Origin of the sequence: Streptomyces sp. NBC_00988, assembly GCF_045162645.1 — a bacterium.
GTDB lineage: Bacteria > Actinomycetota > Actinomycetes > Streptomycetales > Streptomycetaceae > Streptomyces.
On the sequence record NZ_CP108730.1, the window covers coordinates 2,809,714 to 2,866,362 of the forward strand.

The 56,649-nt window shown below is 71.1% G+C and carries 49 protein-coding genes and 1 pseudogene (2 of these 50 cut by a window edge); 21 read left to right on the plus strand and 29 right to left on the minus strand.

What is annotated here, in order from left to right; all coding sequences use genetic code 11:
- A protein-coding gene (locus OG496_RS12750) for a non-ribosomal peptide synthase/polyketide synthase (RefSeq protein WP_405970946.1) crosses the window boundary here: on the minus strand, window positions 1-8,331 show its 5' end (the start). Its footprint begins 13,641 nt before the window's first position; 8,331 of the gene's 21,972 nt are visible here — the first part of the coding sequence; it begins with the start codon at window positions 8,329-8,331; its stop codon lies off the left edge, out of view.
- Between the two features lie 235 nt (window positions 8,332-8,566).
- Here OG496_RS12750 and OG496_RS12755 point away from each other — a divergent pair, with 235 nt between their 5' ends.
- From OG496_RS12755 to OG496_RS12765, 3 genes are read left to right on the plus strand one after another with little or no spacing between them, the layout of a single operon-like run.
- On the plus strand, window positions 8,567-9,607 hold the full coding sequence (locus OG496_RS12755; protein WP_366497273.1) for an iron ABC transporter permease: 1,041 nt from the start codon (window positions 8,567-8,569) through the stop codon (window positions 9,605-9,607).
- Window positions 9,604-10,686, plus strand: a complete 1,083-nt coding sequence (locus tag OG496_RS12760) for a FecCD family ABC transporter permease (protein ID WP_405970947.1) — start codon at window positions 9,604-9,606, stop codon at window positions 10,684-10,686. The genes OG496_RS12755 and OG496_RS12760 overlap by 4 nt, the downstream gene beginning before the upstream one ends.
- Window positions 10,687-10,690: 4 nt before the next feature.
- On the plus strand, window positions 10,691-11,593 hold the full coding sequence (locus OG496_RS12765) for an ABC transporter ATP-binding protein (RefSeq protein ID WP_405970948.1): 903 nt from the start codon (window positions 10,691-10,693) through the stop codon (window positions 11,591-11,593).
- 47 nt (window positions 11,594-11,640) lie between these two features.
- Here the strand turns inward: OG496_RS12765 and OG496_RS12770 are convergent, their stop codons facing one another.
- Window positions 11,641-12,594: a methionyl-tRNA formyltransferase gene (locus tag OG496_RS12770; protein ID WP_405970949.1), complete on the minus strand. Its 954-nt coding sequence runs from the start codon at window positions 12,592-12,594 to the stop codon at window positions 11,641-11,643.
- Between the two features lie 83 nt (window positions 12,595-12,677).
- On the opposite strand from OG496_RS12770, the gene OG496_RS12775 reads away from it, so the two are divergent.
- A complete protein-coding gene (locus tag OG496_RS12775; protein ID WP_366497277.1) occupies window positions 12,678-14,000 on the plus strand; it encodes a lysine N(6)-hydroxylase/L-ornithine N(5)-oxygenase family protein in 1,323 nt (440 codons plus the stop codon).
- Window positions 14,001-14,138: 138 nt separating this feature from the next.
- On the opposite strand, the gene OG496_RS12780 is transcribed toward OG496_RS12775, so the two are convergent.
- The 5 genes from OG496_RS12780 to OG496_RS12800 all read right to left on the minus strand — a co-directional run bounded on the left by OG496_RS12780 (window position 14,139) and on the right by OG496_RS12800 (window position 21,363).
- Window positions 14,139-14,393, minus strand: a complete 255-nt coding sequence (locus tag OG496_RS12780; protein ID WP_405970950.1) for a hypothetical protein — start codon at window positions 14,391-14,393, stop codon at window positions 14,139-14,141.
- A gap of 12 nt (window positions 14,394-14,405) precedes the next feature.
- Window positions 14,406-15,080: an isochorismatase family protein gene (locus OG496_RS12785; RefSeq protein ID WP_405970951.1), complete on the minus strand. Its 675-nt coding sequence runs from the start codon at window positions 15,078-15,080 to the stop codon at window positions 14,406-14,408.
- A 136-nt stretch (window positions 15,081-15,216) separates the two neighbouring features.
- Entirely contained in the window at window positions 15,217-16,710 is a 1,494-nt protein-coding gene (locus OG496_RS12790; protein ID WP_405970952.1) for an amidohydrolase, read from the minus strand.
- Between the two features lie 93 nt (window positions 16,711-16,803).
- The gene (locus OG496_RS12795; RefSeq protein WP_405970953.1) at window positions 16,804-19,281 is read right to left on the minus strand and encodes a beta-glucosidase; all 2,478 of its coding nucleotides are present in this window, start codon (window positions 19,279-19,281) and stop codon (window positions 16,804-16,806) included.
- Window positions 19,282-19,521: 240 nt separating this feature from the next.
- A complete protein-coding gene (locus tag OG496_RS12800) occupies window positions 19,522-21,363 on the minus strand; it encodes a ricin-type beta-trefoil lectin domain protein (protein ID WP_405970954.1) in 1,842 nt (613 codons plus the stop codon).
- A 341-nt stretch (window positions 21,364-21,704) separates the two neighbouring features.
- Here OG496_RS12800 and galU point away from each other — a divergent pair, with 341 nt between their 5' ends.
- Complete coding sequence (gene galU / locus OG496_RS12805) at window positions 21,705-22,694, plus strand: UTP--glucose-1-phosphate uridylyltransferase GalU (RefSeq protein ID WP_405970955.1); 990 nt, start codon at window positions 21,705-21,707, stop codon at window positions 22,692-22,694.
- A 107-nt stretch (window positions 22,695-22,801) separates the two neighbouring features.
- On the opposite strand, the gene OG496_RS12810 is transcribed toward galU, so the two are convergent.
- The gene (locus OG496_RS12810) at window positions 22,802-23,239 is read right to left on the minus strand and encodes a DUF4442 domain-containing protein (protein ID WP_366497359.1); all 438 of its coding nucleotides are present in this window, start codon (window positions 23,237-23,239) and stop codon (window positions 22,802-22,804) included.
- A 175-nt stretch (window positions 23,240-23,414) separates the two neighbouring features.
- Between OG496_RS12810 and OG496_RS12815 the strand changes: the two genes are divergently transcribed.
- Together OG496_RS12815 and OG496_RS12820 are read left to right on the plus strand one after the other, a co-directional pair.
- Window positions 23,415-24,431 (plus strand): hypothetical protein, encoded by a 1,017-nt coding sequence (locus OG496_RS12815; RefSeq protein WP_405970956.1) that lies wholly within the window; start codon window positions 23,415-23,417, stop codon window positions 24,429-24,431.
- 100 nt (window positions 24,432-24,531) lie between these two features.
- Entirely contained in the window at window positions 24,532-25,845 is a 1,314-nt protein-coding gene (locus OG496_RS12820) for an MFS transporter (RefSeq protein ID WP_405970957.1), read from the plus strand.
- A gap of 434 nt (window positions 25,846-26,279) precedes the next feature.
- On the opposite strand, the gene OG496_RS12825 is transcribed toward OG496_RS12820, so the two are convergent.
- The 4 genes from OG496_RS12825 to OG496_RS12840 all read right to left on the minus strand — a co-directional run bounded on the left by OG496_RS12825 (window position 26,280) and on the right by OG496_RS12840 (window position 30,730).
- Entirely contained in the window at window positions 26,280-27,125 is an 846-nt protein-coding gene (locus OG496_RS12825; RefSeq protein ID WP_405970958.1) for a spermidine synthase, read from the minus strand.
- A 399-nt stretch (window positions 27,126-27,524) separates the two neighbouring features.
- Window positions 27,525-28,376 (minus strand): patatin-like phospholipase family protein, encoded by an 852-nt coding sequence (locus OG496_RS12830; protein WP_405970959.1) that lies wholly within the window; start codon window positions 28,374-28,376, stop codon window positions 27,525-27,527.
- Window positions 28,377-28,555: 179 nt separating this feature from the next.
- A complete protein-coding gene (gene tuf, locus OG496_RS12835) occupies window positions 28,556-29,725 on the minus strand; it encodes an elongation factor Tu (RefSeq protein ID WP_405970960.1) in 1,170 nt (389 codons plus the stop codon).
- Between the two features lie 282 nt (window positions 29,726-30,007).
- The gene (locus OG496_RS12840; protein ID WP_405970961.1) at window positions 30,008-30,730 is read right to left on the minus strand and encodes a DNA alkylation repair protein; all 723 of its coding nucleotides are present in this window, start codon (window positions 30,728-30,730) and stop codon (window positions 30,008-30,010) included.
- A gap of 50 nt (window positions 30,731-30,780) precedes the next feature.
- Between OG496_RS12840 and OG496_RS12845 the strand changes: the two genes are divergently transcribed.
- Window positions 30,781-31,626 (plus strand): TVP38/TMEM64 family protein, encoded by an 846-nt coding sequence (locus OG496_RS12845; protein WP_405970962.1) that lies wholly within the window; start codon window positions 30,781-30,783, stop codon window positions 31,624-31,626.
- A gap of 4 nt (window positions 31,627-31,630) precedes the next feature.
- Here the strand turns inward: OG496_RS12845 and OG496_RS12850 are convergent, their stop codons facing one another.
- Window positions 31,631-32,800 (minus strand): thiolase family protein, encoded by a 1,170-nt coding sequence (locus OG496_RS12850; protein WP_405970963.1) that lies wholly within the window; start codon window positions 32,798-32,800, stop codon window positions 31,631-31,633.
- A 127-nt stretch (window positions 32,801-32,927) separates the two neighbouring features.
- Between OG496_RS12850 and OG496_RS12855 the strand changes: the two genes are divergently transcribed.
- On the plus strand, window positions 32,928-33,413 hold the full coding sequence (locus OG496_RS12855; RefSeq protein WP_405970964.1) for a winged helix-turn-helix transcriptional regulator: 486 nt from the start codon (window positions 32,928-32,930) through the stop codon (window positions 33,411-33,413).
- A gap of 9 nt (window positions 33,414-33,422) precedes the next feature.
- Here the strand turns inward: OG496_RS12855 and OG496_RS12860 are convergent, their stop codons facing one another.
- The 3 genes from OG496_RS12860 to OG496_RS12870 form a co-directional block, all read right to left on the minus strand.
- A complete protein-coding gene (locus OG496_RS12860; protein WP_405976620.1) occupies window positions 33,423-34,034 on the minus strand; it encodes a cupin domain-containing protein in 612 nt (203 codons plus the stop codon).
- Window positions 34,035-34,165: 131 nt separating this feature from the next.
- Window positions 34,166-35,104: a PmoA family protein gene (locus tag OG496_RS12865; protein ID WP_405970965.1), complete on the minus strand. Its 939-nt coding sequence runs from the start codon at window positions 35,102-35,104 to the stop codon at window positions 34,166-34,168.
- Window positions 35,101-36,297: a Gfo/Idh/MocA family protein gene (locus tag OG496_RS12870; RefSeq protein ID WP_405970966.1), complete on the minus strand. Its 1,197-nt coding sequence runs from the start codon at window positions 36,295-36,297 to the stop codon at window positions 35,101-35,103. The genes OG496_RS12865 and OG496_RS12870 overlap by 4 nt, the downstream gene beginning before the upstream one ends.
- Window positions 36,298-36,617: 320 nt before the next feature.
- Here OG496_RS12870 and OG496_RS12875 point away from each other — a divergent pair, with 320 nt between their 5' ends.
- Together OG496_RS12875 and OG496_RS12880 are read left to right on the plus strand one after the other, a co-directional pair.
- Entirely contained in the window at window positions 36,618-37,493 is an 876-nt protein-coding gene (locus OG496_RS12875) for an undecaprenyl-diphosphate phosphatase (RefSeq protein WP_405970967.1), read from the plus strand.
- A gap of 115 nt (window positions 37,494-37,608) precedes the next feature.
- Window positions 37,609-37,788 (plus strand): hypothetical protein, encoded by a 180-nt coding sequence (locus OG496_RS12880; protein WP_318015009.1) that lies wholly within the window; start codon window positions 37,609-37,611, stop codon window positions 37,786-37,788.
- Window positions 37,789-37,844: 56 nt separating this feature from the next.
- Here OG496_RS12880 and OG496_RS12885 read toward each other — a convergent pair whose 3' ends face one another.
- Entirely contained in the window at window positions 37,845-38,585 is a 741-nt protein-coding gene (locus OG496_RS12885; protein ID WP_405970968.1) for an SDR family NAD(P)-dependent oxidoreductase, read from the minus strand.
- A gap of 181 nt (window positions 38,586-38,766) precedes the next feature.
- Here OG496_RS12885 and OG496_RS12890 point away from each other — a divergent pair, with 181 nt between their 5' ends.
- A complete protein-coding gene (locus tag OG496_RS12890) occupies window positions 38,767-39,282 on the plus strand; it encodes a nuclear transport factor 2 family protein (protein WP_405970969.1) in 516 nt (171 codons plus the stop codon).
- Window positions 39,283-39,359: 77 nt separating this feature from the next.
- A complete protein-coding gene (lnt, locus tag OG496_RS12895; protein WP_405970970.1) occupies window positions 39,360-40,934 on the plus strand; it encodes an apolipoprotein N-acyltransferase in 1,575 nt (524 codons plus the stop codon).
- On the opposite strand, the gene OG496_RS12900 is transcribed toward lnt, so the two are convergent.
- Complete coding sequence (locus OG496_RS12900) at window positions 40,852-41,763, minus strand: Gfo/Idh/MocA family protein (RefSeq protein WP_405970971.1); 912 nt, start codon at window positions 41,761-41,763, stop codon at window positions 40,852-40,854. The two genes, lnt and OG496_RS12900, sit on opposite strands and share 83 nt — an antisense overlap.
- Before the next feature lie 106 nt (window positions 41,764-41,869).
- Between OG496_RS12900 and OG496_RS12905 the strand changes: the two genes are divergently transcribed.
- Window positions 41,870-42,382 carry a DinB family protein gene (locus OG496_RS12905; protein ID WP_366497298.1) on the plus strand — a complete coding sequence of 171 codons (513 nt, stop codon included), beginning with the start codon at window positions 41,870-41,872 and terminating at the stop codon, window positions 42,380-42,382.
- A 143-nt stretch (window positions 42,383-42,525) separates the two neighbouring features.
- A complete protein-coding gene (locus tag OG496_RS12910) occupies window positions 42,526-43,008 on the plus strand; it encodes a hypothetical protein (protein ID WP_405970972.1) in 483 nt (160 codons plus the stop codon).
- A gap of 64 nt (window positions 43,009-43,072) precedes the next feature.
- Here the strand turns inward: OG496_RS12910 and OG496_RS12915 are convergent, their stop codons facing one another.
- From OG496_RS12915 to OG496_RS12945, 7 genes are all read right to left on the minus strand, one after another.
- On the minus strand, window positions 43,073-43,639 hold the full coding sequence (locus tag OG496_RS12915) for a hypothetical protein (protein ID WP_405970973.1): 567 nt from the start codon (window positions 43,637-43,639) through the stop codon (window positions 43,073-43,075).
- Window positions 43,640-43,740: 101 nt separating this feature from the next.
- Window positions 43,741-44,424 carry a uracil-DNA glycosylase gene (gene ung, locus OG496_RS12920; RefSeq protein WP_405970974.1) on the minus strand — a complete coding sequence of 228 codons (684 nt, stop codon included), beginning with the start codon at window positions 44,422-44,424 and terminating at the stop codon, window positions 43,741-43,743.
- Between the two features lie 112 nt (window positions 44,425-44,536).
- Complete coding sequence (locus tag OG496_RS12925) at window positions 44,537-46,114, minus strand: ABC transporter substrate-binding protein (RefSeq protein WP_405970975.1); 1,578 nt, start codon at window positions 46,112-46,114, stop codon at window positions 44,537-44,539.
- Between the two features lie 199 nt (window positions 46,115-46,313).
- Window positions 46,314-47,075: an SDR family oxidoreductase gene (locus OG496_RS12930; RefSeq protein WP_019059412.1), complete on the minus strand. Its 762-nt coding sequence runs from the start codon at window positions 47,073-47,075 to the stop codon at window positions 46,314-46,316.
- A gap of 12 nt (window positions 47,076-47,087) precedes the next feature.
- On the minus strand, window positions 47,088-47,849 hold the full coding sequence (gene fabG / locus OG496_RS12935; RefSeq protein ID WP_019059411.1) for a 3-oxoacyl-ACP reductase FabG: 762 nt from the start codon (window positions 47,847-47,849) through the stop codon (window positions 47,088-47,090).
- A 136-nt stretch (window positions 47,850-47,985) separates the two neighbouring features.
- Window positions 47,986-48,402 (minus strand): DUF3037 domain-containing protein, encoded by a 417-nt coding sequence (locus OG496_RS12940; protein WP_405970976.1) that lies wholly within the window; start codon window positions 48,400-48,402, stop codon window positions 47,986-47,988.
- Window positions 48,399-49,154: a HipA family kinase gene (locus OG496_RS12945; RefSeq protein ID WP_405970977.1), complete on the minus strand. Its 756-nt coding sequence runs from the start codon at window positions 49,152-49,154 to the stop codon at window positions 48,399-48,401. The genes OG496_RS12940 and OG496_RS12945 overlap by 4 nt, the downstream gene beginning before the upstream one ends.
- Before the next feature lie 193 nt (window positions 49,155-49,347).
- Here OG496_RS12945 and OG496_RS12950 point away from each other — a divergent pair, with 193 nt between their 5' ends.
- Window positions 49,348-49,833: a Rieske (2Fe-2S) protein gene (locus OG496_RS12950; RefSeq protein ID WP_366497305.1), complete on the plus strand. Its 486-nt coding sequence runs from the start codon at window positions 49,348-49,350 to the stop codon at window positions 49,831-49,833.
- Window positions 49,834-49,836: 3 nt separating this feature from the next.
- Here the strand turns inward: OG496_RS12950 and OG496_RS12955 are convergent, their stop codons facing one another.
- Window positions 49,837-50,487, minus strand: a complete 651-nt coding sequence (locus OG496_RS12955; RefSeq protein WP_366497306.1) for a cysteine hydrolase — start codon at window positions 50,485-50,487, stop codon at window positions 49,837-49,839.
- 148 nt (window positions 50,488-50,635) lie between these two features.
- Here OG496_RS12955 and OG496_RS12960 point away from each other — a divergent pair, with 148 nt between their 5' ends.
- Complete coding sequence (locus tag OG496_RS12960) at window positions 50,636-51,103, plus strand: pyridoxamine 5'-phosphate oxidase family protein (RefSeq protein WP_405970978.1); 468 nt, start codon at window positions 50,636-50,638, stop codon at window positions 51,101-51,103.
- A gap of 37 nt (window positions 51,104-51,140) precedes the next feature.
- Here OG496_RS12960 and OG496_RS12965 read toward each other — a convergent pair whose 3' ends face one another.
- Window positions 51,141-52,043: a LysR family transcriptional regulator gene (locus tag OG496_RS12965; protein ID WP_405970979.1), complete on the minus strand. Its 903-nt coding sequence runs from the start codon at window positions 52,041-52,043 to the stop codon at window positions 51,141-51,143.
- A gap of 74 nt (window positions 52,044-52,117) precedes the next feature.
- Here OG496_RS12965 and OG496_RS12970 point away from each other — a divergent pair, with 74 nt between their 5' ends.
- On the plus strand, window positions 52,118-53,080 hold the full coding sequence (locus OG496_RS12970) for a DMT family transporter (RefSeq protein ID WP_405970980.1): 963 nt from the start codon (window positions 52,118-52,120) through the stop codon (window positions 53,078-53,080).
- A gap of 42 nt (window positions 53,081-53,122) precedes the next feature.
- On the opposite strand, the gene OG496_RS12975 is transcribed toward OG496_RS12970, so the two are convergent.
- Complete coding sequence (locus tag OG496_RS12975; RefSeq protein ID WP_405970981.1) at window positions 53,123-54,454, minus strand: aminotransferase class I/II-fold pyridoxal phosphate-dependent enzyme; 1,332 nt, start codon at window positions 54,452-54,454, stop codon at window positions 53,123-53,125.
- Window positions 54,455-54,556: 102 nt separating this feature from the next.
- Between OG496_RS12975 and OG496_RS12980 the strand changes: the two genes are divergently transcribed.
- Window positions 54,557-55,243 (plus strand): pyridoxamine 5'-phosphate oxidase family protein, encoded by a 687-nt coding sequence (locus OG496_RS12980; RefSeq protein ID WP_399396479.1) that lies wholly within the window; start codon window positions 54,557-54,559, stop codon window positions 55,241-55,243.
- Window positions 55,243-55,878: an FMN-binding negative transcriptional regulator gene (locus OG496_RS12985; RefSeq protein ID WP_405970982.1), complete on the plus strand. Its 636-nt coding sequence runs from the start codon at window positions 55,243-55,245 to the stop codon at window positions 55,876-55,878. Before OG496_RS12980 ends, OG496_RS12985 begins: the two co-directional genes overlap by 1 nt.
- Before the next feature lie 15 nt (window positions 55,879-55,893).
- On the opposite strand, the pseudogene OG496_RS12990 reads toward OG496_RS12985, so the two are convergent.
- Window positions 55,894-56,133 (minus strand): annotated as a pseudogene (locus tag OG496_RS12990) (EamA family transporter); the annotation flags it as partial.
- Window positions 56,134-56,220: 87 nt separating this feature from the next.
- Between OG496_RS12990 and OG496_RS12995 the strand changes: the two are divergent.
- On the plus strand, window positions 56,221-56,649 hold the 5' portion of the coding sequence (locus OG496_RS12995; RefSeq protein ID WP_405970983.1) for a carboxymuconolactone decarboxylase family protein. The gene runs 48 nt beyond the window's last position; only the first 429 of its 477 coding nucleotides appear in the window; it begins with the start codon at window positions 56,221-56,223; its stop codon lies off the right edge, out of view.

Consider the following 56,649-nt stretch of genomic DNA (forward strand, 5'->3'; position numbering starts at 1 on the left):
GTAGGTCATGCTGCGTTCGCCGAAGACGAGGGCCCGTTCGTCCGGGGTGCGTTCCGCCTGCGCGGCCAGCAGGTCCGCGATGGTGTCCTCGGGGTCGGGGACACGACTGGCCGCCGACTCCCGTCGTAGCACCTCGTGTTCGGAGGGCAGGAGCGGGTCGAGGGAGCCGACCGGTGCCGTGACGTCGGCGGTGAGGCGGTCGACGAGGAGCGCGAAGCGGTCGAGGAGGGCCTGGGCGCGGTCAGTTGGGACGAGGTCGGGGCGGTGGGTGAGGGTGACGGCGATCTCGCGGCCCGGGGTGATGACGAGGTTGGCCGGGTAGTGCGTGGCGTCAACGTTGGCGACGGCCGTGGCGCCGTGCCGGGTCTTCAGGTCCGCCAGCCGCTCCTCGGTGTCGTTGTTGCGCAGCACGAACAGCGTGTCGAAGAGCTTCCGGTGCCCGGTCTCGGCCTGGAGCACACCGAGGCTCAAGTGCTCGTGCGGCATGAGGTCGAGGCGTTCGCCCTGGATGCGGCGGAGCAGGTCGAGGACCGGCTCGGCGGGGTCGAGGGCGATGCGGGTCGGGACCGTGTTGAGGAACAGGCCGATGATGTTGCCGACGTCCGGGACCTCGCTGGGCCGGCCGGCGACGGTCGTGCCGAACACGACGTCGGCGCGGCCGGTCGCGGAGGCGAGGGTGAGTCCCCAGGCCGCGTTGAGAAGGGTGTTGAGGGTCAGGCCATGAGCCGGGGCCAACTCGCGGAGCCGGTCGCCGAGTTCGACGGACAGGCGTACGTCGAGCTGGTCGGGGATGACCGGTTCGAGACCGTCGGTGGCGGTGGGGGCGAGCAGCGTCGGCTCGTCGAGACCGGCGAGCGCGGTGCGCCAGGCAGCCGTGGCGACCGAGTCGTCCTGCTCCTCAAGCCAGGTCAGGTAGTCGCGGTAACTGCCGGGTGCGGGCAGGACGTTGGCGCCGCCGCCCGTCTCGTAGAGCGCGAACAGTTCGTCGAGGAACAGCCATGCCGACCAGCCGTCCCAGAGGATCAGGTGGCGGCCGATGACGAGGCGGTCGCCGCGTTCCGCGCCAAAGCGGAGCAGGAGGAGGCGGAAGAGCGGGGGTGCGGAGAGGTCAAAGCGGCGGTTGCGCTCGGCATTCGTCAACTCCCTTAGGAGCACGTCCTGTTCGGTGGCGGGGAGGAGAGAGAGGTCGACCTCTTCGAGGGGGATGTCCGGGTTCTCGACGATGAACTGCACCGGCTGGTCGAGGCCGTCGCTGGTGAAGCCCGCACGCAGGCCGGGGTTGCGGTCGAGAAGGGTGCGGACGGCGGCGCGCAGCCGGGTGGTGTCGAGGCGGGTCGCGAAGTCGAAGGTCTCGTGGACGGTGTAGACGTCCAACGCGCCCTCGTCGTACGCCGAGTGGAAGAACAGGCCCTCCTGGAGCGGGGCCAGCGGCCATACGTCGGCAACCTCCGCCGGGGCGGCGACGGCGCGGACGCGGGTGTGCTCGGCCTCGGTGAGGTCGAAGGTCTCAACTCGGTTGGCCGGGGCAGCCGTTGTGATGCCGGCTGCCGTCGCAAGGGCGGCCGGGGTGCGGTGGGTGAACACGTCACGTGGACTCAGGTCCAGGCCGGCCGCGCGGGCCCGGCTGGCGACGCCGATGGAGCTGATGCTGTCGCCGCCGAGGCGGAAGAAGTCGTCGTCGGGTCCCGCGTCCTCGATGCCGAGGACGGCCGCGAAGATCTCGGTGAGCTGCCGCTCCAACGGCCCTGCGGGCGAACGGCGTTCGGCGCGTTCGGCCTCGGGGGCGGGCAGCGCGGCCTGGTCCAGCTTGCCGCTGGGCGTCAGCGGGAGGTCCGCGAGGACGACGTACGCCTCCGGGACCAGGGGCGCGGGCAGCGCGTCCGCGAGGGCGGCACGCAGGTCGGCCGGGTCCACGGTGGCTCCGGCGACCGGGACTGCGTAGGCGACGAGTCGCTGGTCGCGCACGACGACCGCGCCCCGGGAAACAGCGGGCAGGCGGGTCAACTCGGCCTCGATCTCGCCGAGTTCGACCCTGTTGCCGCGGAGTTTGACCTGGCGGTCGGTGCGGCCGAGGTAGTCGATCGTGCCGTCGGGGCGGCGGCGTACCAGGTCGCCGGTGCGGTACATGCGGGCGCCGGGCTCGGTGGCGTACGGGTCGGCGACGAAGCGGTCGGCGGTGAGCGCGGGGCGCCGGTGGTAGCCGCGGGCCAGCTGGACGCCGGTCAGGTACAGCTCGCCGGGCACGCCGTCGGGGACCGGGCGCAGGCATGAATCGAGCACGCGCAGTCCGGTGTTCCACACGGGTCGGCCGATGGGCACGGTGGTGTCGGGCGAGCCGTCGTAGGCGTGGTAACTCACGTCCACGGCAGCCTCGGTGGGGCCGTAGAGGTTGTGCAGCGGGACGCCGGTCAGTTCGTGCCAGCGGTGGGCGGCGGACCCGGCCAGGGCCTCGCCGCTGCTGAACACGCGGCGCAGGCTGCCCGCCCACGCGGGGTCGGCGGTGACCTCGTCGGAAGCGAGGAAGGCCTCCAGCATCGACGGCACGAAGTGCATCGTCGTGACGCCCTCCGCCCGGATCAGGCGGGCCAGATAGGCGGGGTCGCGGTGTCCGTCGGGGGCGGCGAGGACGACTGCGGCGCCCTCGCACAGCGCCCAGAAGAACTCCCACACGCTCACGTCGAAGCCGGACGGCGTCTTCTGCAACACCCGGTCGTCAGCGGTGAGTTCGTACGCGCCCTGCATCCAGGCCAGTCGGTTGCCGATGGCCCGGTGGGTGACGACGACGCCCTTGGGGCGGCCGGTGGAGCCGGAGGTGTAGATGAGGTAGGCAGGGTCGTCTGGGCGGGCGGGGGCAGGGAGTTCGGCGGCCGGGATGTCTCCGAACTCCGCCTCCACTCGCAGGACTTCGCCGCTCTCCGCGTCCACACGCAGCACGTCCAGGTCCTCGACCGGCGGCAGCCGGTGCGCGTCCCGTTCCGTCGTGACGACCGTCGTCGCCCCCGAGTCGGCCAGCATGTACGCGAGCCGCTCCGCCGGATAGTCCAGGTCGAGGGGCAGATAGGCGGCCCCCGACTTCAGGACGCCCAACAGCGCCACCATCAGCTCCGCCGACCGGGGTACGGCGACGGCGACGAACCGCTCCCGGCCGACACCCTTGGCCCGCAACCTCGCGGCCAACTCCGTGGCGCGCGCGTCCAGTTCGGCGTAGGTGAGCGTGGTCGTGCCGTCGTAGACGACAGCCGTGGCGTCCGGAGTACGCGCGACCTGCGCCGCGAACGCGGCGGCGAGCGTGGTCGCCGGAACCGGCCGGATCTCCCCCGCCGGATGCGCGTCCGCCAACTCCTCCGGGGTCAGCAGGTCGAGGTCCGCGACGTGGGCGCCGGGGTCGTCCGCCAGCGCGTGCAGGATGAGAGTGAGCCGGTCGGCGAGGGACCGCACGGCGTCGGCGTCGAGACGGCGGGCGTGGTGCTTGAGGCGCAGGTCGAGACGGCGGCCGGGCTTGACGATGAGGGCCAGGGGGTAGTGCACGGCGTCGTGGAAGGTGTGTCCTGCGACGGCGATCGTGCCGGTGGGGTCGGTGATGCCCGGGGCGCCCTCGCCGCCGGGGTAGTTCTCGAACACCACGAGGGTGTCGAAGAGTTCACCGTCGCCCGCGTGCCCGGTGGCGCGCTGGATGTCGGCGAGGCCGAGGTGCTGGTGGTCGAGAAGCGCGCTCTGCTCGTCCTGGAGCCGGTCGAGAAGGCCGCCCAGGGTGTCCCCCGGAGTCCAACGCAGCCGGGTGGGCAGGGTGTTGATGAACAGACCGATCATCGACTCGATGCCGTCGACCGCGGCGTCACGTCCGGCGACCGTGGTGCCGAACAGCACGTCCTCGCGGCCCGTCATACGACCGATGAGCAGGCCCCAGGCGCCCTGGACGAGCGTGCCGAGGGTGACTCCGCGTTCCCGGGCGCGGGCGGCGAGCCGGGAGGTGATCCGCTCGGTCAACTCGACGCGGATCTGGGCGGGTTCGACCGGTCCGACGGGCGCCGGGGTCTCCACCAGTCGGGTGGACTCGTCGACCCCGGCGAGCGCGGTGCTCCAAGCAGCTCGGGCTGCCTCGCGGTCGGCGCCGGCGATGCGGCGGAGGTAGTCGCGGTAGGGGGCGACTTCGGGGAGGGGGGTCGGGTTCTCGCCGTAGAGGGCGAGGAGTTCGCGGTGCAGGACCGGCAAGGACCAGCCGTCCGCGACGATGTGATGGAACGTCAGGACCAGGCGGCTGCGGTCCTCGCCGAAGCGGATGAGGGCGCAGCGGATCAGCGGCGGGCGGGCGAGGTCGAAGCGGTGGGCGCGTTCGTCGGCGGCGACTGCCTCGGCGAGGTCGCGGCGGACCGTGGTGTCGTCCTGCGCGGACAGGTCGACCTCGTGCCAGGGCAGTTCGAGACCGGACGCGATGAGCTGGACGGGGTGGCCGTCGGGGGTCTGGCGGAAGCAGGCGCGCAGCGGGGCGTGCCGGTCGACGAGCCGCTGCGCGGCGTCGCGCAACAGGGTGCCGTCAACCGGTCCGGACAGCTCGATGACCTGCTGGACGACATACGCGTCGAGTTCGGCGCCGTCCACCAACGCGTGGAAGAAGAAGCCCTCTTGAAGCGGGCCGAGGGGCAGTACCTCCTCGACGGTGACGGGGAACTCGCCCTGGACGGACGCCAGTTCTTCATCGCTCAGCGTCTGCCACGGGGTCTCTTCAACGAGGTCGGCCGTACCGGTCCGCGCGACCGTGGCCAGTTCGGCGACCGTACGGTGCCGGAAGACGTCTCGCGGGGTGAGTCCCAGGCCTGCCCGGCGGGCGAGGATGAGGAGTTGGACGGCGACGATGCTGTCGCCGCCGAGTGCGAAGAAGTCGTCGTCGACACCGACCGAGGGCACCTTGAGCGCCCGTGCGTACAGGTCGCACAGCAGTTGCTCGCGGGCCGTCTCGGGCGCCCGGCCCACGCTCAGCAGGCGGGTGAGGTCCGGGACGGGCAGCGCGGCGGCGTCGAGCTTGCCGCTCGGGGTGACGGGCAGCCGGTCCAGCGGCACGAACGCGGCCGGGACCATGTAGTCGGGCAGGTATTCGGTGGCGTGTGTCCGCAGGGTCGACATCAGGGCGTTGACGTTGCGGAAGGGCGCGGGGCGGTTGGTGAGCGGGTGACCGCCGCCGGGACGGTAGTTGACCGTGACGAGGTCGGCCCCGGCAGGGACGAACACGGCGTCCAAACTGCCGTCCTCCGCACCCCCGTTCCAGGTCAGCGCCACCTCGTAACCGTGCCGCGCGGCGACCTCGTACAGGGCCTCGGGATCCACACCGTACGGTCCGGCGGCCGGCCTGCTGCTGTCGTCGAGGGCGTCGAGCGCGGCGAGGTCGTCGGCGAGACGGGAGTTGGGGATACCCGTGATCCGCAACCGGTCCGAGCCTCGGCTCCCGGCGAGCAGCTCGTCCAGCGCCTGCACCGAACCCAGCGCGGGCCAGGGCGACTCGGGGATCTCCTCGGAGGCGTCCGACTGCGGTCGGAGCACAACGTCGTAGCGGTAGCGGGTCAGTTCGTTGTGGTGCGTGCCGCGCTTGACGCGGATGTCGGCGCTGAGACCGTCGAGGCTCGTGAAGTAGTCGGGGTCGACGAGGAGTTCGCCCTCCCAGGCGACGGCCCGGTCCACGGCAGCGCGCAGTGCCTCCTTGTCGCCGTCCGCCTCCTCGTCCAGTATCCGTCCGCTCTCGACGGCCGCGCTCAGGGTGCGGAGCAGTCGCAGGTTGCGTACGTCGCCGACGAACACCGCGCCGCCGGGGGCGAGTAGAGCCGCCGCGTCACGGAGTACGCCCGTGAGGTAGTCCCCACCGGGGAAGTACTGGATGACGGAGTTCACGACGATCGTGTCGAAGTGGCCCTCGGGCAGACCGGAGAGGTCGTGCGCGGGGCGGGCCAACAGGGTGACGCGGTCGGCGAGTTCGGGGACGGCGGACACCTGGGCGTCCAGGGCGCGTACGGCTTCCTCGGAGAGGTCGGTGCCCCAGTACTCCGTGCAGTCCGGGGCGAGCCGGGACAGCAACAGGCCGCTGCCGACGCCGATTTCCAGGATGCGCCGGGGTCGTAGCGCGCGGATGCGGTCGAGGGTGGCCTCGCGCCACTCGCGCATGTCCGCGAGGGGGATCGGAAGGCCGTCGTACATGCTGTTCCAGCCGGCGAAGTTCTCCTCGAAGCCGTCCGATCCGGCGGCGGAGTAGAGGAGTTCGTGCAGGTCCTTCCATTCGGCCACCCCCTCGTCGGGACTCGGCTCGGCGTCCAGCGAGGGCACGACGTAGGCGGCGAGGCGGCGTTCGCCGGGGCGGTCCTCGCGGACGATGACGGCGGCCTGGTCGACGGACGGGTGGGAGCGCAGGACGGACTCGATCTCGCCGGGTTCGATGCGGAAGCCGCGGATCTTGACCTGGGTGTCGACGCGGCCGTGGAACTCCAGTCGGCCGTCCGCCTTCCAGCGGACCAAGTCGCCCGTGCGGTAAAGGCGTTCACCTGGGGTGCCGAAGGGGTCGGCGACGAAGCGTTCGGCGGTGAGGGCGGGGCGGCCGAGGTAGCCGCGGGCCAGGCCGGCGCCGCCGAGGTAGAGCTCTCCCGTGACACCGGCGGGGACGGGGCGCAGTCGGTCGTCGAGGACGTAGGCGCGGGTGCCGGGGTCGGGGATGCCGATGGGCACGATGGTGCCGGGCGGGGTGTCCGGGTCGCACAGGCCCAGGGTCGAGTTGGTGGTGGCTTCGGTCGGGCCATAGGCATTGAACATCATCCGGCCGGGCGCGTACCGGCCGACCAGCTCGGGCGAGACGCGTTCCGTACCCGCCAGCAGGGTTGCCTGGGGCGGGAGTTGGACGTCCTCGGGCATGGCGGCGAGCAGGGCCGGCGGCAGGATCATGAAGGTGATGCCGTGCTCGTTGGCGTAGTCCGCGAGGGGTGCGCCGGGGACGCGGCGGTCGGCGGGGACGACGACCAGGCGGCCGCCGGAGAGCAGGCCGAGGCACAGGTCCCAGAACGCGACGTCGAAGCTGGGCGAGGCGAACTGGAGGACCCGGCTGTGCGGGCCGATGCCGAAGCGTTCCTGCTGGGTGGCGACGAGTTTCGCGACGCCCGCGTGGGAGAGGACCGTGCCCTTGGGGCGGCCCGTGGAGCCGGAGGTGTAGATGACGTAAGCCGCGTGCGCGGTCGTCAACTCGCCGGCGGTTGCCGGGCCTTGGGCCGGGTACGCGGCCAGTTCGGCGACCGTCTCGGGGGCGTCGAGCACCAGCGGGTCGAGGTCCGGCGGAAGATCGGGGGCGATCTCGGCGGTGGTGACGAGGCAGACCGGGCGGGCGTCGGCGAGCATGTACGCGATGCGGTCGGCCGGGTAGTCGGTGTCGACCGGCAGATAGGCCGCGCCCGACTTCAGGACGGCGACCTCGGCGACGATCATGTCGGCCGAGCGCGGTACGGCGAGCGCCACGACCTGCTCGGGACCGGCGCCACGGGCCACCAGGGCGTGCGCCAACTTGGCCGCGCGGGCGTCGAGTTCGGCGTAGGTGAGGCGGACGTCCTCGTGGATGAGGGCGATCTCGTGCGGGCGGGCGGCGACCTGGTCGGCGAACATGCGGGGCCAGGTGAGCGCGGGGACGTCGTGCCCGGTGTCGTTCCAGCCGTGCAGAATGCGATGCCGTTCGTCCGCGCCTAGGAGTTCGAGGTCGGCGACCGGAGTGCCCGGGCGGGCGACGGCGTCGGCGAGGAGAGTGCCGTAGTGGCCGAGGATCAGCTCGACCGTGGCGGGCGAGAAGAGGTCGGTGCGGTAGTCCGCCGACACCTCGCCGTCGGTCACCGTGAGGGCCAGGTCCAGTGGGCCGGTCTCGTCCCAGGGGGTGGGGCCGAAGCCCGTGGCGCACAACAGGCCGCCGCCGCGGAAGGGTTCGGGGGCGAGGAGCCGTAGCAGATCGGTGGTCGGGAGGTGGTGGGCGGCGGCCTCCGCGCGAACGGCCGTGATCTGGTCGCGGAGTTCGGTGAACGGGGTGTCGCCGTCGATCGTGACGCGGAGCGGGAGGCCCTCGTGGGCTACCGCCGTCTCGGTGGCCGCGGTGCCGCCGTAGCGGTGCAACAGGGCGACGAAGGCGGTGAGTTGGGTGACCATGTCGGCCGTCACGGTGAGGACTGCCGTGCGTTGCGCGCGGGAGACCGCACCCTCCCCGCGTGGCGGACGGGGGTGGTCCAGCGGCAGGGACGTCTCCGGTACCGGTGACGCGAACCGCCGTCGCCAGAAGTCGTTCGTCTCCGTTGCCCGTGCGGAAGAAAGCGTGTTGCCCGCCACAGCTGCCCGTGCCTCCCCATGCGTATGGAACGGCTCAGCGGAGCCGCGACCGCTCGCATAGTAAGGTAAGCATTGCCTTACTTGATAGACCCACCCCGGAACCACAGGTCCACGTCACAGCCACTGAGGTTATGCTCACCTAAGCTGCTGGAGGGGCCGTCCGGTGGTCCGCCAACAGGGCTCCAGAGCACGGAAGATGACCCGGCAACGCCCCGGTGGCACCACGGAAGACGACATGGAGACCGGCAAAGTGGCTTCAGGCAGAAGGCTTCGCACCACGGTGCTGGTGACACTGATCGTCGCCCTCCTCGTTCTGCTGTCCCTGCTGTCGGTCGCCCTGGGCGCGCTCAGCGTCCCGCTCGACCAGGTCGTGCGCTCGGTCCTCGGCCATCCGCCCAGCCGTCTCGTCGACAACGTCATCTGGTCGGTGCGCGTGCCCCGCACGCTGCTCGGCCTGACGACGGGCGCCGCGCTCGGCCTGTCCGGCGCGCTGATGCAGGCCCTGACCCGAAATCCCCTCGCGGACCCGGGAATTCTCGGGGTGAGCGCGGGGGCGTCCTTCGCGATCGTCGTGGCGGTCGGGGTGTTCGGGGTGGCCTCGCTGTACGGCTATGTGTGGTTCGCGTTCGGCGGGGCGCTCGTCGCGAGTGTCGTGGTCTTCTTCCTGGGGCGGATGGGCCGGTCCGGGGCCACACCGGTCAAGTTGGCGCTCGCCGGGGTCGCCATCACCTCGCTGCTCCAGTCGTTCACCAGCGCCATCGTCCTCACCGACCAGGACGCGCTGGACCGCTACCGCTTCTGGTCGGCCGGCACCCTCGCCGACCAGGACTCCGGCGAGCTGGTGCGCATCCTGCCCTTCCTCGCCGTGGGCGCGGTACTGGCGCTGGCCTGCGCGCCCGCCCTCAACAGCATGGCCCTCGGCGACGACGTGGCCGCCTCGCTGGGACGGCGGTTGGGTCTCGTACGGCTCCAAGGGGTCACCGCCGTCGTGCTGTTGACCGGCGCGTCCGTCGCGGTCATCGGTCCCGTGGTCTTCCTCGGTCTGGTCGTCCCGCACATCGCGCGAGTGCTCGCGCAGTACGCCGGGATCGGCCCCGACTACCGCTGGTTGCTGCCGCTCTCGGCCGCGCTCGCGCCCCTCCTGCTGCTGTCCGCCGACATCCTGGGCCGGATGGTGGACCGCCCGACCGAGATCCAGGCCGGTGTCCTCGTCGCCTTCCTCGGCGGCCCGTTCTTCATCGTCCTGGTCCGCCGCCGGAAGCTCGCGGAGGTATGAGCGTGCCCACACCCGTAGTCGCTCCCCCGCGCGCCGCCCTCGCCGACCGGCCGTTCCGGCTGGCCGTGCCGCCGGTGTCCGGCGTGCTGCGTCCGCGCCTGCTGCTCACGGGAGTTGGTGTCGCGCTCGGCGCGTTCCTGCTGTTCTGCTGGGGTCTGACGATCGGCGACTATCCCGTCGCCTTCACCGACGTCATCCGGGCCCTGTGGGGTTCGGGCGACGCGGGCACGGTCATCGTCGTCCAGGATCTACGGCTGCCTCGTGCCCTGGTCGGGCTGCTGGTCGGCGTCGCGTTCGGGGTCTCCGGGGCGGTGTTCCAGACGATGACCCGCAATCCGCTGGCCAGCCCCGACATGATCGGGCTCACCGAGGGCGCCGGAACTGCCGTAGTGGCGGCGGTAGTTCTGGGCTGGACCGGCGGACTCGGGCTGTCCACGCTGGGGTTGCTCGGCGCGCTCGCCACCGCGCTGCTCGTGTACGTGCTGGCGTGGAAGGGCGGGGCCACCGGGTACCGCATCATCCTCGTCGGCATCGGGGTGTCCTGGATCTGCTCCAGCGCGACCAACTTCCTTGTCGCGCGCGGCAATCGGTTCGAGGCGGAGGCGGCGCTCGGCTGGCTGGTCGGCAACCTCAACGGCCGGACCTGGAACCAGGTGGACTCCCTGGCCATCGCCCTGGCCGTACTGCTGCCGATCACGCTGGGCATGGGCCGCTGGATGCGCACGCTGATGCTCGGCGACGACGTGGCCGCCGGACTCGGCACACCCGTCCAACCCGTCCGGCTGGCCCTGCTGTTGGCGGGGGTGGGCCTGGTCGCCTTCGGTACGGCGGCTGCCGGGCCGGTCGCCTTCGTCGCGCTGGCCTGCCCGCAGATCGCCCAGCGGCTGGCGGGCACCTCGTCGCCGCCCCCGCTCGTCTCCGGTCTCACCGGCGCGCTCGTCGTCCTCGGCTCCGATCTCCTCGCCCGCGAGGCGATCCCGGGGACGGAACTGCCGGTCGGGATCGTCACCGGCGCCCTCGGCGCGCCGGTCCTGCTGTGGCTGCTCATCCGCGCCAACCGCGCGGGCTCTGGAGGCTGATCGCATGTCGACCACTGACCCGCGTGCCCCGCGGACGTCCGAAGTACCGGCCCCGGGGCCGGAGTTGCGGGCACGTGATCTTCATCTCGCCTACGACGGACGGCCCGTGGTCGAGAACCTGAACCTCACGGTGCCGACCGGCCGGATCACCGCCATCGTCGGCGCCAACGCCTGCGGGAAATCGACCCTGTTGCGGGCCCTGGCCCGGCTACTCGCTCCGCGCCAGGGCGTGGTGGAGCTGGACGGCGTCGCGCTGCGTTCCGTACCGACCCGCGAACTCGCCCGCAAACTGGGCATCTTGCCGCAGACGCCGGTGGCGCCGGAGGGCCTGACCGTCCTCGACCTGGTGGGCCGGGGCCGCTCCCCGCACCAGACCTGGTGGCGGCAGTGGTCGGCGGCCGACGAGGAGGCGGTGCACGCCGCCCTGGAGGCGACCAGCCTCACCGACCTCGCCGAGCGCCCCGTCGACGAACTCTCCGGCGGCCAGCGGCAGCGCGCGTGGATCGCCATGGCCGTCGCCCAAGGCACCCCGGTCCTGCTCCTCGACGAGCCGACGACCTATCTCGACCTCGCCCACCAGATCGACGTACTCGACCTGATCACGGACCTCAACCGGCGCGAGGGCCGCACGATCGTGATGGTCCTCCACGACCTCAACCAGGCCTGCCGGTACGCCGATCACGTCATCGCCATGAAGGCCGGCCGCATCGTCGCCGAGGGCACGCCCGCCGACGTCGTCACCGAGGCCACGGTCGAGGACGTCTTCGACCTGCGCTGCCGGATCACGCCCGACCCGGTCAGCGGCACGCCGTTGGTCATCCCGCTGGGGAGGCACCACCACGACGGCAACACCGAGGGCAACTCCGACGGCAACGCGCGGGCCGAGGAGGCTGTTTCGACCCGCTGAGGCCCCCGCCGATGCAGGCAGGGGCCCGGTCGTTCAGAAGCGGGACGTCATGGCCGGGACGTCAAGTACCCGCCCATGGTGCGGAAGTAGTCGCCGGCCGCGTACTCCGTGCCGTCGTCCGTGCGCACCCGGCGCACCAACAGCCCCCGGCTGCGCCCGCTGTGGGCCTCGGGGCCGGCCACGATGACCACACCATCGCCCTCGCGGATGAAGATCCGGCCCGGGGTGCCGCCGTAGCGTCCCTCCGAGACGGCCGCGGAGACGATCCTGAGCCGCTCACCTCGGCGGAAGGCGTACGCGTTCGGGTACGGGTCCGACTGGGCCCGTACGAGGCGCTCCAGGCGTTCCGCGGGCCAGCTCCAGTCGATGCGGCTGTCCTCGGCCGAGCGCTTGTGGAAGAAGCTGGCGCGGCTGCGGTCCTGCGGGACCCACTGGCCGGCGTCGCGGCCGGAGGCGATCAGGTCGAGCGACTCGCGCACGATGGGCGCGATGAGGTCGACGGTCCGGTGGAACAGGTCGGTCGCCGTGTCGGTGGCTCCGACCGGCACCGAGCGCTGGATCAGGACGTCCCCGGCGTCGAGTTCGCCGTTCATGCGGTGCGCGGTGACGCCGACGCGCGGCTCGTCGTTCAGGAGCGCCCAGATGATCGGCGAGAACCCCGCGTACGACGGCAGCAGCGAGTCGTGGACGTTGAGGGTGCCGTGCGGCGGGAGGTCGAACAGCTCCGGCGGCAGCCAGGTGCGCCAGTTGTTGGCGACGATGATGTCCGGCCGTGCTTCCCGTACGGCGTCGAGGAGTTCGGCGTCGTCGGGGCGGTTGCGCAGCAGGACGGGGACGTCGTTCTTCTCGGCGAGTTCGGCGACGCTGTCGTCCCAGATCTTCTCGTAGGCATGCTCACTTTTCGGGTGGGTGACGACGAGAACGACCTCGTGGTCGGAGTCCAGCAACGCCTGCAGCGTGCGGTGACCCCAGGTCTGATAGCCGAGCATGACGACCCGCATGACGGTCCTTCCCTTCAACGACTCATTGCAAGGTAAGCCTTACCTTATCTAGCATTGGGCTGCCTGAGGGAGGCGATGCCACGGTGAAGTCACCGCTACTGGATTCCGAAGTGGTCCACGACATACTCGGAATCGGATTCGGTCCGTCAAATCTCGCTCTGTCCATAGCGGTTGAGGAGCACAACAAGAGCCTTCCGGCAGACAGCCGTCTCAACGCCCTGTTCCTGGAACGCCAGCCGCGCTTCGGCTGGCACCGGGGCATGCTGATCGACGACGCCACGATGCAGGTGTCGTTCCTCAAAGACCTGGTCACGCTGCGGAATCCGACCAGCGACTACAGCTTCCTCTGCTTCCTGCGCGAGCAGGGCAGACTGATCGACTTCCTGAACCAGAAGACCCTGTTCCCGCTGCGCGTGGAGTTCCACGAGTACTTCGAGTGGGCGGCCGAACGGGTCTCCCACCTGGTCTCCTACGGCAGCGAGGTCGTCGCCGTCGACCCGGTGCGCGGCGACGACGGCGAAATCGCCTACTTCGACGTCACCAGCCACGACCCTTCGGGTTCCGGTACGACGATCACCCGCCGGGCGCGCAACATCAGCGTGGCGATGGGACTTGAGCCGCACGTTCCGCCCGGCCTCGAACTGGCCGAACGCATCTGGCACAACAGCGAGTTGATCCCCCGCGCGACCCGGCTCGCCGACGAAGGCAAGCCCGTGCAGCGGGCCGTGGTGCTCGGCGCCGGGCAGAGCGCCGCCGAGGCGGTGGACTATCTGCACCGCACCTTCCCGGACGCCGAGGTGTGCTCGGTGTTCGCCAAATACGGCTACACCCCGGCCGACGACAGCCCGTTCGCGAACCGCATCTTCGACCCGGAGGCGGTGGACGTCTACTTCTCGGCCCCGTCCGAGGTCAAGCAGTCACTCATCGACTACCACCGCTCGACCAACTACTCCGTGGTCGATATGGAGTTGATCGAGGCCCTCTACGCCACCGCGTACCGGGAGAAGGTGGCCGGCCGGGAACGGCTGCGCTTCCTCAACGTCTCCCGGATCCGCGCCGTCGACCCCGCGGCCGACGGCGGTCTCGACATCGCCGTGGAGTTCCTGCCCACCGGCGAGAAGCAGGTGCTCTCCGCCGATGTGCTGGTGCTAGCCACGGGTTACCGCCCCCGCGACCTGAGTTCACTCCTCGGCGAGGCGGCGAAGCTCTGCCTCCGAGACGACGGCGACGAGGTCCGCGTGGGCCGAGACCACCGCGTCGAGACAGTGCCGGAGGTGACAGCCGGCCTCTACCTCCAGGGCGGCACCGAGCACACCCACGGGCTGACCAGCACGCTGCTGTCGACGGTCGCGGTACGCGCGGAGGAGATCCACCGCTCGGTACAGGCGACGAAACTGCCTGCCTGACCCCGCATGAACTCCCCGGGCCCGGAGGGTACGGTCCCTTCCGGGCCCGGGGTTTTTTCTGTGCCAGCGGCTTTCTGTACCGGGGCGGGTTTTTGCACGTCCGGGGCGGTGTTCTACGCGTGGGGGAGGCGGCACCCCTCACCGGTCGCCGGTCGCCGGTCGCCGGTCGCCGGTCGCCGGTCGCCGGTCGCCGGTCGCCGGTCGCCGGTCGCCGGTCGCCGGTCGCCGGTCGCCGGTCGCCGGTCGCCGGTCGCCGGTCGCCGGTCGCCGGTCGCCGGTCGCCGGTCGCCGGTCGCCGGTCGCCGGTCGCCGGTCGCCGGTCGCCGGTCGCCGGTCGCCGGTCGCCGGTCGCCGGTCGCCGAGGATGGTGGTCTGCTGCTCGCCGCTGGTCAAACCCCGGTCAGATCAGCGGCGTTGAGGGGCGGCTCCCCCGCGGTGCCGGGGACCGGTTCCGCCGAACACGTCCGCCACGCCCCGTACGGTCCTGACCGCCCCGCAGGTCGCCGCGATCCAGTCCACGGCCATCCGGTGGTCGTCGTGCGCGCGGTCGGCCACCGCGTCCGCGACGACGAAGGGCTCCATGTCCTGCATCCAGGCGTCGGCGGCCGTCAGCAGCACCTGGGTGCGGGCGAACACCCCGACGATCACCGGCTGGTCGCGCCCCAACTCCGCGAGTCTGCGCCGCAGTCGGGTGCCGGCGAAGGCGCTGAACCGCTTCGCGACCAGCACGCTGTCGCCGACCTGCGGGCGGATCGCGTCCACGACGTCACGGGAGTCCTCGCCGCCGGGCAGGCGTGGATGCCCGAAGCTGGTCTCCCGGCCGTCCGGTTCCCGCTCGGCGGTCTTGAGGGTGTACAGGACGGGGATACCGGCCGCCCGCGCCGACTCCGTCAACAGGCCTACTCCTGCGAGGAGTTCACCCACCGGCGCGGAGGACTCCCGCAGGACGTGCAGGAAGTGGTTCTGGACGTTCAGGACCACCAGCGCCGCACGGCCCGGGTCGATGGCCCAGCCCGTCCGGTCCGGGGGCAGCGCGGCGGAACCGGGCATGACGTACGGGACCATGTCGGATGACGGCATACGCGTCGGCCTCTCACCGCTCGTCGGACGTCGGACGTCGGGAGAGACGTCGCGGGGTTACGTCGTGGGGTTGTGTCGCAGGGTTACGTCACGGGGTTGGAGAACACGGGACCGGACTGGACCGGACCGGACCGGATCAGTAAGGCCCGTGGCTCCAGCGGCCGTTGGTCATCGTGGCGTGCACGGGCATCGCACGCAGAGTCTCCGGGTCCGCACCCAGGGGATCCGCGTCGACGACCACCAGGTCGGCCGGGTCGCCGACCCTGATGAGCCGGCGTCCGCGGGCCGCGGCGACCAACGCGTCGGGGACGGACAGACGTTGCTCCGGGTGCCAGGCGGGGCGTTCGTCGTCGGTGCGGCTGACGGCGGACGCGATGGCTAGCCAGGGGTCGAGCGGCGAGACCGGGGCGTCCGAACCGAACTCCAGCCGGGCGCCGGCGGCGAGCAGGTCGCCGTAGGGGAAGGCGCGTTCGGTGCGTCCGGCCCAGTGCCGGTCCGCCACGTCGCGGTCGTCCGTCGCGTGCCGGGGCTGTACGCCCGCCGTGACCCCCAACTGTGCGAAACGCGGCAGGTCTTGGGGGCTGAGCAACTGCGCGTGCTCGATCCGGCCGCGGCAGCGCACCGCTTCGAAGGCGTCCAGGGCCACGGTGTTGGCGCGGTCGCCGATGGCGTGCACGGCGGGTTCGATGCCGTGCGCGGCGGCGTGCCGCATGAGCCGTACGAGTTCGTCGGGCGCCGTCTCCTCGATGCCGTGGGCGCCGTCCGTGCCCTCAAGTCCCGGGTAGGGGTCGCGGCACAGGGCGGTTCGGGTGTTGAGCGAACCGTCCGTGAAGAGCTTCAACGGCCCGACCCGCACCAGCCCGCCGTCCGCACCGACGGGGTCCCCTGTGCGCAGCCCGCGCTTGATCGCCGCGTCCAGGTAACTCGGATACACCGCGGCCGACACCCGTACGGCGGGCCGGAATCCCGCCGAACGCCGTTCCCAGTCCCCCACCGTGTCGCCGAACTGGAAGTCGATGACACCGCTGACCCCGCGCGCGGCGGCAGCCCGGCAGGCCTCCTCGATCCACCCGTCGACCACCTCGACCGGCGCGGCGGGCAGGGCGGACAGCACCTCGTGGGCCTCGTGTTCCCGGATCAGGCCGGTGGGGTGGTCGCCCCGCCCGACGAGGGCGAGGCAGGCTGAGTTGAGCCACGCGGCATGCAGATCGGCGCTGACCAGAGCGACCGGCCGATCGGGCACCACCGCGTCCAGCAGCGCCTTGTGCGGGGCGTCGGCCCACAGCCCGTCCCGGAACCCGTATCCGTAGAGCACCGAGCCGTCGGCCGCCCCGGCCCGCTCCCGGACGAGGTCGGCGACGGCCCGCGCGGACCCGGTACCGGCCAGATCGAGCCGGTGCCGGGCGCTCGCCCACTCGGCCAGATGGACGTGGGCGTCCCAGAGGCCGGGCAGCAACACCCGCCCGTCCAGATCGAGTTGACGCCCACCGCCGACCTCGACGCCCGAGCCCGCGTCCGGCTCCGGTACGACGTGCGTGATCCGGCCGGCCGCCACCCGCACCCGGGCGAGCGGCCCACCGGCACCGAGCCGCACCCGGGTGAGGATCAGGGCGCTTGGGTTGTCCGCCATAAGGGCCTCCAGGGGAATGCCGAGGCATTCCTCCAACGATTCCACCAAGTCAAGTAAGGCTTACCTTACCTTGCGGATCGCGCCCTTCGCCGCTCACTTCACGTCGACACTCGTCCGCACCCGCAGATCCGCCGCCGACGCCCCCACCCACACGGCCCGCCGCCCGCTCCCGAGCACCCACGCGTGCCGCTTCGCGTCCCACGACGACAACGTACGCGCATCGACATGCACGGTCACCCGCCGCCGCTCCCCGCCCCGCAGCCCGAGTCGCCGATAGCCACCCAACACCCGCACCGCCTGGTCGAGTTGGAGCTCCGGTGAGCGGCCGACGTACACCTGAGGCACCGCGACGCCGTCCCGGCGGCCGGTGTTGCGGACCGTGAAGGTCACATCGAGCCCGTGGCCGTTCCATCGCGCCGACGCGTCCTCGTAGGCGAAGGAGGTGTACGAGAGTCCGTGCCCGAAGGGGTAGAGGGGCCGGACGCCCTCCGCGTCGTACCAGCGGTAGCCGACATGGATGCCCTCCGAGTACTCCTCGACGCCGTTCACGCCGGGGTAGCGGTGGGGGTCGCCGGCGACCGGGTGGTGGGCGTCGTCGACCGGGAAGGACTGGGTGAGGCGGCCACCGGGGTCGCAGTCGCCGAACAGGACGGCGGTCGTGGCGGCGGCGCCCTCCTGGCCCGGGTAGTACATCTGGAGGACCGCGCCGGTGTGGGCCAGCCACGGCATCGACGTGGACGACGAGGTGTTGAGGACCACCGTGGTACGCGGGTTCGCGGCCGTGACCGCGTCGATCAACTCGGCCTGGTTGCCCGGGAGTTCGAGGGTGGTGCGGTCGAGGCCCTCGGTGGCGTCCTCGTAGGCGAACAGGACGACACCGCGGGCGGCGCGCGCGGCTGTGACCGCCTCGGCGACGTCCTGGGCGCGGGTCCCGCCGGTGATGCGCCGGAGCCGGAACAGGAGTCCGGCGTCGCCGCCCTCGGCGGTGATCTTCAGGGTGTGGGCACCCTGGGCGAGGGTGAGGGTCTTGCGGCGGACGGAGAGGCCGTCGGGGTCGACGGAGACCAGGCCGCCGGAGAAGTACTCGCCGTATCCGGCCGCGAGAGGGAACAACTCCTCGCCGTCCAGGAGGACTTTGGGGCGTGCGGTCGGGGCCGAGGAGAAGTGCAGGACGAACGTCCACTCGTCGGGTTCGGTCACGGCGAGCGAGCCGTCGTACTCCCAGGTCCTGCCCGCCTCCACCCGCTGGCCCTCGCCGTCGAAGGCGGGCGTGAACGCGGACGCGGGGATCGCCTTGCCGAACAGGTCCTCGCCGAGCGCGTACGTGACCCGGGTCCGGGAACCGGCCCGCGCCCTGATCGCGTCGAGCGGGCTGTCCGCGTGGTCCGGCACGACATGCGCGCTGCCGCCGCCACTGACGAAGGGCAGGGTGCCGGTCGGGCCGATCACCGCGATGGTGCCGCCACCGGTCAGCGGGAGGGTGCGGTGTTCGTTGCGGAGCAGGGTCGCGCCCGCCTTGGCGACCTCCAGGGCTACGGCGGCGCCGGCCTTCGCGTCGCGGGCGGGGCGCGGCGGCACGCTGCCGTCGAGGAGCCCGAACCGGTCCATGACGCCGAGGATCCGGCGCACCGCGCGGTCGACGTACCGCTCGGGCAGACTGCCGTTCTGCACGGCCGACTTGAGGGGCGCGCCGAAGTAGGTCCCGTCCGGCATCTCCATGTCGAGGCCGGCCGTGATCGCGGCGACGGTGCTGTGCGCGGCGAACCAGTCGGTCATCACCCAGCCCTCGAAGCCCCATTGGCCGCGCAGGACGTCGGTGAGGAGGGTCTTGTTCTCGCAGGCGAAGGTGCCGTTGACCTTGTTGTACGCACCCATCACCGCACCGGTGCCCGCGCCGACGGCCGCTTCGAAACCGCGCAACTCGATCTCGTGCATGGTCTGTTCGTCGACCCGCACGTCGATGGAGTCGCGGTCCTTCTCCTGGTTGTTCATCGCGAAGTGCTTGACGGTCGCGATGAGTCCCTCGCCCTGGATGCCCTTGATCTCGGCGGCGACCAGATCACCGGCGAGCAGCGGATCCTCGCTGAGGGTCTCGAAGTTGCGGCCCGCGTACGGGGTGCGGATGAGGTTGACCATCGGCGACAACAGGACGTCCTGGCCGAGGGCGCGGCCTTCGCGGCCGACGACCTGGCCGTAGCGGCGGGCGAGTTCGGGGTCGAAGGCGGAGGCGAGCAGGACGGGCGCCGGGAGGGCGGTGGCGTGTGCGGTGACACGGACGCCGGCCGGTCCGTCGGTGAGCCGGAGCGGCGGGATCTTCAGGCGCGGGACGCCGGGGATGTAGCCGGCCTGGCCGAGCGAGTCCGGGTCGGTGGCGCCGTGCAGGAGGGAGATCTTCTCGTCGAGGGTGAGCCTGGCCAGGAGTCCTTCGACGCGGGGGCCGGCCCCCGCCTCGGGTCTGGCCTGCGCGTACGCGTGCGACGGGGAGACGAGTCCGGTGGTGGCCGCGCTGGCCACCGCGATCGCGCCGCCCAGCAGACGCAGGGCGGATCGCCGGGACACGGTGTCGGTCATGAGCCGTCACTCCTTCGGTGTGCGGGCACGACGGTGTGAACCGCGGGTGCGCCTCGGGGCCAAAACGCCCTGTACTGAGCTGACTTGACGAAGCGTTAGGCACCCTGGTGCGGCCGGAAAGCTATGGCCGTCACTGACTCGTGTCAATAAGTCGAACAGGAATCGGCCGCACGCCGACAAGAACCGAAGGGTGAGAAGGGTGCGGGGCCACCCCGGTGGGGTGGCCCCGCGAGTCGTGCGTCAGCCAAGGGGCGGGAGGAGGGAGGCGACGGTGTCCGCGACAGCCGCCACGACCGCGGTCAGGGGCTGCACAGCGTCACCGCCACCGCCCGAGGGCGCGGGCTCCGGCGCCGGTTCGTCGCAGCAGGCGACCTGCGCGGCGCGGGGTGCGTACTGCGGCTGGTCCTGTTGCGGAAGGTTCGAGAGAGGAGGCGGCGGTACGTCACCCTGGGGCGCGCCCTCGGGAGGCACGGGCGCGTCCGGTGCGCCGTCCCCCGGCGCCTCGCCCTTCCCGGTCCCCTTTCCGGTCGGGTCGCCCTGCTTCACCCGCGCGTCGGCCGTGGATTCCAGCGCCCACCGCTGCCCGGCGGACCCGTCCCGCTCCGTCACCACGACCCGCGCCCCGGCCTTCGCGCTCACCGGCGCCACGGCCAGCCCCTGGCTCCAGCGGAGCAGGAACTCGCCGCGCACCGTCAGGTCGTAGTGCACCTCGCCCGCGTGCACCAGGCAGCCGGCCAAGGTGATCGTGCGGGCGTCGGTGTCGGCGTCGAGGCAGAGTCCCGGGTCGGTGAGGCTGCGCAGCAGGCCGTCCTGGTCGTACGACCACTGCTGTGACCCGGCGGTCGAGCAGGTCGCCATGGTGACGGCGGCGCCGGACCGCACCTGGCCGCCCGGGATGTCGAGGCACAGGCCGGAGGCGAGGCTGCGCAGGACGCCCTGCTGGACGACTCCCCCGACTCCCCCGTCGGCACCGGCGGCCGAAGCAGAGGCCGCGGAACCGTCCGACGAGGGTGCGCCGACCGGGCTCGGGCGGGTCGAACTGCCGCTGGGCGCGCCCCAAGTGACGTGCGGATCGGGCGTGTTGCCCCCCTCGGTCCAGCCCTTGGTGGCGAGCACGGTCGCGAGCAGGGCGAGGGAGGTGAGACCCACGCCCACGAGCGCGACCCTGGGGTGCCTGCGCGGGAAGGCCAACCGGCCGTCCGGCGTGGGGCGGTGGCGGCCCATCGGACGGTGGGCGGCGCGGGCCGCGGCCTCGGGGGTCTCGCGGCCGGGCCGTGAGTCGAGGTAGCGGCGGGCGCCCCAGCCGAGGACGGTCTCGGCGAGCAGCACTTCGAGGCCGCCGTCGAAATGGCTCAACTGCTCTGCCGCGAAACGGCAGTAGCGGCACGTCATGAGATGCCGTTGCACATCGGGCAACAGGCCGCCGCCGCGGCGGATCGGGACGTCGAGGAGTCGGTTGTAGTGGCGGCATTCCGGGGTCGGCGCGAGTTCACTGTGCGCGCGTACACAGCCCTGCCTGAATTGTTCACGTGCCTGATCCAGCGCGGCGGTCGCGGTGACCTCGTCCACGCCCAGCAGACCGGCCGGTACGGATATGGGTTCGGCCTCGACCTCGGTGTGCCACAGCAGGCATTGGGAGGCGCCGGACAGCGCGCCGAAAGCACGTTCTGCGAGCTTCCGCCTTTCGGAGGTGCCCGGCCTCGCCGCGCGTAGGCCTCGGGCACCGATGGGTTTACGAAGTTCCGGCAGCAGCGCGGCAATTCGCTCCTCCGCCGCCCACTTCTTCACCATCTCCCTTACCGCCACGAGGAGTTGGGGACGCAGGGCGCCGCCGGTGGCGCGGCCCGCCAGTACCTGGTGGAAGGCGGCGCTGGCCACCATGGACGCCGAACTCTGGGCGGTGGCAAGGCAGATGACCGCATATTCGCTTGTCGCCTGCCAGTGGCGCGCGAGCAACAGGGCGACGGCGCGAGTGCCCTCGGCTTTGTCGCCGAGCAGCGCCACGAGATTGCGGTCCGACTCCCCCGGGCTCGATCCGGGGCGGGGCGGGAACGGCGGGCGTGGGGGGTAGGGGGATTGCACGGAACCATTTCCTTCCAAGCCGCAGGACGGCACACGAATGCCCGACCGTCGGAAAGCAGGTACTTGATTGGTGCATACCTATGAGATGTCAGAAACGACTCTGACCATTGCCTTCTCACAGCTGCCCTCATGAGGTGGCTCACACTCGCACAAGCCTCTGACAGGAAACAAGGAGTTCGGGTGACCGATGTTCAAAACGCTATGAATTCAGATTGGTTACCGCGGGTATCCACAGGCGTCTCCACCAAATCTCCAACTCCCCCGCGAACTAAGGGAGGCACACAGGTAACTCCGAAGTTCCTCTCGGGGTGCTCTCATCGCCGTGCGCCACCATGGGCCGCATGATCACCCCCCACTCTTCAGCCACCCCCGCACCCGCCCGCGTCCCCACGGTCCGCAAGGCGGTCGTGCCGGCCGCCGGGCTCGGCACGCGGTTCCTGCCCGCGACGAAGGCGACGCCGAAGGAGATGCTCCCGGTCGTCGACAAGCCCGCGATCCAGTACGTCGTCGAGGAGGCCGCCGCGGCCGGGCTCGACGACATCCTGATGGTCACCGGCCGGCACAAGCGCGCCATCGAGGACCACTTCGACCACGCCTTCGAACTGGAACAGGCCCTGGCCGCCAAGGGCGACACCGTGCGCCTGGACGCCGTGCGCGACCCCGCCCGCCTCGCCGACATCCACCACATCCGCCAGGGCGACCCGCTCGGCCTGGGGCACGCGGTGCTCTGCGCCCGCCACCACGTCGGCGACCAGCCCTTCGCGGTCCTCCTCGGCGACGACCTCATCGACCCGCGCGAGACCCTGCTCAGCCAGATGCTGGAGGTCCGCGAGCGCTACGCCGGCAGCGTGGTCGCCCTCATGGAAGTCCCTGAGGAATCAGTCCACTTGTACGGCTGCGCGGCCGTCGAGCCGACCGGCGAGGAGGGTGTCGTACGCGTCACCGGCCTGGTCGAGAAGCCGTCCCGCGAGGACGCGCCGAGCCGCTACGCCGTCATCGGCCGCTACGTCCTCGACCCCGCGATCTTCCCCACCCTGGAGCGCACCCCGCCCGGCCGCGGCGGCGAGATCCAACTCACCGACGCCCTCCAGCAGTTGGCCGCCGGCGGCACGGTCCACGGGGTCGTCTTCAAGGGCCTGCGCTACGACACCGGCGACAAGGCCGACTACCTGCGCACGGTGGTCCGGCTGGCCTGCGACCGCGACGACCTGGGCCCCGAATTCGTCGCGTGGCTCAAGGAGTTCGTGGCGGGACTGGAAAGCGGGGATAGCAACAAGGCCGGCGAGACCGGTGAGGGCGGCGGGAGCGAGGGTGCGCGGATCGCGGCCTGAACCCCACGCGCACGAGGGCCCGGTCATCGGCTGCCGATGACCGGGCCCTCGTAGCGGAGTCAGTCATCCATGGGCAACGACCGGACCCCGTAATGGAGTTGAGCTGATCAGCTGTTCGGGCGGAGTGTCCAGGTGACCGTCATCTCACCCGTGACGGCGCCGTCCTCGCGCTGGATGGCGACGGTGACCGGGAACTCGGGGCGCTCGCCCGCGTCGAGTTCGGCGACGACGTCGGCGGCGGGGCGGCCGAGGGTCGCGGTGGCCTTCACCGGGCCGAGGGCGATCTTCTTGAACGCGATCTCGGCGTTGACCGGGAGCGGCACGGCCCGCGAGAGCTGGTCGCCGAAGGCGGCGAGGACGATCGCGCCGCTGGCGGACTCGCCGAGGGTGAACATCGCGCCGGCGTGCGGTCCGCCGACGTGGTTGCGGTACTCGCTCTGATCCGGCAGGGCCAGCACGGCCCGCTCCGGACTGGTCTCCAGGTACTCCAGGTTCAACGTGCGAACCATCGGCACCGTCGCGGCGAGCAGCTCGCCGATGGACATCTGATCTGCGCTCATGAAGAGCATGTTACCCACGAGTAGCCAGGCCTGGCCAGATGTGTGCGCCCGCACACACCGCCCGACCGCCACCCACCCATCGGCCGGCCACCAAGTTGGTACGACCCTGACAAGGGGCGGTGACCCAACCGTGTCCGGCGCCGCACTAGGGTTACTGCCCATGTGGCCAGGACAGCAGCCGCCCGGGGGCGAGCAGAACCCGCAGGACAACCCGTACCAGCAGCCGGGGTACCAACAGCCGAATCCGTATCAGCAGCCCGGCTTCCAGCAGCCCAATCCCTATGGGCAGCAGCCGCAGTGGGGCGCTCCGGGCCCGGCGGGCGGACCGCAGCCGCCGCAGGGCGGGGGCGGCGGGAACCGGACGAAGCTGGTCGCGATCGTCGCGGCCACGGCCGTCGTCGTGGCCGCGGGTGTGACCGGATTCCTGGTGCTCGGCGGCAACAAGGACGACAAGGCGGACGGCGGCAAGGACAAGTCGAGCCAGTCGCCGTCGGCGTCCGCGGACCCGAGTGCCTCCTCCTCCGGTTCGGACGACAACCCGCGCGGCAACGAGACCGAGCAGCCGACGATCGCGGGCTGGAAGGTCGTCGTCAACCAGAAGTACGGCACCGCGTTCGACGTCCCCGCCGACTGGGAGGTCGGCAAGCCGGGCACCTTCACCTTCTTCGAGGACGAGGTGAAGGGCGACGGCTCCCCGTACATCGGCTTCTCCGCGCCCGCCTACCTCAAGCAGGACTGGTGCGAGTCCGACGACAACAAGGACGGCACGAAGGAGACTTCGTCGCTGGCGTCGAGCGGCACCAAGGGCGAGGACGGCGCGAAGGACACGGCGAGCACCGCGCGCGGTGACGCGGCCACGTTCGCCTTCGGCGGGTACACGGACCAGAAGGACTCGTCCAAGAAGTACCTGAAGATCGGCGCGGCCAAGCCGTACACGACGAAGTCGGGTGTCGTCGGCAGCGTCGCCACGTCGTACACGTCCGGCGTGCCGAAGTCCGGCAAGTGCTCCTCCGACGGCAAGGCGACCACGTTCGCCTTCAAGAACTCGGCGGACGACTTCGTCTCCTGGACCCTTTACGGCGCGAAGGGCGTCAGCGAGGAGATCCCCGACGCGACGATCCAGAAGATCCTGAGCACCGTACGACTGCACGGGGACCCGACGGGCGCGACGAGCTGACGCTCTGGCCGTTGAACCGGCCGTCGACCGTTGACCGTTTGGCTCGATTCTGGCGGCAATCCGTTTGGCGGGGTGTGGCGTGGGCGGCGATAGTCGGCCGGTGACCGCCACCCCCGCCTCCCGCCGACCGCACCGACCCGACTGGGCGGGCCGCAACTACACCCTGCTGACCGCCGCCGCGGTGGCGACCGGTCTCGGTGGCAACGGCGCGCTGATCGCGTCCGCGTTCGCCGTGCTGGACGCGGGCGGCGACAGCGGTGACGTGGGTCTGGTGGCCGCCTCGCGCACGCTGCCGCTGGTGTTGTTCCTGCTGATCGGCGGCGCGATCTCGGACCGGGTGCCGCGCCACCACGTCATGGTCGCGGCGAACGCCCTCAGCTGCGTCTCGCAGGCGGCCTTCGCGGTACTGGTCCTGACCGGCGACCCCCACCTCTGGCAGATGATGGTGCTGACCGCGCTCGGCGGCACCGGCCAGGCGTTCTTCGGCCCGGCGGCCGAGGGCATGCTCATGTCCACGGTGAGCGGCGAACAGGCGGGCCGGGCGTTCGCGGTCTTCCGGATGGCGATGCAGGGCGCGTCGCTGGGCGGCGCGGCCCTCGGCGGCGCGCTGGTCGCGGCGGTCGGCCCGGGCTGGGTACTGGCGGTGGACGCGGCGGCGTTCGCGATCGCCGGAGCCCTCCGCTCCTTCCTCGACGTGAGCCACATCCCGCCGCGCGCACCGGGCGGTGGAATGCTGGCCGATCTCCGGGACGGCTGGCGGGAGTTCATCGGCCGCTCGTGGCTGTGGTCCATCGTCGTGGCCTTCTCCATCGCCAACGCGGTCGTCGGCGCGGCGGACGCGGTCTACGGCCCACTCGTCGCCCGCGACAGCCTCGGCGGCGCGGGCCCCTGGGGCCTGGCCCTGGCGGCATTCGGCGCGGGCACGGTCGCCGGCGCCCTGTTGATGACCCGCTGGAAACCCCGCCGCCTCCTCCTGGCGGGCATGCTCGGCATCTTCCCCCTGGCCCTCCCGTCCGCCGCGCTCGCCGTCCCGGTCCCGATCGGCGTCCTGTTCGCGGTGATGTTCGTCGCGGGCACGACGGTCGAGATCTTCGGAGTGAGCTGGATGACCGCCCTCCACCAGGAGATCCCCGAGAACAAACTCTCCCGCATCTCCGCCTACGACTGGTTCGGCTCCATCGCCCTGATGCCCCTCGCCGCAGCGGCAGCGGGCCCGACGGAGTCGGCCTTCGGACGTACGGCCGCACTGTGGGGGTGCGCGGCTCTGGTCACGGTGGTGACGGGGGCGGTGCTGTGTGTCCCGGAGGTACGGAATCTGCGGCGACGGGGTGGGGTGAGCGACGTGAAGGGGACGCTGGGGAGTGTGGGTGGGGCGGTCGATGATGCGGGGCGGGCGGTTGAGGGGCTTGGGTGATGGTGGGGCCGGGGGGCGGGGCGTGTGTACGGCGGTGAAGTGCCGTGGGGTGGGGCTGTGTTCGGGGCGTGTGGGGAGGGCGGGCGGGGCTGCGGGTCGGCGCGTTGAGGTGGCGCGGTACGGCGCTCTCGTCGCGGGTGGCTCGCGTACTGCCGGTGAAGTCCTTAGCGCAGGCTCGTGTTCGGGGCGCGGCGGGAAGGCGTCCCAGGCTGCAAGCTGACGGCACAGCAACCTCATTGCGCACCGGCCACGCAACGCCGACGAACTCCCGTAGCGCAGGCCTGCGTTCGAGCCGCGTTGGGAAAACGTGCAGGGCCACGAGAGCCCGGTCAACCAATCCCCACCTCAGACCAGCCGCGCACTACCTGTTAACTCCCCCAGCCCGAGCCGACGTTCGAGCCGCGGCAGGCTTACCCGGGAGGCCGGGAGTCAGCTCAGCCGATACCGAACGCGCCGTGCGGGGGCTCGGGCGACGGGACGGCATCCTCATCCCGGACCGGCCGTGCGCCGCCGATGAACTCCCGTAGCGCAGGCCCGTGTTCGAGCCGTGCCGGGAACGCGTCCGAGGCGACGAGGCGGGTCAGGGGCGCCGTGTCGATCGGGTGGTGCGCGGCGACGAGTACCGCGTTGCCGAAGCGGCGGCCTCGCAGTACGCCCGGTTCCGCGATCACCGCCAGTTCCTGGAACACCGTGCCGAACGTGGCGAGTTGGGCACGCAGAAACGTGAACGGGGCGCCGTCCGCGAGGTTGGCCAGGTAGACGCCGTCGGCCCGCAGGACGCGCTCGGCTTCGCGGGCGTACGCCACGGATGTGAGGTGCGCCGGGACCCGTGAACCGCCGAAGACATCGGCGACGATCACGTCCGCCGAACCGTCCGGCGCCGCCTCCAGCCAGGCGCGGGCATCGGCGCCGTGCACGGTGACACCGGCGCCGTCCGGCAACGGCAGGTGCTCGGCGACCAACTCCAGCAACCCCACGTCGGCCTCGACCACGTCCTGCCGCGAACCCGGCCGGGTCGCCGCCACGTACCGGGGCAACGTGAGCGCCCCGCCGCCCAGGTGCAGTACGTCCAGTGGACGCCCCGGCTCCGCGAGGGTGTCCAGCACGTGCCCGAGCCGCCGCGTGTACTCGAACTCCAGGTGCGTCGGCGCGTCCAGGTCCACGTAGGACTGGGGCGCCCCGTCGACGGTCAGCAGCCAGGCCCGCTCCCGATCCACGTCGGGCATGAGTTTGGCGACCCCGTGATCTACGTCCCGGGTCACGGGTATCGGCTCGTTCACCGGTCCATTGTGCCGGGGCACCGGGGTGGAAGGTGACGCGGTGGGCTGGTGGTGGGCTCGTGCGGTGGTTGGCTGCGGGGCACAGGAGTGCGCGTGGAGCGCTGATGTGCGGGACGCGGGCGCAGGCTGTGCGGCCGATTCCGGTGAGCGCGGGCCTGCGTGATCCCGGCACCGTGCGCCCCGCGCGGTCCGGCCGTCGCGCGCGCCCACGCCTGCATCTTCCAGTCAGCCCGCGAGATCAGCACCGCCGGCGGTCAGCCCACGCCCTTACCAACCGTCCGCGCACCCCACCGATACCCGCCCCATGCTCACTTGCTTCAACCAGCCCGGCGTCTTCAACCCGCCAACCCGCCCCTCAGCCCTTCAGCCCTTCAGCCCTTCAGCGATCCAACAAGCCGATCACCCACCCGCCCCGCCAGTCCCCCAGACCTCCCCCACCTCCCCCACAAGCGCCGCCGCCTGCTCCCGCCCCGCCCGCGCCGCACCCGCCCGCACGGAAGGGTCGAGCGGATTACGGCCGAACGCCTGCCTCGCTTCCGGGGACGGCGACACGACGACCGCACGCGCACCCCGCTCCACAAGTCGCCGAGCCTGGGCGGCTGGAGACACCAGGGGGCCAGCGCCGAGGGTCATCGGCGCGAGGACGACGACCTGGTCGTACCCCTCGGCGAGTTGCGCGTTGGCCGCCGAGTGGATGCCGCCGTCGATCCAGCGGCGGTCCTCGATGGTGACCGGCGGCCACACCCCGGGGACGGCGCAGCTGGCGGCCACGGCGTCGCCCAGGGGCAGCCCGCTGTCCTTGTCGAAGACCCGTAGTTCACCGGTCACCGTGTCGACCGCGGTGATGCGCAGCGCGCGGTCGGGCCACTCCGGTGAGACGAGCCGGGTCTCGATCGCCGCGCGCCGGGACGCCGCGCTGGGCGTTCTGGCCGCGAGTGCCATACGGCCGATCTTCCGCCCGTACGCCTCAGGAGTGCGCGAGGTCACCGTCGCCAAGGCGTAGCGGAGCAACAGCCCGATACCGAGTCGGGCGGCGATCTCGCCCTCGGGGGCGGCGAGTTGACGCTCGAAGACCTCCTTGAGCGTGCCGGCCCGCAGCTGGGCCCCGACGGTCGAACCCGCCGACGTACCGATCACGACATCGGCGTCGGAGAGATCGACGCCGGCCTCGCCCAGCCCGTACAGCATCCCGGCCATCCAGCCGATCCCACTGCTGCCCCCGCCGCCCAGCACAAGCGCCTTGCCCGCCATGGTGCCCTCACCTTCCCCACGCCTCGCCGCAACTGCCGCCACGATCAAGTCTTGCGCACGCCACTGACAATCACGGATACGAGCCCCTGACCTCGGACAAGCGGGGGCACCCGCCGCAGAACACACACGGGTGCCCGCCCCCGAAGGGACGGGCACCCACCCCGCTCAACCGACCCCGCTCAGCCCACCTTCGTCACCGTCCCGGCCCCCACCGTCCGCCCGCCCTCGCGGATCGCGAAGCCGAGCCCCGGCTCCAGCGGGACCTCACGGCCGAGCTCGACCGACATCGTGACGGTGTCGCCGGGGCGGGCGACCGCAGTCTCGCCGAGGTCGATGTCGCCGACCACGTCCGCCGTGCGGATGTAGAACTGCGGCCGGTAGCCGGTCGACACCGCGGTCGTACGACCGCCCTCGCGGGCCGACAGGACGTACACCTGCGCCGAGAAGCGGCGGCTGGGGACGACGCTGCCGGGCGCCGCGACGATGTGCCCGCGACGGACCGCGTCGCGTGGGACACCTCGCAGCAGCAGCGCCACGCTGTCGCCGGCCTGCGCCTCCGCCATGGGCTTGCCGAAGGTCTCCAGGCCGGTGACCACCGTGTCGACGGCGGCGCCGAGCACTTCGATCCGGTCGCCCACCCGGACCGTGCCGCGCTCGATCGCACCCGTGACGACGGTCCCGCGCCCGGTGATCGTGAGCACGTTCTCGACCGGCAACAGGAACGGCGCGTCCAGATACCGCTCAGGCATGGGCACATAGGTGTCCACGGCGTCGAGCAGCGCGTCGATCGACGCCTCCCAACGGGGGTCCCCCTCAAGGGCCTTGAGGCCGGACACCCGTACGACGGGTACGGAGTCGCCGCCGTAGCCGTTCGCGGTGAGCAGTTCGCGGACCTCCAGCTCCACCAGGTCGGTGAGCTCGTCGTCGCCCGCGTCGGCCTTGTTGAGCGCGACCACGATGTGGTCGACGCCCACCTGCCGGGCGAGCAGCACGTGTTCGGCGGTCTGCGGCATGATCCCGTCGAGCGCGGAGACGACGAGGATCGCCCCGTCGAGCTGCGCGGCCCCGGTGACCATGTTCTTGACGTAGTCGGCGTGGCCGGGCATGTCCACGTGCGCGTAGTGCCGGGTGTCGGTCTCGTACTCGACGTGCGCAATGTTGATGGTGATGCCGCGCGCGGCCTCCTCCGGCGCCCGGTCGATCCGGTCGAACGGTACGAAGGTGGACGCGCCGCGCTCGGCGAGGACCTTGGTGATGGCGGCGGTCAGGGTGGTCTTGCCGTGGTCGACATGGCCCATCGTGCCGATGTTCAGATGCGGTTTCGTGCGGACGTATGCCGTTTTGGACATGGCGGTACCTCGAAGCCTCTCCAGAGGTGAAAAGCCCAGTGGTGAAAACGGGACCCCGAGGACTCGCCGACCCTCCCCCTGCGGGGTCCGCCGGACGATCCGGAGAGGGTCAGCTTCGGGCGCCGTCGACTGCGGCCGCTGGAACAGAAGCGAGAACGGGAACGGCAGCCTTCGGGGCATCCGCGACCGCGGATGCTGCGAGGTGGAAGGCGTACCGGAACATGTGGCCGATCATTGCCGACGCTTTGCCCGGCGTCGAACGATTTATCAGTACGTGGGACGTCAGGCGCCGACGTTCTTCAGGGCCTCGCGCACCGACAGCGGCGCGAACCGCCCCTTCTCCCGGGCCAGGAAGCCGCGTACCGCCTCCGGGTCCGTCTTGGCGTACTCGCGCAGGCACCAGCCGATCGCCTTGCGGATGAAGAAGTCAGGGTGCCCGGACTGGCGCAGGCAGTACGCGAAGAGGCGTTCGGTGTCGGTGCGCTCCTTGTAGCGCAGTTGGTGGAGGAGGGCCGTACGGGCGACCCACATGTCCTCGTCGACGATCCACGCGTCCATGTCCGACGTCAGCTTCGGGTCGGCGGCCACCAGGCCTCCCACTACGTGGGAGGCGAGTGCGTCGACGGTGTCCCACCAGGGGACCGTCGAGACGAGGTGGCGGGCGACCGGCAGGAAGCCGGACGTGCAGTGCCTCACATGGCGGCGCAGGTAGTCCACCGCGAAGTACTGGTACTCGCGCTCCGGCAGCTCCCAGCAGCGCAGGGCGATCGCGGTGCAGTCGGCCTCGTCGGGGTGAGGTGTGCCGTCCAGGACCGTGCGGGACAACGCCCTGCGTACGGGTGTGGTGAGGCCCAGGAAGGGCGCGATGTCCTTCATGTACGCCCGCATGGGCACGGCCCGCTCCGGGTCGGCCGCGGCGGCGTACGTGGCCGTGAGCCGCTCCAGCACGGTGTCCGCGAGAACGCTGCCCGGCACCCGCACGGTGCCCGCACCTGTGACGCTCATGAGACGAACCATACGGCGATCACATACACAGGTCGGTTAGTGTCGCCGACATGCTCGCCGATGCCGCCACCGACTCTGGGGGCACCCGCTCTGGCACCGCCACGGCCACTCCCCAGGCCAATCCCCAGGCCACTGCCCATGTCACTGGCACGGCACTCGCCGCCGTCGTGACCGTCCCCGCGGCCATGGCCGTAGCGCCTCTGCTGCCCGTCGTCCCGACCGGCTTCGCCGCGCGCTGCACGAGAGCCCTGCTCTCGCCGTGGTCGCGGCTGTCACTGCTCCTCGTGCTGCTCGCCGGGGCGGCGTCGACCGTGCTGCTCTTCCACCCGCAGCGCCTGCTCTCCGACGGCTGGCCGCCCCAACTCGGCGGTGCCATGGCCGCGTTGGTGTTCGCGGCGGCGTACGGCCTGTGCAGCGTGGCGTTCGTACCGCGCCCCCTGCTGAACCTCGCGGCGGGCGCGCTGTTCGGCTCCCAGCTGGGCACCGGCGCGGCGCTGGCGGGCACGGTGCTCGGCGCCGGGATCTCCTTCGGCCTGGGCCGTGTGCTGGGCCAGGAAGCGCTGCGCCCGCTGCTGCGGGGCCGCTGGCTGAAGGCCGCGGACGGCCAGCTCAGCCGGCACGGCTTCCGTTCGATGATGGCGGCGCGGCTCTTCCCGGGGCTGCCGTTCTGGGGCGTGAACTACTGCGCCGCCGTCTCCCGCATGCGCTGGACGCCGTTCCTGCTCGCGACGGCACTCGGCTCGATCCCGAACACCGCCGCCTACGTCGTCGCGGGTGCCCGCGCCTCCAGCCCCACGTCGCCGGCCTTCCTGATCGCGATGGCCTGCATCGCCCTGCCCGCTCTGGGCGGCGCGGTGGTGGCCTGGCGCAAGCGCCACCACCTGCGAGCCCAGTGAGGGATCAGACCGCCTCGATGATCATCGCGTTGGCGAGGCCCCCCGCCTCGCACATCGTCTGCAGGCCGTAACGCGCTCCCCGGTCCCGCATCGCGTGCACCAGCGTGGTCGTCAGCCGCGTACCGCTCGCCCCGAGCGGATGCCCGATCGCGATGGCCCCGCCGTGCACGTTGACCTTGGCGAGATCCGCGCCCGTCTCCTGCTGCCAGGCCAACACGACGCTGGAAAACGCCTCGTTGACCTCGAACAGGTCGATGTCGTCGAGAGTGAGCGACGCCCGGCGCAGCACCTTCTCGGTGGCCGGGATGACGCCGGTGAGCATGAGCAGCGGGTCGGAACCGGTCACGGCGAAGCTGTGCAGCCGGGCGAGCGGGCGCAGCCCGAGCCGGGCCGCGGTCTCGCTCGACGTGATGAGCACGGCGGAGGCGCCGTCGTTGATGGGGCTGGAGTTGCCGGCGGTGATGTTCCACTCGATCTGCGGGAAGCGCTCGGCGTACGTCGCGTCGTAGAAGGCGGGCTTGAGGCCGGCCAGTATCTCGGGGGTGCTGCCGGGCCGTACGCACTCGTCGCGCGTCGCCCCCGCCAGGGGTGCCACCTGGGCGTCGAAGAGGCCCGCGTCCCAGGCGGCGGCCGCCTTGAGGTGCGAGGAGACCGCGAAGGCGTCCAACTGGTCGCGCGTCATCGACCACTTGGCGGCGATGAGTTCGGCGCTGATGCCCTGCGGGACGAGGCCCTCCGGGTAGCGCCCGGCGACACCGGGGCCGAAGGGGTCCGTGCCGGGCAGCACGCTCGACCCCATCGGCACCCGCCCCATGGACTCCACTCCACAGGCCACGACCATGTCGTACGCCCCGGAGATCACGCCCTGCGCCGCGAAGTGGACGGCCTGCTGGGACGAGCCGCACTGGCGGTCCACCGTGGTCGCGGGCACCGACTCCGGGAAGCCTGCCGACAGTACGGCCTGCCGGGTGATGTTCACGGCCTGCTCACCGACCTGGGTGACCGTGCCGCCGATGACGTCATCGATGACCGCCGGGTCGATCCCGGTGCGCTCGACGAGGCTGCGCAGGGTGTGCGAGAGGAGTTCGACGGGGTGGACCTGGGCGAGGGAGCCGTTCGGCTTGCCCTTGCCTACGGGCGTGCGTACGGCTTCGACGATCACTGCGTCACGCATGGGACGGGCCTCCATGACATCAGAACACAACAGCCAGAACTACCAGTGAGTAGGAAATCCAAACTCACCATAGCTCCGTCAGTTGGAAAATCAAACCCACTAGTGAATCGCCCCTAGACTGGGCACCATGGCCGCCCCCAAAGACAAGAACAAAGCCCCGCGCCCCTGCTCGATCGCCGACGCGCTGGCACTCGTAGGCGAGAAGTACTCCCTGCTCGTCCTGAGGGAGGTGTGCCTCGGCAATCGCCGCTTCGACCAGCTGGTCCGCAACATCGGCGCCCCGCGCGACGTCCTGACCACCCGGCTGCGCCGCCTCGTCGACGCCGGGATCCTGACCCGGCGGACCTACAGCGAGCACCCGCAGCGCTTCGAGTACCGGCCCACGGAGGCGGGGCTCGAACTGGAGCCGGTCCTGATGACTCTCATGGCATGGGGCGACCGCCATCTCCGGAGGGATCAGCTCGACCGCCCCATGGTGATCGAGCACATCTGCGGCAACGAACTGATCCCCGCCGTCACCTGCACGGCCTGCGGCAACCCGGTCCGCCACGAGGACCTGACGGCCCACCCGCAGACACCCGGCTGGACGGTGACAGGCCCGACGGCGGCCTGACATCCAGACCTACGTCCCCTTGTAGACGTCCAACCGCCCGCACATCCCGAACTTCCCGTACGCGGACGGCTGTTCGGCCCGTACGACGGCACCGGCGAGGTGGGAGAAGTCACCCTGTTCGAGCCGGTCGAGCTGCTCCCCCGTGGCCGTAGCCGCGGCTCGCGCGCCCCGCTCCCAGCGCTCGCGCCACTCCGCGAGCCGGGGCCGTACCAAAGCAGCGGCGGCCCGGTGGAACGCGGCCAGCGCTTCCGGACCCTCGGCGTCGCGCAGCGCCCGGTAGCCCTCCAGGGCGAGGTCGCGCCGGGCCCGGGCGACCCGTTCCTGCTCGGCCTCGGGCGCGTCGGCCGGGATCACGGTGACGGAGGCGTACGTCTCCGGGTCGGTGAGGTACTGCGGGGGCAGCGTGAGTACCGCGTCCCCCGCCTCGGGCAGGCCGCTGTTCTGCATGAGGACGGTGATGCGCAGGTCGTCCTCGTTGACGAGCCGATGGATGGTGCCCGGCGTGAACCAGGCGACCGTTCCGGCCGCGAGAGGCGTGACCTCGTACCCGGATGTCGTGAGCGTCTGCACCGCACCGCGCCCGCCGGTGACGACGTACCCCTCCGAACAGGTCAGGTGCATATGGGGAGTTCCGCCGCACACACCGCCGTCGGCCTCGGCGGGCCAGTCGTAGACGGACAGATGCGAGACGGCGACCCCGCCCGGCAGACCGGAGAAGCCCTCGGCGGCCCCTGTGTTCACCACAGACGGGTTCACCACGGGCGCGCCTCCAGGTACTTGGCGATCTCCTCCCGCTCCCACGCGCCGTCGGCCACGACGATCCGGTAGCGCCGGGTGAGGGTGTCGCCGGGGTCGAGCACCAGCTCGTCGTAGAAGGCGTAGGAGGGGGCGATTCCCGCGAAGGGCTCGTTGCGTACGAACCAGTGATCGGGGTGGGTGCCCTGGGCGCCGGTGTGGTCGTTCTCGGGGGCGTGCGCGAAGACGATGGTCGCGTGGCCGTCGGTGCCGTCGTGCTCGCCGGAGACGGCGAGCCAGGGGCCCTGGGAGCCCATCAGCTCGGGGCCCTCGCCGTCGGGGCCGATGATCCGGCCGTCGCGGAAGGCGCGCGGGCCGCGCCAGAAGAGGCCCGTGTAGCCGGCCGACTCGCGCCCGTGGGTGGTCGGGCTGCCGAACAGCAGGGGCTCGTCACGGCGGTTGGTCACGGCGCTCGTCCAGGTCAGCGCCCACGAACCCGACTCCGCGTCGATGTCGTGCACCTCGATCCGGCGCCGCTCGTCCGCCCAGAGTTCACCGCTGTACGGGTGCCAGGTCAGCCGTTCGGCGATGACGAGACGTTCGGCGCCCGAGTCGGTGTGGACGTCGATCTCGTCGAAGGCGACATGGGCCATCGACCCGACCCGCTCCGGGAGTTCGAGATACCCCTCGCCGTGAACGTATGTGTTGCCGCCCCACAGATTCGTGCCCGACAGATGCGAGGCGGTGAACTGCAGGCCCTTGTGCCAGCGATGGTCGTTGGGCCGGTAGTCCGTGACGACGTCGCCGGCCAGCGTCCTGATCGGGTGGAGGTACGGCTTCGGCGCCTCCCAGGCGGCCTCGGGCCGGTACACATAGCTGAACAGCTCGACGCCGGTGGCCGGTTCGGTCACCGTGATGCGGTCCCCGTGGGCATGGACGATACGCAGGCCGGTCACGCCGGCACCTCCTCGCGCGCCACGGGCGCCCAGCCGGGGGCGCCGCCGTGCAGCGCCGTGTAATAGGGGTCTCCGGGGCCGATCTCGCCGGCCCGCACGGTCGTGTCCGTGAACGCCGACTTGTAGAGCGCGGTGATCAGTTCGAGGCTGGTGCGCCCGTCCGTGCCGCTGCTGCGCGGCCGTTCGCCGGCCCGCATGCTCACGACGAGTTCACGCAGCTGCTCCAGGTGCGAACTCGGCACGTCCGGCCCGAAGTCCTGCCAGGCCGCGGCCTCCTCGCCCGACACGTCCGGGGCGGGCGTGATGCGCCAGTTGTCGTTGCTGTGCCCGTACAGGTGGGTGAGTTCGACGGTCGCGCGCTCGCAGTCGATGCGGATACGGCTGACCTCGTCGGGGCTCAGGACGCTGTTCACGACGGTCGCCATCGCGCCGTTCTCGAAGCGGACCAGCGCGGTCGAGACGTCCTCGGTCTCCACGTCGTGGACCAAGCGTCCGGCCATGGCCTTCACCTCGCTCCACGGCCCGAGCAGATCGAGCAGGAGGTCCATCTGGTGGATGCCGTGTCCCATGGCGGGTCCGCCGCCCTCGGTCTCCCAGCGTCCGCGCCAGGGCACGGCGTAGTAAGCGGTGTCGCGGTACCAGGTGGTCTGGCAGTGCGCCACGAGCGGCCGCCCCATGGCCTGCTCGGCGAGCAGGCGGCGCACATGCCGGGAGCCCGACCCGAAACGATGCTGAAAGACGATCGAGGCGTACGGCCCGCCGGCCGCCCCCTCTTCCGCACCCTCTGCGCCCTCTTCTTTCTCTACGGCGTCGAAGTCGGCCAGGGTCGGCACCGGCGGCTTCTCGCACCAGACCCAGGCGCCGGCCCGCAGCGCGGCGATCGTCTGCGCGCGGTGCAGGGTGGGCGGAGTGCAGATGGTGACGAGGTCGGGCCGCTGCTCCCGGAGCATCTGCTCCAGGTCGGTGTAGGCGTGCGGGATCCCGGCCTCGGCGCAGAAGGACTCGACCGACTTGGCATCGATGTCAACGGCCGCGACCACCTCGGTCTCGCCCTCCTCGGCGAGCCGGGCGAGCGCGGGAAAATGGGAACCGCGGCCGATGGCACCGGCGCCGACCACGGCGGCCCTGATGCGTCGGCCGGTGAGCGGCGGCAAGGGCTGGAACGCCCCGGGGTTGGTGGCGGGTGTGGACATGGTCGTGATCAGCACTCCTCCGGGGAACAGCGAGCGCGTGCAGCAAGCGCTTTCCTCCGCTGCAACGTATGCGCCGCCCCCGCAGCTGGTCAACACCGCGAACCCGGAGTCGTCGGACCACTCGTGAAACCTCTGTGTACGGAGTCGCGCAACGGCCCTGAAACCTTTGCGCCCGGAGTCCCACAACCGCCGTGAAACCCCTGTGTCGGGCCTGTCACACCGGGACGCTACGCTGCCCCTCACACACACTCGTTCACCGCGCGCGGCGTTTTGGTGTGTCCTTTGCCCCTCCACGATCAGCACTTGGACGCCGTAACTCCATGTCTTGGTTTGAATCCCTCATCCTCGGACTCGTCCAGGGGCTGACCGAGTTCCTCCCCGTCTCCTCCAGCGCGCATCTGCGGCTGACGGCGGCCTTCTCGGGCTGGGAGGACCCGGGCGCGGCCTTCACGGCGATCACACAGCTCGGCACGGAGGCGGCGGTGCTGATCTATTTCCGCCAGGATGTCGGGCGGATTCTCGCCGCGTGGTTCCGGTCGCTCACCAACAAGGAGATGCGCCGCGACCACGACGCCCAGATGGGCTGGCTGGTGATCGTCGGCTCCATCCCGATCGGCGTGCTCGGCGTGACCCTCAAGGACCAGATCGAGGGCCCGTTCCGCGATCTGCGCGTCACCGCCACGATGCTGATCGTGATGGGCATCGTCATCGGCATCGCCGACCGCCTCGCGGCCCGCGACGAGAACGGCGGCCGGCACCGGGCCCCCAAGCAGCGCAAGACCCTGCTGGACCTCAACACCAAGGACGGCCTGCTCTACGGCCTCTGCCAGGCGATGGCCCTCGTCCCCGGCGTCTCCCGCTCGGGCGCGACCATCAGCGGCGGCCTCTTCATGGGCTACACCCGCGAGGCAGCGGCCCGTTACTCCTTCCTCCTCGCCATGCCGGCCGTACTCGCCTCGGGCGCCTTCGAGTTGAAGGACGCGGCGGAGGAAGGGCACGTCGCGTGGGGGCCGACAATGTTGGCGACGGTGATCGCGTTCATCGTCGGATACGCGGTCATCGCCTGGTTCATGAAGTTCATCTCCCACAAGAGCTTCATGCCGTTCGTCTACTACCGCGTCGCCCTCGGGATCGTCATCATCGCGCTGGTGACGGCGGGCGCACTGAGCCCGCACGCGGCGGAGTCGGCGGGCTGAACTGCCGCATACGCAGGGCCTGCCACGCTCCGCTCCCCCCGCCCGTGACCAACCCCATACGGTCTGAGTAGCCGTCCGGTAGCGCAGTGTCAGTCCTTGCCCCTAGGCTGTTCGCATGTCCCCCGATTTCGTGGCCCCTGGTTCCGTGCGGTCTGCTTCCGAGGTGAACGAGCAGATCCGGGCACTTTGGCTGCGTGCGGGTGGCTCGCTCTCGACCCAGGAGCGGGAGGAATACGAGCTGTTGGTGGTCGAGTGGGCCGCGGCGATACGGGACGAGGTCATCGCGGCCGCCTGACCGGAACATCACAGCCGAATCGCACCGGATCCCGGCCGAGCCGCACCGGTTTGGGCTCATCGCCCGCCCGACACCCGCACCACCGTTCCCGTCGCGTAGGACGCCTCCGGTGACATCAACCAGGCGATCGCCGCGGCGACTTCCTCGGGCTGACCGGCGCGGCGCAGCGGGATCGACGCCGCCAAGCGCTCGGGGCGGTCCGGGTCGCCGGACCTCCCGTGGATCTCCGTGTCGATGACACCGGGCGCGACCGCGTTGACGCGGATGCCGTCGGGGCCTAGTTCCTTGGCCAGGCCCAGGGTGAGGGTGTCAACGGCGGCCTTCGTCGCGGCGTAGTGGACGTAGTCACCGGGGCTGCCGAGGGTCGCGGCGGCGGACGAGACGTTCACGATCACGCCGTTGCCCCGGGATGCCATCACCTGCGCGGCGCGGCGCGAACACAGCAGTGTGCCGAGCAAGTTGACCTCGACGACCCGGCGCAGGTCGGCGGGGTCGGTGTCGGTGAGGCGGCCGAACGGGCCGGTCACCCCGGCGTTGTTCACCAGGCCTGTGACCGGGCCGAGTTGCTTCTCGGCCACCGTGAAGAGCCGCTCCACGTCCGCCTCGACGGACGTGTCCCCGCGCACGCACACCGAACGGGCCCCTGCCCGCCGTACCCCTTCCGCGACTTCCTCGGCCGCCTGCGCGTCCCGGAGGTAGCCCACGACCACGTCGTGCCCGTCCTCCGCGAGCCGTCGGCAGGTCGCGGCGCCGATCCCCCGGCTGCCCCCGGTGACGACCGTGACAAGACGTTTCATGAGTACTCCTCGCGACGGAAACCGATGAAGATCGGGACGAAGACCAGGATGAAGATCGGGACGAAGATCGGGACGAAGATCGGCGAAGGGCGGCGAAGAACCGTCGAACACCACCGAATGTTCCCCACCTTGTATCCGCGTCCCTCTTGGCGCGACACGCTCCGTAGCCAACACTGAGCCGATGACGCAGCGTGTGGAACTGGCGATTGTGATGGACCGGCTGGCCGTGGACGAAGTGATCACCGAATACGCGGTGGCGGTGGACGACGGCGACTGGGAGGCGTACCGGAAACTGTTCGCCCCGGACGGGCGTGCCGACTACCGGTCCGCCGGAGGGATCGAGGGGAACGCGGAACAGGTCGCCGGATGGCTCGCGGAGAGCCTGCAACTGTTTTCGATGCGGCAGCATCTGATCGTGAACCGGCGGATCCGCTTCGGCGCCCTGGACCAGCACACCGACGACACCGCACGCGTCCAGGCCGACTACGTCAATCCGATGCGCTTCGCCAAGGACGAGAACGGCGACAGTGACAGCAACGGTGCCAGTGACTCCTCCACCGCGCCCGACTTCGTGTGCGGCGGGCGGTACGCGTTCGGGCTGCTGCGCACGGACGACGGCTGGCGGCTGACCGAGGTCGTCGTGGAGGAGAAGTGGCGGCGCCTTCCCGAGCGGCGCCCGGAAGCCGTGGTCCACTGATACGACCGGTTCGGCGTCGGCTGTCCCGGATCGGCCGCGGCACGCACACCGGAGTCACCAGCGGGTAGGGGGTTCGCATGAAGAACTTCGGCGACTGGCTCGTCTCCCCCTGGCGGCGTTCCCTGCTCGCCGTGCTCGCGGGCGCCCTGCCCGTGTTCGCGTTTCCGGCACCGTCCCTGTGGTGGTTCGCCTACGTCGCGCTCGTCCCCTGGATCCTGCTGACGCGCTCCGCGCCGACCGGGCGGCGGGCGGTCTACGACGGCTGGTTCGGGGGGCTCGGGTTCATGCTGGCCGTGCACAGCTGGCTGGTGCCGAGCCTGAGTGTGTTCATCGTGGTCATCGCGGGGCTGCTGGGCGTGCTGTGGGCGCCGTGGGGCTGGCTGGTGCGCCGCTTCCTCGGGGGCGTGCCGTCGCCCCGGCGGGGCGGTGCCGCGCTGCTCGTCCTGCCCTCGGGCTGGCTGATGGTCGAACTCGTGCGGTCCTGGCAGGGGTTGGGCGGCCCCTGGGGTCTGCTCGGCTCCACCCAGTGGCAGGTGGAACCGGCGTTGCGGCTCGCGTCCGTCGGCGGGGTGTGGCTGCTGAGCTTCCTGGTCGTGGCCGTCAACGTCGCGGTGGCCGTCCTCGTCGCCGTGCGCGAGTCCCGGGTGCCCGCCGTCGCCGGACTCCTGGCCACCGCCGCCGCGACCTCCGCCGCCTGGGTGTGGTCGCCGCGCCCCGATGTCGACGGCCGCGTCCGGATCGCCGTCGTACAGCCCGGGATCATCGACGGCGACGAGAGCGGCGCCAGGCGCTTCGACCGCGAGGAGCAGCTGACCCGCCAACTGGTCGGTCAGAACGTCGACTTGATCGCCTGGGGCGAGAGCAGCGTCAGCTTCGATCTGACCAAACGGCCCGATCTCGCGCGCCGTATCGCCGCCCTCTCCAAGGAGACCGGCGCCGACATCCTGGTCAACGTGGACGCCCAGCGCTCCGACAAGCCCGGCATCTACAAGAGCTCAATCCTGGTCGGCCCGGGCGGTCTCACCGGTGACCGCTACGACAAGATGCGGCTCGTCCCCTTCGGCGAGTACATCCCGTTCCGCTCGCTGCTCGGGTGGGCCACCTCCGTCGGCAAGGCGGCGGGCGTGGACCGCAGGCACGGCACCGAGCAGGTCGTGATGAACGTGGGGCACGGGCTCCGCATCGGCCCGCTGATCTGCTTCGAGACCGCGTTCCCCGACATGAGCCGCCACCTCGCCCAGGACGGCGCGGACGTCCTGCTCGCCCAGTCCTCGACCTCGTCGTTCCAGAACAGCTGGGCCCCCGAACAGCACGCCACCCTCGCCGCCCTGCGCGCCGCCGAGACCGGCCGCCCGGTGGTCCACGCCACCCTGACCGGCGTCTCCGCCGTCTACGGCCCCGGCGGACAGCGCATCGGCTCCTGGCTGGGCACGAACAAGAGCACCACCCAGGTCTACGACGTCCCGCTCGCGCACGGCATCACCCCGTACGTCCGCTACGGCGCCTGGCCGGTCGGCGGGGCGCTGCTGGTGCTCGCGGCGATGTGCGTCGGGGAGGGCGCGCTGGCGTTCAGGCTGCGGCGGACCGGTCCGCGACCGCTCGTACCACCCGCTCGCACAGTTCATGAGTCGCCAGCGCGTCCCGGGCGCTGAGCACCTTGCCGGCACGTACGGCGTCGAGGAACGTGAGCACGGCCTGCTCGATGCCGCGCTGCCGGGCCACCGGCACCCAGTCCCCACGACGCCGTACGGTCGGCTGGCCCTTGTGGTCGACGACCTCGGCGAGGTTGAGGACCTGACGCTTGGTGTCCTGCCCGGAGACCTCCAGGACCTCCTCCACCGAACCGCTGAGCCGGTTCATCACCCCGAGCGCGGTGAAGCCGTCGCCGGAGAGCTGGAGCACGATGTGGTGCAGCAGTCCTTCCTGGACGCGGGCGCGCACGGTCACGTCCTCGACCGGCCCCGGCACCAGGAACCGCAGGGTGTCCACGACGTGGATGAAGTCGTCCAGGATCATCGCGCGCGGCTCCTCCGGGAGCCCGATCCGGTTCTTCTGCATGAGGATCAGCTCGCGCGGGTGGTCGACGCACTGCGCGTACCCGGGGGCGTGGCGGCGGTTGAAGCCGACCGCGAGCGACACGTTCCGCTCCTCCGCGAGCCGCACCAGCCGCTCGGAGTCGGCGAGTTCGTAGGCGAGCGGCTTGTCGACGTACGTCGGTACGCCCGCCTCCAGCAGCCTGGTGGCGATCTCGGGGTGCACGATCGTGGGCGCGTGCACGAACGCGGCGTCGAGGCCCTGCGCGAGGAGCGCGTCGAGGTCCGTGTGCCGCCGGTCCGCCGGGAGGTGCAGGCCGTCCGCGACCCGGGCGAGCGTGGCGGGCGTGCGGGTCTGCAGATGCAGCTCGACCCCGGGCAGCCCGCCGAGAACCGGCAGGTAGGCCTTCTGTGCGATGTCCCCGAGCCCGATGCAGCCGATTTTCACGGAGTCTCCCAACGCTCGCCCAGCGGTACCTCCTGTACCTGTTCGGAAGCATACGGCGGGGGAATAACCGCTGGTGCGGGCGGTCGGAGCACGCGAGGATGCGGGCATGACCATCGAGCGCAGTGAACCCGCGACCACCGCCGACGAACGCACCATGCTGGAGGGCTGGCTCACGTACCACCGGGCGACCCTCGCCTGGAAGTGCGAGGGCCTGACCGACGAACAGTTGAGGACCGCTTCGGTGGAGCCGTCCAACATGACGCTCATGGGCCTGGTGCGGCACATGGCGGAGGTGGAGCGCAGCTGGTACCGCCGGGTCATGTCGGACGAGCAGTTGACCCCGATCTACTACAGCGACGAGGACCCGGACGGCGACTTCCACGTCACAGGGACGGACACCTGGGCGGAGGCGTACGCGACCTGGCAGGCCGAGATCGAGGCGGCGAACGAGCACGCGGCCCGGTTCGCCCTGGACGACGTCTCCGTGGGCAAGCATCGGCGCACCGGCGAGCGCTTCAACCTGCGCTGGATCCACACCCACATGATCGAGGAGTACGCCCGGCACAACGGCCACGCCGACCTGCTCCGCGAGCGGATCGACGGGAACACCGGCGACTGACACCGGCGACTGACACCGGCGACTGACGTCACGTCACCCGGAGCGGGCGCGCGCCGTCCGTAAGGGGGCGGAGATCACCCGTGTGGGGCATCATCCGCCCGTCCGCTGTCCCCATCGGGTCCGGAACCAGCAGAGTTGCGCGGGTGCATCGAACGACGACCACCGCAACGCTCCTGGTCACCGTGGCTGTCTCGGCCCTCTCCGGCTGTGTGACGGTCCAGCGGCCGGCGGCCCCCGCTCCCCCGGCCGTACCGACCCACGCGTCGGTGCCGCGCCCGGACGGCAGCGCGGAGCCGCAGGTCGTACAGGCCCCGGCGCGGGAGGCGCTGGAACTCATCGACCCGTCCCACCGCCCGAAACCGGCCACGCATCCGCCGCACCACGCACCGGTCCAGCCCCCGAAGGCGGCCCAGGCACCGGTCCCCCGCTCGCACCAGTACCCCCACCCGCATCCCCACCCACACCCGAAGCCGCACCACCCCCGGCAGCCGGGCGCGAACATCCCCGACGTGGTGAAGTCGGTCCCGAAGAACACACAGGACGTCTGCGCCCTGGGCAAGAAGTACGGAGGCTGGCAGTCGGACAGCCCGCAGTCGATCATCTGCGGTCAGACGTACGGCCGTTGAGACGAGCGGGACTCCGGTGCCACTGCCACCACCCGGACCCCAGGACCCCTGTCCCGACCGGACCCTACGGCCGCTGTCTCGGCGGCCCCCAGCTCTCTCCCCCGCCCGCGCCCCCGTCCCCCAGCCGCAGCTCCAGCCGTCCGATCGCGGCCCGCACGCCGTTGCCGTAACCGTCGTCGGCGAGGACGGAACAGGCGCTGCGGGCGCGGCGGATGTGGGTGCGGGCGGCGTCCGGGCGGTCGAGCTTCACGTAGTCGGCGGCGAGGTTGAGGTGCAGGGAGGGGTAGAAGGCGCGGATCGCGATCGCCCCCTCCTGACCGACGTTCCCGATGTCCCCGGAGTCTTTGCTCTCCCCGGGGTCTCCCGAGTCCCGCCCGTCCCCCAGCTCGTCCGCCGCCGACAACGCCCTTAGATCCCAAGCCAGTTCGTCGGTCGGGTCGTCCTGGGTGTCGGCGAGGTAGTGGGCCAGTGTGCAGCGGTGGAGCGGGTCGCCGTCCTCGCCCAGCTCCGCCCACAGGCCCAGCAGCCGGTCCCGGGCCTCCTCGCGGTCGCCGCCGTGGTGCAGCATGACGATCTGTCCGATCCGCGTCAGCAGAGCGTCCGGCGCCGCCTGCTCCTGTCGCTCCGCCACCGCGTCCTCCGCACTCGCCAGCCACCCTGGCTGTCCCTGTCGACGCTAACCGCAGGCACTGACAATCCCCGTCAGGCGGCCCCGGACCGGCCCGGGTGAGGTCAGCCCAGGTTCGGGATGCGCCAGTCGATCGCGGTGTGGCCCTGCTGTGCGACGGCCTCGTCGATCTGGGTGAACGGGTGGGAGCCGAAGAACTTCTTGGCCGAGAGCGGGGAGGGGTGCGCGCCCTTGACCACCACGTGGCGCTCCTCGTCGATCAGGGGGAGCTTCTTCTGCGCGTAGTTGCCCCAGAGGACGAAGACCGCCGGGTCGGGGCGGTCGGCGACCGCGCGGATCACCGCGTCCGTGAACTTCTCCCAGCCCTTGCCCTTGTGCGAGTTGGCCTCGCCGGAGCGGACCGTAAGCACCGCGTTGAGGAGCAGGACGCCCTGCTGGGCCCACGGCATCAGATAGCCGTTGTCCGGGATCGGGAGGTCGAGCTCCTCCTTCATCTCCTTGTAGATGTTCCGGAGGGAGGGCGGGGTCCGCACTCCGGGGCGGACCGAGAAGCACAGGCCGTGGCCCTGGCCCTCGCCGTGGTACGGGTCCTGACCGAGGACCAGGACCTTCACCTGGTCGTACGGCGTCGCCTCCAGGGCGGCGAAGACCTCCTCGCGCGGCGGGTAGACCGGACCCTTCGCCCGCTCCTCCTCGACGAACTCGGTCAGCTCCTTGAAGTAGGGCTGCTGAAGCTCGTCGCCCAGGACCCCGCGCCAGGACTCGGGGAGCATGGAGATGTCGGTCACGTCAACTTCCTTACCGTGTGCGGCGACTGCGATGCGGAGCGACCGCGCGGTGCGGTCGCTGCCATGCCCAGAACCTACAGGCGGCCACTGACAACGGGTGCCAGGAGCCGGGTCACCAGCTGGTCTTGCGGTACAGCTCCCACATCATCATGATCGTCGACGGGTCGAGGGCCTGCTCCCCGCCGGAGACGTCCTCGCTCGCGGCCACGTACTGCCGGCCCTGCCACAGCGGCAGCAGCCGCGCGTCGTCCACCAGGACCTGCTGGGCGTCCTCGAACTCCTTGACCACGTCGGCCCGGTCGCTCTCCCGGCGGGACTCGGGCAGCAGTACGTCGGTGATCCTGGTCGACGGATAGGGCGTACCAAGCGCGTTCTGCTTCCCCACGAACGGCGCGATGAAGTTGTCGGCGTCGGGGAAGTCCGGGGACCAGCCGCGCCCGAACACCGGGTACTCGCCCTTCTGGTAGCCCGTCACGTACGTCTTCCAGGGGCGGCTCCTCAGGATGATCGAGAACAGCCCGGAGTCGTCCAACTGCCGCTTCAGTTCCCGGAATTCGAGGGCGGTCTCGGAGCCGTAGCGGTCGGTCGTGTACCAGAGGGTGAGCGGGACGCGCTGGTCGATGCCCGCGTCGGTGAGGAGCTTGCGGGCCTTGGGGACGCTGGGGTCGCCGAAGTCGTCGAAGAAGGCGGTGGTGTGGCCGGTGAGGCCCTTCGGGACCATCGAGTAGAGCGGGTCCACGGTGTCGCGGTAGATCTTGTGGGTGATCGCCCCGCGGTCGACGAGCTGGGCGACGGCCTTGCGGACGGCGAGGTTCCCGGCCCACTTGTCCTTGGGGTTGAACACCAGGTAGTTGATGTCGGTGCCGGAGCCGTCGACCAGTTGCAGGCTCTTGGAGGCGCGGCCCTGGAGGGCGATGATGTCGTCGGCGGCGAGACCCCTGTAGGTGACGTCGATCTTCCCGTCCCGCAGCGCCTTGACCATGGTGCCGGAGTCCTGGAAGTAGCGGATCGTCACCGCGCTGTTCTCGCGCTGGGCGAAGCCCTTGTAGCGGTCGTTGCGGACGAGTTGGGCCTGTTTCCCGTCGTCGTACGACTTCAGGGTGTACGGCCCGGAGCCGAAGACCTTGCCGTCCTTGCGCAGCGAGTGCGCCGGGTAGTCGTCGGGGTCGACGATCGACATGGCCGGGGTGGCGAGCACGAACGGGAAGGTGGCGTCGGGCTTGTTGAGGTGGAAGACCACCTCGCGGTCGCCCAGGACCTGCACTCGGTCGAGGCTGCCGAGCAGGCCGGCGGGTCCGCCCGAGACGTCGATCTGCCGGATCCGGTCGATGGAGTGCTTGACGGCCTTGGCGTCGAGGGTGTCGCCGTCGGCGAACTTCATGCCCGCGCGGAGTTCGCAGCGGTACGTCGTGTTCGAACCGTCCGTGAAATCACAGCTCTTGGCCGCGTCCGGCTCGGGCGTGGTCGCGCCGGACGGGTAGGCGAGCAGCGTCTGGTAGATGTTGCGGAACAGCTCCCAGGAGCCGTCCCAGGAGGCGGCCGGATCGAGCGTGCTGGGGGCGCTGGTGGTCCCGACGACGATGGCTCCCCGGTCGTCGGAATTCCCGTCCGAGAACACACCGCATCCGGCCACCAGGGATATCGACGCGATCGCCGCGCCCGTCCGCAGGCCTCGGTTCCGGTTGAACACACGCACGCTCCTCGATCCGCCGTACCAAGGGTCGGCAGACCGTACCGCAGTTCCCCGGCCGGAAAAGCTGGTTCGGACGAGGCTGTTGAGCAGCGTTTTTATGACGACGTTGTCATTCGGCTGTGCGCGTTTTATGTCCTGACACGGGCGCCGATTCCGTCAAGGGAACAGCAAAGAGACCGGCGCCCGGGCGGATCGGTCAGCCGACTCCGGCGTTCAGGAGGATGCCGCCGTCGACGACGAGGGTCTGGCCGGTGATCCAGTCGGACTGGTCCGAGGTGAGGAACGCGGCGGTGCCGCCGATGTCGGACGGCACGCCGAGCCGGGCCAGCGGGTAGGAGGCGGCGGCCTCCGCCTCGCGGCCCTCGTACAGGGCGGCGGCGAACTTGGTCTTCACGACCGCCGGTGCGATCGAGTTGACCCGTACGCCGGGCGCGAACTCGTGCGCCAGCTGGAGCGTCAGGTTGATCATCGCGGCCTTGCTGACGCCGTACGCGCCGATGAACGGCGAGGCGGAGACGCCGGCGAGGGAGGCGATGTTGACGATGGCGCCGCCGTTGTCCTTCTGCCAGGCGTGCCAGGTCTTCTGGGCGAAGCCGAGCGCCGAGATGACGTTGGTCTCGAAGACCTTGCGGGCGACGTTCAGGTCGAGGTCGGCGATCGGACCGAACACCGGGTTCGTACCGGCGTTGTTGACCAGGAAGTCGACGCGGCCGAAGGCCTCCATCGTGCGCTCGACGACGACGGTCTGGTGGGCCTCGTCGTGGGCCTTGCCGGCGACGCCGATGACGCGCTCGGCGCCGAGGGCCTCGACGGCCTCCTTGAGGGCGTCCTCGCTGCGGCCGGTGATGCAGACCCGGTCGCCGCGGGCGAGCAGCGCCTCGGCGACGCCGTAGCCGATGCCGCGGCTGGCGCCGGTGATGACGGCGACCTTGCCGGAGAGTTCGGGGAGTTCAGTCATTTTCCGTGTTCCCTAGTTGAGCGGTCCGCCGGCGACGTACAGGACCTGGCCGGAGACGAACCCGGCCGCCTCGTTCGTGAAGAAGGCGACGGCGTTGGCGATGTCGTCGGGCTCGCCGACGCGCTGCACCGGGATCTGGGTGGCGGCCGCGGCCTTGAAGTCGTCGAAGCCCATGCCGACGCGGGCGGCGGTGGCGGCGGTCATGTCGGTGGCGATGAAGCCGGGGGCGACGGCGTTGGCCGTGATGCCGAACTTGCCGAGCTCGATGGCGAGGGTCTTGGTGAAGCCCTGCAGACCGGCCTTGGCGGCGGAGTAGTTGGCCTGGCCGCGGTTGCCGAGGGCGGAGGACGAGGAGAGGTTGACGATCCGGCCGAAGCCCGCGTCGACCATGTGCTTCTGGACGGCCTTGGTCATCAGGAACGAGCCGCGCAGGTGGACGCCGAGGACGGTGTCCCAGTCGGCGACGCTCATCTTGAAGAGCAGGTTGTCGCGGAGCACGCCCGCGTTGTTGACGAGGATCGTCGGCGCGCCCAGCTCCGCGACGATCCGCGTGATCGCGGCCTCGACCTGCGCCTCGTCGGAGACGTCGGCGCCGACCGCGAGGGCCTTGCCGCCGGCCGCGGTGATCTTCTCCACGGTGTCCTTGCAGGCGGCCTCGTCGAGGTCGATCACGGCGACCGCACGGCCCTCGGCCGCGAGGCGTACGGCGGTGGCGGCGCCGATGCCCCGCGCCCCGCCGGTGACAATCGCGACCCGCTGCTCAGTGGTGGACATTGCTGGTTCTCCTCGCCCTTGAGAATCTCTCGCCCTGTGCGGCCCGCCGGTGAGCGACCGCTTAGTACCTTCGGCAGACGTGACGCTAGAAGCCCTGGCACTCGGTGTCAACGTGCGCGCGGCCCGGTGTGATCCATTACCTCACCAGCAGGTCCAGCAGGCGCTCCGCCTCGGCCGCCGGATCGACGGTGAGACCGGTGTGCACGGGCCCCGGCTGCACCACGGTGGACCGGGGCGCGATCAGCCACCGGAACCGCCGCCCGGCATCGTCCTCCCCGGCCTGCCCCGCGGCCGCACCCCCCGCACACACCTTTTCCACGGCCCCCAGGGCAGCCCGGATTCCGGCCACGTCGGCGGCCGGGTCGAGAGCGAGCAGCCTCGCTTCGTCCAGATGGGTGCGGGCGCCGACGTAGGACTGGGCGCGGCAGTAGACGAGGACCCCGGCGTTGACGCACTCGCCGCGCTCGATGCGCGGTACGACCCGGAGGAGGGCGTACTCGAAGACGTCCCGGGTGTTCGCCTCGCTCGGGCGGATGATGTGGCGCTCGGTCACTGGAGTCCCTTGATGCGCTCGTGGAGGAAGGGCACGCGCGCGAGGAGGGGCGCCGCGTACGCCTCACGGAGGAGGTCGGGAGTGTCGAAGCCGGGTTCGCCGGTCAGCCAGGCGTCGGGGATCTCGGCGGTGACCTCGGCGAGGAGTTCCTCGGTGACCTTCGGCGCCAGGTCCACGGCCGCGGCCGCGACGTCCGGTGCGAAGCGGGCGAGAGCGTGGTCGGCGGCGTCGTAGGGGCGGGCCGCGGAGGTCTGGGCGCCGGGCCAGTTGTGGTGCCAGATCATGGTGGCGCCGTGGTCGATGAGCCACAGGTCGCCGTGCCACATCAGCAGGTTGGGGTTGCGCCAGGAGCGGTCGACGTTGTTGACCAGGGCGTCGAACCAGACGATCCGGCCGGCCTCCTCGGGGCTCACCGTGAAGGCCAGCGGGTCGAAGCCGAGCGCGCCGGACAGGAGGTCCATGCCGAGGTTGGCGCCGCCGCTGGACTTCAGCAACTCCTGGACCTGCTGGTCGGGTTCACCGAGGCCGAGCACCGGGTCGAGGTCGAGGGTCACCAGCCGGGGCACCCGGAAGCCGAGCCGTCGGGCCAGCTCCCCCACCACGACCTCGGCGACGAGCGTCTTGCGGCCCTGCCCGGCGCCGCTGAATTTCATGACGTAGGTCCCGAGGTCGTCGCCCTCGACGAGCCCCGGCAGCGAGCCGCCCTCGCGCAGGGGCGTGATGTAGCGGGTCGCGATGACTTCCTTGAGCATCGCCCCAGGTTACTGGTGCCTGTTGGTGGTGCCTGGTCAGGGCTTATGCGCGGTCGACAGCGGAACGACAGGGACGTTTTACGTGTTCCTGATCTCGGTAAGGCCAAGCTCTCGACACCGTCTGAACGACGGTCGCCCGCACCTCGTACCCCTTTGCACATCCACGAATGCTTTCCATGGAAGGAACGTCAGCATGACCAGCGAATCGTTCGAACCCGTCACGGCGCCGTCCCGTCGCACCGCGTTGGCGGCGGTCGGCGCGGCGGGACTCGCCGTCGCGCTGACCGCGTGCTCGTCCAGCGACGACTCGTCGTCGGGCACGTCGAGCTCCTCGGACACCTCGGGCTCCACCAGCACGGCCGGCGCGTCCACCGCCCAGGGTGACGCGGGTGGCACCGAGCTGGCGAAGACCTCCGACATCCCCGAGGGCGGCGGCAAGATCTTCGCCAGCCAGGGCGTGGTGGTCACCCAGCCGACGGCGGGCACCTACAAGGCGTTCTCGTCGAAGTGCACCCACCAGGGCTGTGCGGTGAGCAGCATCAGCAGCGGGGCCATCGTCTGCCCGTGCCACGGCAGCGAGTTCTCCGTCACCGACGGCAGCGTCAAGAAGGGCCCGGCCACCCAGGGCCTGCCCGCCGAGCAGATCACCGTCTCCGGGGACTCGATCACGCTGGCGTGACGGTCAGCCGCGACGTGCCCTGCGCGGTCGTTTGAGACAGCCCAGCACCTCGTCCGTGGTCGCGACCGTAGCGACCAATGCGAGGGTGTTGCGGATCATCGCGGGGGTGTAGTCGGCGGGCACCCCCGCGATGGCGTCCCTGGGAACGACGACGGTGTAGCCCCGGTTGACGGCGTCGAACACCGCGTTGGGAATCGCCACGTTGGCCGAGACGCCGGTGACGATCAGGGTGCGGCAGCCCAAGTTCCGTAACAGCGCGTCGACTTCAGTGCCCTGGATCGGCGACAGACCGTGCAGCCGTCGTACGACGAAGTCCTCCTCGGCGACCTCGATCGGGGGCGCCACGCGCACCGCCGTGGTGCCCGACAGCTGCTGCACCGGCAGGCGTTCGGCGGCGCGGAACAATCGGGCGTTGCGGTTCGCGCCGCGCCCGTCCGGTCGGCGCTCGGCAACGGCATGGATCACTTGCACCCCGCTCTCGTGCGCGGCGGCGACCAGTCGGGCGACATTCGCGAGCGCGCCCGACTGGCGTGCGGCGAGGGCGAGTTCGGGCAGGGCGCTGTCCGGTCCGACCACCCCCTGTTGACATTCGACGGTCAGCAGGACAGTGCTCACCGTGTCGAGGATCTCACTGAGTTGTTCGTGCGACGGCATGGCTCTCCCTTGTCGTCGACGGCCGGGGCGGGCGACAGTAACGAGCATCGCGTGCGGAGGGAAGACGGCCGACGCTCCTCCGGCCCGACTTCTGACGCGGCGTCAGAAGCGGCTGCCCGCCGCTCGTGCCGTAGCCGAAGGGGATCGCATGACCGCCACTCAGCGTCGAGGCCGGAAGATCATGATGACACCCGAGGAACTGGACGAGTTCCTCGCCACCGAGCACACCTGCCGCGTCGCGACCGTCTCCTCGGACGGGGCCCCACATGTCAGCCCGCTCTGGTTCGCCTGGGACGGCACCTCGCTGTGGCTGTACTCGATCACGCGCAGCAAGCGCTGGTCGGACCTGCGCCGCGACCCGCGCGTCGCGGTGGTGATCGACGGCGGGGACGCCTACGACGAGCTGCGGGGCGTCGAACTGTCCGGCACCGTCGAGTTCGTCGGCGAGGCCCCGCGCACGGGTGAGCCGCATCCCGAACTCGTCCCCGTGGAGAAGCTGTTCGCCCAGAAGAACTTCGGGCTCGACTCGATGCCGTACGACGGCAGGCATGCGTGGATACGGCTGACGCCGGACACGCTCGCGTCCTGGGACTTCCGTAAGTTGGGTGCGCTGTAAGGCGGTTGCCGAGGCCCTTTCGGGATGCCCAGCTCCTTCAGCCGACGGTCGCGGCTGCCGTCTGGAGCGCCTCGACCGCCGCGCGGATGGACGGGCGGCGGTCGGCGTCGGCGCGCCAGACGACGTAGACGTGCCGGCGGACCCGTTGCTTCAGGGGGACGGTGACGACTCCGGCGGGCATCGGATTGCGGCCCAGGAGAGGGGCGATGCAGACGCCCAACCCGGCGGCGACCAGCCCCAGTTGGGTGTGTGTTTCGGCGGCTCGGTGGCCGATGATCGGTTCGATGCCGCGGGAGCGCAGGGTGAACATCAGCCACTCGTGGCAGAACTCGCCCTCGGCCCAGGTGATCCACTCGTCGTCGGCGAACTCCCCGAGATCCACCTCGTCACGTCCGGCCAGCGGATGGCCGGACGGCATCGCCACGTCGGCGGGGTCGTCCAGGATCGGCGCCTTGACGAGGCCGTCGGGCAGGGGCATCGGCTTGTTGTACCAGTCGAGGACGACGGCGAGGTCGAGGTCGCCGCGTACGACGCCCGCGATGCCGCTCTCCGGCTCCTGTTCCGTGGAGCGGACGCGCAGGGCGGGGTGGCGGGCGCGCAGGTCGGCGAGCGCGGCGGGGAACAGGCCGCGGGCGGCGGTCGGGAACGCGGAGAGCCTCAACTCGCCGACGACCTGCCCGCGTTGGGCCTCCAGGTCGGCCTGGGCCAGCTCCACCTGGGAGAGGATGCGGCCCGCGTGCTCCGCGAGCAGCCGCCCGGCGTCGGTGAGCCGTACCCCCCGCCCGTTCTTGGCGAGGAGCTGCTGCCCCACCTCCCGCTCCAGCTTGGACATCTGCTGCGACACGGCCGAGGTCGTCACATGCAGCCCTTCGGCCGCGCCGCTGACCGAGCCGTGCCGGGCGAGGGCGTCCAGGGTGCGGAGGCGCTCCAGATTCAACATGTAAGCGATACTACGAGATAGCTGGCGCGAAATCTCGCTTGTGCTACGAGGTCGAGACCAGGATCTTGGTAACCATGAGCACAGTCAGCACCGCCGCGACCACCGCCGACGCCGCCCTGGAGCAGGCCGGGGACACCACCACGCCCCTCCCCCGCCGCGCCCTCGACTGGCGGCTGCGCTTCGGGGCGCTCTCCCTCATCTGGGGCTTCAGCTTCCTGCTCATCAAGGTGGGCACACACGGTTACGCGCCCTTCCAAGTCACGTTCGGGCGGCTGCTGTTCGGGACGGCGGTGCTCGCGGCGGCGATGGCGGTGAAGCGGGAGCGGCTGGCGCGCGGCGCGCGCACGTGGGCCCACCTGGCGGTCGCCGCGTTCCTGCTCAACGCCCTGCCGTTCTCCCTCTTCGCCTACGCCGAGCTGACGATCCCGTCCACGCTCGCGGGCATCTGCAACGCGACCTCGCCGCTGTGGGGCATGGCCCTCTCCCTGGTCGCCCTCTCCGAGGACCGCCCGACCCGCGTCCGCGTCGCCGGTCTCGGCCTCGGCTTCCTGGGCGTCCTCACGGTCCTCGGCGCGTGGCAGGGCTTCAGCGGCCTGGACGCCACGGGCACGGCGCTGGCCCTGCTGGCCTCGCTCAGCTACCCGATCGGCTGGATCTACGTCCGCCGCACACTGGCGGGCACCGGCGCCTCGCATCTCTCGCTGACGGGCGCCCAGTTGCTGCTGGCCACACTCCAACTGGCCGTGATCACCCCGCTGTTCACGTCCGCACCGGCCCACTTCCCTCTCCTCCCCCTGCTGGCGATCGCCGCGCTGGGCGCCCTGGGCACGGGTCTCGCCGTCCTCCTCCAGTACGGCCTGGTCGCCGAAGTCGGCCCCACCACCGCCCAGATGGTCACGTACTTCATCCCGGTCATCGCCACGGCGGCGGGCGTCGCGATCCTGGGCGAGTCGCTGACCTGGTCGACGCCGGTCGGGGCGGTGATCGTGCTGGCGGGGGCGGCGCTCACGCAGGTGCGGCCGAGGGGGAAGCGGTAACGGACGCGGCGCGGACGAGGGGCCGTAAGCGCCCTCGAAGCGTCAGACGTAACCGCGGACCGGCGCCGGACCACTCGCGGAAGCGATCGCCTCCGCCAGCGGGCCGGTCTCGTCGGCCGTCAGCGTCGAGACGGTGACGCGGATACCCGGGGGTGCGCCCAGGCGGAAGCGGGCGCCCGGGGCCACGGCCCAGCCGGCGTGGAGGAGGCGGGAGACCGCGCCGGTCTCGTCCGGTACCGGGATCCACACGTTGAGGCCGCTGGTGCCATGGGCCGCGACCCCGCGTTCGGCGAGCGCGGCGATCAGCGCGTCGCGGCGGGCGCCGTACGCGGCCGCCACCGCCGGTGTGTCCACCGCGCCGTCGGACCACAGTCGGGCCACGGCCCGCTGGGTGATGCGGCTGGCCCAGCCCGGGCCCAGCCGTTGGCGGCCGCGGACGCGGTCGAGGGTGACGGCGTCGCCGGTGAGCACGGCGAGCCGCAGGTCGGGGCCGTAGGCCTTGGCGACCGAGCGGACGAAGGCCCAGGTGCGGGTGGTGCCGGCCAGGGGGTGCAGGGACTGGTTGACGATGCCGTGGCCGTGGTCGTCCTCGATCAGCAGGGTCTCGGGGTGACGGCGGAGCACGGAACGCAACGCACGCGCGCGCGTGGCGCTCACCACGGCTCCGGTGGGGTTCTGCGCCCTGTCGGTGACGATCAGGGCCCGCGCGCCGGACTCCAGCGCGGCGCGCACGTCGTCGGGGAGCGGTCCCTCGTCGTCGACGCGGACGGGGGTCACGCGCAGCCCCAGCGCCGGTACGAGGTCGAGCAGGCTGCCCCACCCCGGGTCTTCCACGGCGACGGTGTCTCCGGGCTTCAGATGGGCGGCCAGGACGCGTTCGATGGCGTCCAGCGAGCCGGAGGCTACGGCCACGGGACCGGCCGGCACTCCGTCCGCGTCCAGCTCGGCCCGGGCGATGCGGGCCAGCTCCGGTTCGACCGGGTCGTCGCCGTACATGACGGGTTCCCGGTCGGACTGTTCGGCGGCGAAGGTGAACGCCCGTACCAAGGAAGGCAGTTGTGCCGGATCCGGGTTGCCGTGCGAGACGTCGCGCACCCCCGCCGGCACGTCCACCCGGATGTGCTCGCGTCCTGTCGTGGCCGGCTTGGGCCGCACCCGGCTGCCCCGGCGCCCGGCGGTCTCGATGACCCCGCGCTCCCGCAGCGTCCGGTACGCGGCCGCGACCGTGTTCGGGTTCACCCCCAGCTCGACCGCCAACTCCCGCATGGGCGGCAGCAGTTGCCCGGGCTCCAGCTCTCCCGAACCCACCGCGCGCTCGACGTCCGCGGCAATGTCTGCTGCGCGTCGCCCTTCGATCCGATATCCTCCTAGCACAAAACACACTATGCACTAGTGCAATACAGATGGCAATCGGAAGCCAGCCACCAGACACAACCAACGCCCCGGACACCGAACCGCAGAGCAATGGAGAGCACCATGCAGGGGACCGCCTCGCAGCCGACGTCACCGTCCGCCGCCTACACGCCGACCGACCGGACCGTCCCCACGCGCTCCGCGGACCGGGCGTCGTACGACAAGGACCTCGTCCACGCGATACTCGACCAGGCCTACGTCTGCCACCTCGGCTTCGTGCGCGACGGCATGCCGGTCGTGCTGCCGACGCTGTACGGGCGGGTCGGCGAGCGGCTGTACGTGCACGGGTCGACGGGCGCGCGCCCGCTGCGGATGACGGGGCAGGCCGACCCGGGGCTGCCGGTGTGCCTGACGGTCACCCACGTCGACGGCCTGGTCCTGGCCCGTTCCGCGTTCCACCACTCGATCAACTACCGCTCCGTGGTGGTGCACGGCATCGCCCACCAGGTGACGGATCCCGAGGAGAAGCGGACGGCGCTGGACGCGCTGGTCGACCACGTCGTGCCGGGCCGGTCGGCGGACTCGCGGCCCGCCAACAAGAAGGAACTCGCCGCCACCATGGTGATCCGCCTCGACCTCGACGAGGTCTCCGCCAAGCTCCGCACCGGCGGCGCGAACGACGACCCCGAGGACCTGGACCTCCCCCACTGGGCCGGAGTGGTGCCGCTCTCCCCCGCCTACGGAGCCCCGCTCCCGAACGACGACCTGGCCCCCGGCACCGAACTCCCCTCCTACCTGGCCGCGTTGTAATGCTCATCCACCCCTGGGACGCACCCCAGGACGACACGGAGTGGCAACACTGGCTCGCAGCCCATGACTTCGGCCAGTTGGCCGTCAACGGCCCTTCCGGTGAACCCCCGTTCGTCCAGCCCCTCCACTTCGCCTACGACCCGGAGCGCGGCGAGGCGATCACCCATCTCGCCCGCCCCAACCCCCTGTTGCGCGCACTGGCGGCAGATCCGCAAGTGATCCTCAGCGTCGTCGACGACTACGTCTACGTCCCCGGCCCCTGGCAGGCGGAACCGGACGGCCCGCCCGAGCACGGCGTACCGACCAGCTTCTACGCGGCGGTCCAACTCCGGTGCACCGCCCACCTGGTGGACGACCCCGCCGAGACGGCGACCCTGCTCAACCGCCAGGTCGACCACTTCCAGCCCGAGGGCGGCTCCTCTCCGGTCGCCGCGGGCGAGGCGCCGTACGGACGGCTGTTGTCCGGTATCCGGGTGGTACGGCTCGAAGTGACCGGCGTACGGGCGAAGTTCAAGTACGCGAACCATCGCGCGACCGAGGTCCAGGACCGTATCGCGACGGGACTCGTGGAGCGGGGCGGCCCTCGGGACGCGGTGGCCCGGGAGCATTTGCTACGGCGGCGGAGCGAGGGCTGAGAAGCGGAACTCCCGTCACACAAGGGCTTGTTCGTCGGTGGCCGCCCCGCGCGCCTCCGTCACCGCGAGGCCCGCTACCGAGGCGAGCATCAGCAGGGTGCCGGCCAGGGTCGTGGGGGTCAGCGGTTCGCCGAGCAGGACGACGGCGAGGACGGCCGCGCTCACCGGTTCGAGGAGCATGATCACGGAGACCGTGGCGGACCGCACGACGGCCGCGGCCACGAAGTAGAGCGTGTAGGCGAGGGCTGTCGGGACCGTCATATTCGCCGATGTCACAGGGGGCCGGGCTGTCTCGTCTCGGGGGTGTAGCCACTGACGAGTACAGCCCACGGAGGGCACACCATGGACGCACGACTGAACTACCTCTCCAGCCCGATCGCCGGCAAGGCCGCCAAGCAGTTCATGGCGGTGGGCAGGACGCTCAAGGGGTCGGCGCTGCCGGCCCTGACGCAGGAGCTGGTGGCGCTGCGCGTGAGCCAGATCAACGGCTGCGCCATCTGCATCGACATGCACACCAAGGAGGCCGGCGCGGCGGGCGAGACCTCGGTGCGGCTGAACCTGGTCGCGGCCTGGCGGGAGGCCACGGTCTTCACCGAGGCGGAGCGGGCCGCGCTGGAGTTGGCCGAGGAGGGGACCCGGGTCGCGGACGCATCGGGTGGGGTGAGCGACGAGGTGTGGGCGCACGCCGCCAAGCACTACGACGACGAGCAGCTCACCACGCTGGTCATCCTGGTCTCCTTCATGAACTCGGTGAACCGGCTGAACATCATC

Bases quoted from the DNA above. Each gene is read 5' to 3' on its own strand.
- OG496_RS12755 (WP_366497273.1), top strand. From the start codon at position 8,567: ATGGAGACCGGCAAAGTGGCTTCAGGCAGAAGGCTTCGCACCACGGTG.
- OG496_RS12760 (WP_405970947.1), top strand. From the start codon at position 9,604: ATGAGCGTGCCCACACCCGTAGTCGCTCCCCCGCGCGCCGCCCTCGCC.
- OG496_RS12765 (WP_405970948.1), top strand. From the start codon at position 10,691: ATGTCGACCACTGACCCGCGTGCCCCGCGGACGTCCGAAGTACCGGCC.
- OG496_RS12770 (WP_405970949.1), bottom strand. From the start codon at position 12,594: ATGCGGGTCGTCATGCTCGGCTATCAGACCTGGGGTCACCGCACGCTG.
- OG496_RS12785 (WP_405970951.1), bottom strand. From the start codon at position 15,080: ATGCCGTCATCCGACATGGTCCCGTACGTCATGCCCGGTTCCGCCGCG.
- OG496_RS12790 (WP_405970952.1), bottom strand. From the start codon at position 16,710: ATGGCGGACAACCCAAGCGCCCTGATCCTCACCCGGGTGCGGCTCGGT.
- OG496_RS12795 (WP_405970953.1), bottom strand. From the start codon at position 19,281: ATGACCGACACCGTGTCCCGGCGATCCGCCCTGCGTCTGCTGGGCGGC.
- galU (WP_405970955.1), top strand. From the start codon at position 21,705: ATGATCACCCCCCACTCTTCAGCCACCCCCGCACCCGCCCGCGTCCCC.
- OG496_RS12810 (WP_366497359.1), bottom strand. From the start codon at position 23,239: ATGTCCATCGGCGAGCTGCTCGCCGCGACGGTGCCGATGGTTCGCACG.
- OG496_RS12815 (WP_405970956.1), top strand. From the start codon at position 23,415: ATGTGGCCAGGACAGCAGCCGCCCGGGGGCGAGCAGAACCCGCAGGAC.
- OG496_RS12830 (WP_405970959.1), bottom strand. From the start codon at position 28,376: ATGGCGGGCAAGGCGCTTGTGCTGGGCGGCGGGGGCAGCAGTGGGATC.
- tuf (WP_405970960.1), bottom strand. From the start codon at position 29,725: ATGTCCAAAACGGCATACGTCCGCACGAAACCGCATCTGAACATCGGC.
- OG496_RS12840 (WP_405970961.1), bottom strand. From the start codon at position 30,730: ATGAGCGTCACAGGTGCGGGCACCGTGCGGGTGCCGGGCAGCGTTCTC.
- OG496_RS12845 (WP_405970962.1), top strand. From the start codon at position 30,781: ATGCTCGCCGATGCCGCCACCGACTCTGGGGGCACCCGCTCTGGCACC.
- OG496_RS12850 (WP_405970963.1), bottom strand. From the start codon at position 32,800: ATGCGTGACGCAGTGATCGTCGAAGCCGTACGCACGCCCGTAGGCAAG.
- OG496_RS12855 (WP_405970964.1), top strand. From the start codon at position 32,928: ATGGCCGCCCCCAAAGACAAGAACAAAGCCCCGCGCCCCTGCTCGATC.
- OG496_RS12860 (WP_405976620.1), bottom strand. From the start codon at position 34,034: ATGCACCTGACCTGTTCGGAGGGGTACGTCGTCACCGGCGGGCGCGGT.
- OG496_RS12870 (WP_405970966.1), bottom strand. From the start codon at position 36,297: ATGTCCACACCCGCCACCAACCCCGGGGCGTTCCAGCCCTTGCCGCCG.
- OG496_RS12875 (WP_405970967.1), top strand. From the start codon at position 36,618: ATGTCTTGGTTTGAATCCCTCATCCTCGGACTCGTCCAGGGGCTGACC.
- OG496_RS12880 (WP_318015009.1), top strand. From the start codon at position 37,609: ATGTCCCCCGATTTCGTGGCCCCTGGTTCCGTGCGGTCTGCTTCCGAG.
- OG496_RS12885 (WP_405970968.1), bottom strand. From the start codon at position 38,585: ATGAAACGTCTTGTCACGGTCGTCACCGGGGGCAGCCGGGGGATCGGC.
- OG496_RS12890 (WP_405970969.1), top strand. From the start codon at position 38,767: ATGACGCAGCGTGTGGAACTGGCGATTGTGATGGACCGGCTGGCCGTG.
- lnt (WP_405970970.1), top strand. From the start codon at position 39,360: ATGAAGAACTTCGGCGACTGGCTCGTCTCCCCCTGGCGGCGTTCCCTG.
- OG496_RS12905 (WP_366497298.1), top strand. From the start codon at position 41,870: ATGACCATCGAGCGCAGTGAACCCGCGACCACCGCCGACGAACGCACC.
- OG496_RS12930 (WP_019059412.1), bottom strand. From the start codon at position 47,075: ATGACTGAACTCCCCGAACTCTCCGGCAAGGTCGCCGTCATCACCGGC.
- fabG (WP_019059411.1), bottom strand. From the start codon at position 47,849: ATGTCCACCACTGAGCAGCGGGTCGCGATTGTCACCGGCGGGGCGCGG.
- OG496_RS12945 (WP_405970977.1), bottom strand. From the start codon at position 49,154: ATGCTCAAGGAAGTCATCGCGACCCGCTACATCACGCCCCTGCGCGAG.
- OG496_RS12950 (WP_366497305.1), top strand. From the start codon at position 49,348: ATGACCAGCGAATCGTTCGAACCCGTCACGGCGCCGTCCCGTCGCACC.
- OG496_RS12955 (WP_366497306.1), bottom strand. From the start codon at position 50,487: ATGCCGTCGCACGAACAACTCAGTGAGATCCTCGACACGGTGAGCACT.
- OG496_RS12960 (WP_405970978.1), top strand. From the start codon at position 50,636: ATGACCGCCACTCAGCGTCGAGGCCGGAAGATCATGATGACACCCGAG.
- OG496_RS12965 (WP_405970979.1), bottom strand. From the start codon at position 52,043: ATGTTGAATCTGGAGCGCCTCCGCACCCTGGACGCCCTCGCCCGGCAC.
- OG496_RS12970 (WP_405970980.1), top strand. From the start codon at position 52,118: ATGAGCACAGTCAGCACCGCCGCGACCACCGCCGACGCCGCCCTGGAG.
- OG496_RS12980 (WP_399396479.1), top strand. From the start codon at position 54,557: ATGCAGGGGACCGCCTCGCAGCCGACGTCACCGTCCGCCGCCTACACG.
- OG496_RS12985 (WP_405970982.1), top strand. From the start codon at position 55,243: ATGCTCATCCACCCCTGGGACGCACCCCAGGACGACACGGAGTGGCAA.